Source organism: Lutibacter profundi (genome assembly GCF_001543325.1).
Lineage (GTDB): Bacteria > Bacteroidota > Bacteroidia > Flavobacteriales > Flavobacteriaceae > Lutibacter > Lutibacter profundi.
Map to the genome: position 1 here is coordinate 1,998,089 of NZ_CP013355.1, position 57,671 is coordinate 2,055,759.

The window sequence follows — 57,671 nt, forward strand, 5'->3', positions numbered from 1 at the left end:
TCAAGGATATAAGCGTTTTCAATATATGAAACAATACGCTTCATTTAGGAAAAAGCAAGGAGAAGAAATTCAGGCTAAAATAGCGGAGCTAGAAGTTTTAATAGATACATTATTACATAAAAAAGAGTTAAAACAACTTCTTTTATCTGAAAAAAAAGAAGAACAATTAGCTGTTGAGAAAGAAAAGAAAGAGCAGGAGAATTTATTAAGTCGAGTTAAGAAAAAAGAAAATAAATATAAAAGACAGATTCGGAAATTTCAAAAAGAAGAAGCGCGTATTGATGCACAAATTAAGAAAGTAATTAAAGATGCAATTATTGCTTCAAATAAAAAAACAGGTAAAAAAACAAGCAAATCTGCGGTGTTTAAACTTACAGCAGAAGCAAAAGAATTAGCATCAAAATTTACATTAAATAAGGGGAAATTGCCTTGGCCTGTAGAAAAAGGATATATTTCAACATACTATGGAAACCAGCCAAGCCCCATTAATAAAGCTACAATTATAAGAAGTAATGGTATTAGAATAACTACCAATGAAGGTAGTAAAGCTAGAGCTGTTTTTGATGGTACAGTATTTAATATTTTAGTAATGTCTGGGAATAAAAAAATGATTTTAATCAAGCACGGAGATTATATAACAGGATATAAAAATTTAGAAAGCGTTTTTGTAGCAAAAGGAGATAAGGTTAGCACCAAACAAGAAATAGGCGCAATTTTTACAGATAAAATTACTGGAAAAACAATCTTGGGATTCTTTTTACTAAGAAACACAACATATGAAAACCCAAAAAAATGGATTTATAAATAATAATTTTAAATTGCTAATTTGTGAAAAGTGCTTTCAATTCTGTAGCATCTACAGGGCTCATTTTCCCCGATAAAATTAAGCTTAATTGTTTACGTCGTAAAGCACCTTCATAACGTTCTTTTTCAAGTTTTGTTTCTGGTTTAATTTGTGGTACGGCTACAGGAGAGCCCGTTCTATCAACAGCTACAAACGTGTAAATACCTTCATTTACTTTTGTTCGTTGTTGAGACTCTCTATCTTCAACCCAAACATCAACATAAATTTCCATAGAAGATTTAAATGCACGGGAAACTTTAGCTTCAATAGTAACAACGCTTCCAACAGGTACGGCTTTGGTAAAAGCAACATGATTTACTGAAGCAGTTACAACTATTTTTCGTGAATGACGTTGAGCGGCAATACTACAAGCTCTATCCATTCGTGCTAATAACTCACCACCAAATAAATTCCCTAATGGATTGGTTTCACCTGGTAAAACCATATCGGTTAAAATGGTTAAAGATTCTTTAGGTGCTTTTATCATTTCTTGATGTTTTTCCGCAAATATATGGCTATTTTATCAAAAAAAAGATAATATTTATAAGTGTACTAATATTCTTTTACAAGCAACCAAGCAGCTTTAGATTCAGTTTCTTTAATAATTTTCAATTTGTTTATTGCTTCCTTTTTTGAATTAAAGCTTCCGAAGGCAACAGGAGTTAAATTCCATTTATTAACACCTAAAATTTGAGCATTAAAGCCTTTTTGTATTAATTGTTGTAATTTTTTTTCAGCATTTTCTGGTTCTCTAAATGCTCCGGCTATAATGTGGTAATTGTTAACTTTTTTTGTAACATTTAATGTAATTGCTGGTAGTGGGTTATCAATTATAAAAGTAGCTTCCTGTATCGTTTTTTCCACATTTTGTTGTTGTTGTTCACTTTGAGCAACTAAATTATTGTATTCAATTTTTTGATATTCTTTCCATCCAACAGTTCCTAATGTAAACAGAATAACTGCAGCTGCAGCATATTTAATAAAAACAGGTGTTTTAGAGTTGTTTTCTTCATTGTGAAATATTGGAGCTGCTGTTTCTAGTTGTTTCACTTTTTCTTGATAAACAATACGCTTTATGGCTGGAGAAACAAAAGAAGTCAACCCAAATGAAGAGGTTAAATAATTAATATTGGCGGGCTCAAAAATTAGTATTTTTTCTTCATTTAAATGAAATGAACCTATATTTTCTAATTCAAGTTCTTCATTTTTTAAAGATAATTTCCAATTTTTAACTTCATTTTCAATTTCTAAAACGGCTTCAGTATATGAAAGGTTTTTAGCAGTAGCTATATAATTTGCCAATAACCCATCATTATTTTGTAAGTGTGAATTAAAGGTTAGTTGCTTAGAAGGAGCATAAAAAGTATGTGTAAAGTTATTTACTTTAGCTGAAATTTTGTTGGTTATAAACCCACCAAAATTGGGCACAATTACACATTCATACCGGTATAATAAATTATTTATGTAGTTAGCTAAAGTCATCAAAACAAATATAGAAAAAACCACTATAAAAATTACAGAGAAGTATATTTTTTATTAACAAATATTTTATATCTTGAAACTCAAATTGTTAAAAAATGCTTGAAGAAGAATTGTTGTACGTTTTAGCGTTACAGCGGGTAAAAGGTATAGGTGACATTAATGCAAAAAAGTTAATTTCTCACTGTGGAAGTGCTAAAAATGTACTTACTGAAAAAAGAAAAACACTTGAAAAAATTAACGGAATAGGTTCTGTAATACTTAAAAACTTATTAAATTCTACAAACTTAAAGGAAGCAGAAAAAGAGCTGAAATACATTCAGGAAAATGCGATTGAAACATTTTATTTTACCGAAAAGAAATACCCAAAAAGATTAAAACATTGTGTAGATGCACCTATCTTATTTTTTAAAGAAGGAAATTTCCAATTAGAGAACCAACCAATTATTAGTATTGTTGGAACTAGAAAAATTACTAGTTATGGAAGAGATTTTTGCGAGAAATTAATCTCAGATTTAAAGGAATACAATCCAATTATTGTAAGTGGTTTTGCTTATGGTGTTGATATTTGTGCACATAAAGCAGCTTTAAAAAATAAGTTACAAACCATTGGTGTTTTAGCACATGGTTTTGAAGAAGTGTATCCAAAATCGCACAAAAAATATGTTTCTGAGATTAATAAAAATGGAGGTTTTATAACTGATTTTTGGCATAATGATAAATTAATACGTGAAAATTTCTTAAAACGAAATAGAATTGTTGCAGGTATATCTGAAGCTACAATTATTATTGAATCAGCAGAGAAAGGAGGTTCTTTAGTAACAGCAGATATTGCAAACTCATATAGTAGAGATGTTTTTGCAGTTCCTGGAAGAAGTACAGATATTTACAGCAAAGGGTGTAATAGTTTAATTAAATATAATAAAGCGGCAATACTAACTTCAGCAAAAGATATTGTAACAATGTTAAATTGGGAATTAGGATTGAAACAGCCAAAAACTATTCAAAAACAATTATTTGTAGAACTTACAGATATAGAACAATTAATTTATACTTTTTTACTAGAAAACGGTAAAGAATTGTTAGATTTAATTTCGTTGAATTGTAAACTACCAATTCATCAAACAACAACTGTTTTATTCAATTTAGAAATGAAAGGAGTGGTAAAACCACTACCCGGAAAACTATTTGAGGCTGTTTAAATTTCTATTCTTAAGTTAAGAGCAATTATTGAAAACATCAATTCGAAGTATAAATTTTAAAACTTGGAGAGAGTAGATAGTGTGCCTTTTCCGTCTATAATTTTTATAATTGCTAATCTAAAGAAGAATTTTTGTGTAGTAAAACGGAACAGAGCTAGAATATTTTTAGGGAAAGAGGCGGTTGATGCAATTGCAATGTATTGAGAACCTTTTTTAACATTAACTTTTCTATTCTAGATATGATTTTCTATTGAAAATTACTTGAACTTACGAAAAGTTATTCTCAAAAATTAATAGTATTCAATGGTTTATTATGAGTATTTTTGCCACATAAATTTACATTTATGATTGAAATCCCAAAACAAGCTGAAGGACTTATTTTTGATTTAGATGGTACAGTTGCCAATACTATGCAAAATCATTTTTTATCTTGGCGAAAAGCTGTTATGCCTTATGGAGTAGATTTTACGGCCAAATTATTTAAGTCTTTAACCGGAAAACCAAGAGAAGCTACAATCTTAAAATTGAATGAATTATTTGATACAACAATGAATCCTGAAGAAGTTGGGAATGTAAAAGCAGCCCATTTCAAAACATTGGTTGATACCACAAAAGAAATTGCTATAGTAGCAGATGTTGTTAGAAAATACCACAACATTTTACCAATGTCTATTGGAACAGGAAGCACTAGAAATGGTGCCAAAAAAACCTTAGAAGTAATTGAAATGTCTCATTTTTTTGATATAGTTATCACAGCCAATGATATTGAAAATCCAAAACCACACCCTGAAACATTTTTAAAATGTGCAGAATTAATGGGTGTTCATCCAATGAACTGTGTTGTTTTTGAAGATGGAATTTTAGGAATTCAAGCAGCGAAAGAAGCAGGAATGATGGTTGTAGATGTGAATGATTATTACAAAATGGAATTCACCATTTAAAATTGAGAATTTAGCCCTGTCTCCCATTCATCTAAAAAAGCAACAATTTCATCAATAAACTCTTGTGGTTTTTGAGTTCTATTTATGGTGCAATGCAATATAATTTTACTTCTTTCAGGGGGAAATCCAGTTGTAATTGTCCATGATAATGCATTTGGACAGTCTAACAATGTGAAACGAACTCCTCCATTTATTTTATTGTAACTAATTAAAAATTCACCCCAAAGTGTTGCACCGCTAAAGTTTGAATTTTTATTTTCTAAAAAGAACATAGACTCTGTAAATTTATCAAGTGTTTGAGGGTTCACCTTATCTTGAATTATTTTTTGAGAAACCTGTTTATCAATAATTCTAAAAAATTCCATAACTATTATTTTTTGTTTGAATTTATACTTTCTATAACTACGGTAGTAAGAATTAAAAAACCACCAATTAATGTTTTTCCCAAAGGTATTTCATTTAATAATAGCACCCCAAATAAAATTCCGTAAACTGGCTGAATACTACTCATAATACTGGCGGTACTAATAGAAAAATTTTTAAAACTCATTACAAATAATGTGTGTCCAATAGCTGTTGTTACTAAGGCTAAAACTATTAAGGCTTGCCAATCGTTATTTGTTGGATTAGCTTCAAAAATAAACAATGCAGGCCATAAAACTAGTGTAATAATTATCATTTGATAAAACATTAGCATTGAGCCGTGATAGTGAGCAACTTTCTTTTTCATTAATATATTTCGAATTGCATAAAAAACAGCTGAAATCAATCCAAAAAGAACTCCCTTTGTGTGGTTGTTTCCAAGATTAAAACTAGGAGATAAAAAGTATATACCAATTAAAACAACAAACCCTAAAAAAACATGTTTTTTATTCAATTTTGTTTTAAAAAACAGCGGTTCTAATAGTGCTGTAATTACGGGATAGGAAAATAAAGAAAGCATACCAATAGCAACATTTGAAAGTTGTAGTGCATAAAAATAAGTAATCCAATGAGCTCCAAACAGCAGTCCGCTTACAAAAATGGTTAACCAATCTTTTTTATGTTCAAATTTTAAATTTATTTTTTTATACCAAATATATGCGCCTAAAATTATTGAAGCAAACAAACATCGTAACCAAATAGTAACAGGGGGAGGCATTGAAATAAACCGCCCTAAAATACCAGAAGTGCTTACCAAAAGAACAGCTACGTTTAACTCAGCTATATGTTTTATATGTTGGCTTTTCAAGTGTTTATTTTTTGAAGTATTTCTAAAGCTTTATCAATAGAGTTAATTTTAATAAAGGTTAATAATAAACGCAAACCATTTTTTGTTTCTTTTTCCTTCATTATACAAATTGATGAATTTTGTTGAACAAATTGTAAAATCTTGGTGAAAGTAGCTGTTTGGTAATATGAACTTTGTTGGTTTGAAACAAAATAGCCAATCATTCTATTTTGTTTTAGGATAAGACGTTCTAAACCTAAATGTTTTGCAATCCATTTAATACGAACACTATTTAATAAATCTACAACTTGTATAGGAAGTTCTCCAAAACGATCAATTAATTCGAGTTCAAAATTTTGTAATTCTTTTTCCGTTTTAAGTTCTCCTAATTTGTTATATAAACTTAATCGTTCTGAGATAATATTTATATAATCGTCAGGAAATAAAATTTCAAAATCGGTATCAATTTGAATTTCTTTTACATATTCTTTAGGTTTGTTAGAGGAATCTTTATACAACTCTTTAAACTCGTTTTCTTTAAGTTCTTCAATAGTTTCATTTAATATTTTTTGATAGGTTTCAAAGCCAATATCATTAATAAATCCGCTTTGTTCACCTCCTAATAAATCGCCAGCACCTCGAATTTCCAAATCTTTCATTGCGATGTTTATCCCACTTCCTAAATCGGTAAATAGTTCAATTGCCTGAATTCTTTTCCGAGCTTCATCAGTCATATTGTGGTAAGGAGGCGTTATAAAATAACAAAAAGCTTTTTTATTAGATCGACCAACTCTACCACGCATTTGGTGCAAATCGGACAATCCAAAATTGTTAGCATTATTTATAAAAATTGTATTGGCGTTTGGTACATCTAATCCGCTTTCAACAATGGTAGTTGAAACCAATACATCAAACTCATTATTAATAAATGACAACATTAATTGTTCTAATTTTTTACCTTCCATTTGTCCGTGTCCAATACCAATTTTTGCATCGGGGACTAAACGTTGTAACAAACCAGCAACTTCTTTAATGTTTTCAATTCTATTATGAATAAAAAACACTTGTCCGCCACGTTGTATTTCGTATTGTATAGCATCTCTAATAGTTTCTTCAGAAAAACGAACAACATTACTCTCAATAGGGTGACGATTTGGCGGAGGCGTATTAATTACAGATAAATCGCGCGCAGCCATTAGGGAAAATTGTAAAGTTCTTGGGATTGGGGTAGCTGTTAAAGTAAGCGTATCAACATTTTCTTTAATGGTTTTTAATTTGTCTTTTACAGCAACACCAAACTTTTGTTCTTCATCTACAATTAGCAATCCTAAATCCTTATATTTTATGGCAGCGTTTGTTAATTGATGTGTTCCAATTACAATATCTACACTTCCTTTTTCTAATCCCTCTAAAACTCCTTTTCGTTGTTTTGCAGTTCTAAATCGGTTTAAATAATCTACAGTAACTGGAAAATCTTTTAATCGCTCACTAAAAGTTCTAAAATGTTGATAAGCTAAAATAGTAGTAGGTACTAAAATAGCGACTTGCTTGCCATTATCCACCGCTTTAAAAGCAGCCCGAATAGCAATTTCTGTTTTCCCAAAACCAACATCACCACAAACTAATCTATCCATAGGTTGTTCGCGCTCCATATCATTTTTAACATCTTGTGTAGCGGTGGATTGATCAGGCGTATCTTGATACATAAAACTTGCTTCCAGTTCATTTTGCATATAACTATCAGGATTGTATTGAAATCCTTTTTGCATTTTTCGTTTTGCATATAATTCAATTAAATTAAATGCAATATGTTTAATGCGCGATTTGGTTTTTTGTTTAAGTTTTTTCCAAGCACCTGAGCCTAATTTGTACAACTTAGGCGTTTTCCCATCTTTACCGCTGTATTTAGATATTTTATGAAGAGAATGAATGCTGATATACAAAATATCTCGATCTCCATAAATTAACTTGATGGCTTCTTGTTGTTTTCCTTCAACATCAATTTTTTGTAAACCACCAAATTTTCCAATACCGTGGTCAATATGAGTTACATAATCACCAATTTCAAGATTTGTTAGTTCTTTTAAGGTGATAGCTTCTTTTTTTGCGTAGCCATTTTTTAAACGAAATTTATGATAACGTTCAAAAATTTGATGATCTGTATAACAAACTAATTTATTTTCAACATCAATAAAACCTTGATAAATAGGAAATACAATGGCTTTGTATTCAATTTCCTCTTCTACATTATTAAAGATATCATGAAAACGTTCTACTTGTTTTTGAGAATCACAAAACAAATAATTTTTAAATCCGTTTGCTGTATTTTCTTGAAAATTACGAATTAATAAATCGAAATTTTTATTAAAAGAAGGTTGAGGTTTTGTGTTGAATTGAATAATGTTAAACGGAACTTGATTCAGTAACTTTTGATGAGATTCTAACTCATTTTTAGTTTGGCGGCTATTTAAAATTTCAATTAACGTGAAATTTTGCAATTGATTTTTTATAATTGTTCCTTCACAAAACAACGCATTTGGTTTTGCATGGTTTAAAATAGAATTTAGCTCGGCATAAGCTTCTTCTGCTTTTTTATAGAATGAATCTAATCTATTTACTAAAAAGTCAATATTTTTTGTAAAAACGATAGTTTTAGAAGAAATATAACTTAAAAAACTTTCTCGTTTTTCGGTTAATGCCTTGTCTTCAACATTAGGCATTATACTAATTTTTTTAAGCTTATCAATAGATAATTGAGTTTCAATATCAAATGTTCGAATACTATCAATTTCATCTCCAAAAAATTCAATTCTGTAAGGTTCATCATTTGAAAAAGAAAACACATCAATAATACCACCACGAACCGAAAACTCTCCAGGTTCACTAACAAAGTCAACCCTATTAAAGTTATATTCAAATAAAACTTCATTTACAAAATCTAGGCTTAATTTATCATTAAGGCTTAGTTTTAAAGTATTTCTATTTAACTCAGCTTTGGTTACAACCTGTTCAAATAAGGCTTCAGGGTATGTAACAATAATAGCAGGAGTTTTACGAGAATTAATTCTATTTAAAACTTCTGAACGCAATAAAACATTGGCATTGTCAGTCTCTTCAATTTGATAAGGTCTTCTATAAGAGCCAGGGTAAAAAAACACATCTTTTTCAGGTAATAATTGCTCTAAATCATTTAAATAATAGGCAGCTTCTTCTTTATCATTTAAAATTAAAAGAAAAGGTTTTCCAGCTTTTTTGAAGCTCTCAGAAATAACAAAAGATAATGACGACCCTACCAAATTCGCAATTTGAAAATGGTGATTTGTTTTTGATAAGTGTTGAACTAATTGTTTTTTTTGAACAATTAGTTCGTAAATTTTGGTAATGTGTTGTTTGCTCAAAAGTTGCAAATTTTGCCAAAGGTAATATTTTAATAAAAACTCGAAAAAATTTAAGTATAAATTCTTAAATTTATAGAAACCAAAAATTATAAATTATGACGGATAACAATTTATACCCAACCAATACGCATGACCAGCATATTGCTCATTTCGCTTCAATTGTAAGAATTGCTTTAATTGATAATAAAATTGATAAAAAGGAACGCAAACTTTTAGAAAAATTAGCGAGAAGGTTAGGCATTGATAAATTAGAATTTAAATTAATTTTAAAGAATCCTAAAAAATATCCTTTAAAATCTCCTGTAAGTTATGAAGAGCGTTTGGAAGAATTGTATGACTTAACAAAGATGTTATTAATTGATAGAAATCCAACAATTGATAAAATTTCATTACTCGACAGAATTATTATAGGTTTAGGATTTCATCTCAATAATGTGAAAAAGATAAGAAAAGAAGCTATTAAGTTTTTCTTAAAAGAGCCTGATTTGGAAGATTTTAAAAAGGCTATTAAAAAAGCAAACCCAATGAAACACTAATTTAATTTTAAAATGTAAATATTTATTGAGTTTACCTATATTTGCCCTTTAAAATAAAAAAGATGGCAATATCAGATTATAATTTAAGTGGTGAGCAAAAAAGAAATATAGCACATTTTGCAAGCATTGTAAAATTAGCATTAGCCGATAATGTTATTACAGAAGGTGAAGAGGAAATGCTAAAAAGATTAGCTAAACGGTTTCACATTTTAGAAGATAAATACAATGAAATAATAGAAACTCATGAAAAATACCCTGTAAACACACCTCATAGTTATAATGAACGTATAGCGCACTTATATGATTTAGTGAAAATGATTTATGCTGATAATGAAGTTTCAGGAGAAGAAGCAGTTGTTTTAAGAAAAATATGTGTTGGCCTTGGATTTCCTACTGATAATGTTGAAAAAGTTGTAGATGAAGCTATTCATTTAGTTTTAAATGATAATGATTTGGAAGAGTTTACAAAGGCTATAAAACAGGCAAATAAGATATAGAAATACACTGTTTTAAAATTTTTAAAGTATTTTATTACCTTTAATAAAATTTTTTTGCATATTTAACGTTTGAGAATGTTAAAACATAAACCCCCGACACAAGACACAAAAACTATGAAATATTTAGTCTGTAAAAAAATATTGCTAATTTTTTCAATATTATTTTTAGTTAGCCAAATGCTTTATTCGCAGAATGAAGATGATAGATGGATTTTTGGAATAGGTTTTAACGCTGTTGATTATTTCCCAACCAATGTATACGGAAATGGGAATCCTGATGGATTTTTTAATGAAATAACAAATGCTGAAGACCATTGGAATATTGGTGGTCCAAAAATTAGCGCTACCCGCTATTTATGGAATAAACTTTCTGCTGAAGGATCTATTTCTTTTAATTCTATCACTAAGTTTGGAGAAAAAATAGTACCAAAAGTTACCTATATTGGGATTGATGTTAATTTACAGTACAATTTTATGAATCCTTTTAGTGATTTTTCAATTTTTGCTTTAGCAGGAGGAGGTTATACTTTTGCATTTTACAGTGGAGGAACCGTTAATTTTGGAGCAGGATCAAAGTATTGGTTTGGTGATAAATTTGGGGTAGGTGTGCAAGGTATGTATAAGTACAATTCTGAAGATTATAGATTATCTCCTCATTTTTATTATTCGCTTAGTTTAATTTATAGGTTAAATGGAAATGGAAGAAGTAAAAAATTCTTGTGGAGAGATGGGGCAAATTGCTTTTAAGAATATTTAAATTACTAACTTGCATTAACAATTTCTATGAATGCAAGAATTAACATTATTTCAGGTTTATAATGCTTCCGCTGGTAGCGGTAAAACGTTTACGTTGGTAAAAGAATATTTAAAAATACTTTTGTCAAGTGATAATAAATTTAAATTTCAACAAATTTTAGCTGTGACTTTTACCAATAAAGCTGCATCTGAAATGAAAGAACGTGTAATTAAAAATCTTCATACATTCTCTAAAGAAGATACAAGTGATATGTTAAAAGTAATTTGCAACGAAGCAAATTTAACAGAAGCAGTTATCTTTAAAAGATCAAAAATAATTTTAAATGCTATTTTACAAAATTATTCAGCATTTAACATTACCACCATAGATAGTTTTACACATAAATTAATAAGAACTTTTGCGTACGATTTACATCTTCCAATGAGTTTTGAAGTTGAAATGGATGCTGAAAGCTTATTAAATGAAGCTGTAGATAATGTTATCTCAAAAATAGGAGAAAACAAAGAACTTACCAATATATTAATAAATTATGCTATTCAAAAAATAGACGATGATAAATCTTGGGATATTACAAAAGAACTTAAATCATTTGCTAAAATTATTTTAAATGAAAACCATGCAACATATTTAAAAGAATTAAAAAATATTTCAATTACAGAGTTCAAGATATTAAAAGAAAAACTTCAAAAAGAAAATAATAAAATTGAAAAACAATTTTTAAAAATAGGAAATGAAGGATTAAAAATTATTAACAAAAGCGATGTTGAAATTAAAGAATTTGCGAATGCAGGAGAACTTCCAAAACATTTTATAAAGTTAACGAAATTAAAAAAATTAAAGATAGACGATTTAAAATTTGAAGGGAGATTAAATACTGTAATTGAGGAAAACAAAAAATTATTTTCAGGAAAATGCAGCGAATATTCAAAGCAAATTATTGAGAACGTAGCTTCAGATTTAAAAGAGCTGTTTTACGAATCAAAAAGATTGTATAATGAGACTTATGGGTTGTATATTTTAAATAAACTAATAATTGAAAGTTTAATACCGTTAGCTGTACTAAATTATATAAATACTGCTTTAGAAGAATTAAAAACTGAAAACAACATATTATTAAATGCTGAATTTAATCAAAAGATAAGTGATACTATTAAAAATGAACCCGCACCTTTTATTTATGAACGACTAGGAGAAAAGTTTCGATATTTTTTTATTGATGAAATGCAAGATACTTCTAAATTACAATGGGATAATTTAATACCACTTATAGAAAATGTTATTTCTTCCGAGGGTAATAATGGAGAAAAGGGAAAATTATTATTAGTTGGTGATGCAAAACAGTCAATTTACAGGTGGAGAGGTGGTAAAGCAGAACAATTTATAGCGCTTTCTTCTTCTTCTGAAAAAAAGAAAGAAAATAATCCTTTTCATGTCGAAAAAGAGCTGTCTAGTCTAGACACAAACTATCGTAGCTACTCTGAAATAATAAATTTCAATAATTCGTTTTTTAAACATATTTCACAATATTTAAATAACCAAAGTTTTAGTAATTTATTTTTAGAAGGAAACAATCAAAATATCAATCAAAAAGAAGGGGGTTATGTGCAAATATCATTTGTAGAAAAACAAAGAAATGATAAAAATAATGAATTGATATATCCCCAGAAAGTATTAGATATAATTAAAAATTTAGATAATTCTTTTTATAAAAATGATGTTTGTGTATTAACCAGAACTAGAAAACAAGGTATTGATGTAGCTAATTATTTAGCTGAAAACGGCATTAAAATAATTTCTTCAGAGACTCTGCTAATAAAAAACAATGAAAAAATAAGTTTTATTATCAATTTATTATATACACTACAAAATCAATTAAATAAAGAGTATAAAATTGAATTACTGTATTTTTTATATGAACACTTAAAGGTTAGAGATTCAAAGCATTCATTTTTTAGTTATTTTATAAATTTAACAAACGTAGACTTTTTTGAAGAATTAAGAAATTTTGAAGTTTTTTTTAATTATAATGAATTTATTCAAAGTACGTTTTATGAAAGCATAGAGTATATTATTAGAAGTTTTAATTTAGCATTAACATCAGATTCTTTTATTCAATTTTTCTTAGATATTGTTTTTGAATTTCAACAAAAAAATAAGGCATCACATAATGACTTTTTAGATTATTGGGAATTAAAAAAAGATAAATTAAGCATTGTTGCCCCAGAAGATGAAAATGCAGTTAGAATTATGACAATACACAAAGCAAAAGGATTAGAATTTCCAGTAGTTATTTACCCTTATAGTATTGAAATTTACAGACAAATAAATCCTAAAGTTTGGTATTTATACAATCAAACAAACTCAATAAAATCAGTTTTAATTAATTATAGTAGTAAATTAAATTATATTAGTGAACAAGGAAAACAGTTGTTTTTAAAACAAAAAGAGGAGCTAGAGTTAGATAATTTTAATTTATTATATGTTGCCTTAACAAGGCCTATTGAACAGTTGTATATTGTTTCAGAAAAAAACATTACAAGTAAGGGTGAAGAGAATTTAAGTCATTCATCAGGGCTTTTTATAAATTTTTTGAAACACAAAAAAATATGGAATTCAGAAAAATACGATTATAGTTTTGGTAATTCAAAACGACTTAAAACGGCTGTAAAAAATAAAAATAAAACCACTACACTAAACAGTTTTATTACAAATTCTTGGAAAAACCACAATATTTCAATTGTAGCAAACTCTTCGTTACTATGGGGAACAGAGCAAGGAAGTGCTATAGCTTATGGTAATTTAATTCATGCAATTTTAGCTGATATTAAAACTGAAAATGATATTTTGGATGTTGTAAATAAATACGTATACAACGGGTCAATAACCATTGAAGAACAAGAAGAAATTACAATTATCTTGAAAAAGATAGTAAATCACGTGCAGTTGTATTCTTATTTTCAACAAAACATTCAAATTTTTAACGAACAAGAAATACTAACGTCAGATAAGAATATTATTATTCCAGATAGATTAGTTATTAGAGGAAACAACATAACAATTATAGATTATAAAACAGGAAACCCTTCTAAAAAATATCATAAACAGCTTATTAAATACGCTAAAGTATTAGAAGAATTAAATTATTTTATTGAAAAAAAATTATTGGTTTATATTAATGCTGAAATTACTATTGAAGAAGTTTAAAATCTTATAAATTTGTAGAAAAAACAACTAACAATGTACGGTAAAATACAACAACATTTACAAAAAGAACTGGAAGAAATTAAAGAGGCAGGTTTATATAAATCTGAACGTATTATAACAACTTCACAAGATGCGGTAATAAAAATAAGTACAGGAGAAGAGGTAATTAATTTTTGTGCTAATAATTATTTAGGGCTATCAAACAACAAAGAGGTAATTCAAGCAGCTAAAGATACGATGGATTCTCATGGTTATGGAATGTCATCGGTTCGTTTTATTTGCGGAACACAGGATATCCATAAACAATTAGAGGAAACAATAGCAACATTTTATAAAACAGAAGACACCATTCTTTATGCAGCAGCTTTTGATGCTAACGGAGGCGTTTTTGAACCGCTTTTATCTGTAGATGATGCAATTATTTCTGATTCGTTAAATCACGCTTCAATTATTGATGGCGTTCGTTTATGTAAGGCGGCGAGATATAGATATAATAATAACAATATGGCTTCTTTAGAGGAGCAACTTATTGAAGCCAATAAAAAAGAACACCGCTTTAAAATAATTGTTACCGATGGTGTTTTTTCTATGGATGGTATTGTTGCAAGCCTTGATAAAATATGTGACTTAGCAGATAAATATGATGCATTAGTGATGGTTGACGAATGTCATGCCGCAGGTTTTATTGGCGCAACAGGGAGAGGAACATTAGAATTAAAAAATGTAATAGGAAGAGTTGACATAATAACAGGAACACTTGGAAAAGCCCTAGGCGGAGCCATGGGAGGCTACACAACAGGCAAGAAAGAAATTATAGAATTGTTACGTCAACGATCAAGGCCTTATTTATTTTCAAATTCTTTAGCCCCAGCAATAGTAGGAGCATCCTTAAAGGTTTTTGAGTTAATATCTAACGACACAACGTTAAGAGATAAATTAGAATGGAATACAAACTACTTTAAAAAGGGAATGATTGATGCGGGGTTTGACATAGTAAAAGGAGATTCAGCCATTGTACCAGTAATGCTTTATGATGCAAAACTAGCTCAAAATATGGCGGCAATGCTTTTAGAGGAAGGTATTTACGTAATAGGATTTTTCTTTCCAGTTGTACCTAAAGAAAAAGCGAGAATAAGAGTGCAATTATCTGCTGCTCACAACAAAGCACATTTAGATAAAGCAATTGATGCTTTTATAAAAGTGGGAAAAAATCTTAAGGTATTGTAGAAAATTAGCAAAAACACATTATATTTGAGATAATTTTGTATTTTTGTCATTAAAGTTTAAGCTAAGAGTAGCTTACAAAAAAAAAAGAAAGAACATTAAATTTAATTAATTGAAAATGAAACATTTAAAAATTGCCTTTTTGGCCCTGTTGTTAATTGTATCCTATAGTAATGTTAATGCTCAGGATAAAGAAAATCCTTGGATGTTAAACTTTGGGACTAACCTAATTGATATCCAAGATTCAGGAAGTAATCTTAGTTGGGGAGGTAAAGCATTTTTAGGGAGGTATATAGGGAAAGGATTTAGCTTGGAATTAGCAGGAGCGGTAAATGAAGTGGCAAGACCTTGGGGGGCTCGTGCCGACGCTACCTTTGCAGGAATAGATTTAAATGTAAAGTATGATTTAAATAATGCATTTGGAGAATCGAAATGGTTTGACCCATTTTTATACACAGGTGTAGGACAAAATTGGGTAGGAGCGCAAAACGGTTTGAGTATAAATATTGGAGTTGGGTTCAATGCTTGGTTTAGCGATCATTTAGGAATTAACGTTACAAGTGGTTATAAAAAAGTAAATACTCCGGTAGATTTTACAATGTATCAACATTCTTTAGGTTTGGTTTGGAAATTTGGAAAATCTGATACAGATGGAGATGGAATTAGAGATAAAGATGATGCATGTCCAAGAGTTGCAGGGTTGGCTGAGTTTAACGGTTGTCCAGATACTGATGCTGATGATGATGGAGTTTCAGATTGCTGTGATGAATGTATAAACACACCGGGATTAATAGAGTTCAATGGTTGCCCAGATACAGATGGAGATGGAGTACCAGATAAAGATGACGCTTGTCCAGAAATTCCAGGTTTAATGGAGTTACAAGGTTGCCCAGATACAGATGGAGATGGAGTAGCAGATAAAGATGATACTTGCCCAGACGTATTTGGACCAGAAGCAAATAGTGGATGCCCTTATATTGACAATGACGGTGATGGTGTAATTGATATTTTAGATAAATGTATTACGGTTCCTGGACCTGCTTCTAATGAAGGTTGTCCAGAAGTATTTATGCAAAAGGAAACTATTGATATGGCTGCAAAAGGAATTAATTTTGATACAGGAAAATATTCACTTAGACCAGGTGTTACAGAAATTTTAGATAAGGTAGCAAGTATTTTAAATCAAGAAGAAAATGTGCAATTTAATTTTGTAATAGGAGGACATACCGATAGTACAGGTTCTACAAAAAGAAACTTAGTATTATCTGAAGCAAGAGCTAATGCAGTTAAAGATTATTTAATATCTAAAGGAGTTGATGCGAATAGATTAACAGCAAAAGGTTATGGAGAATCACTTCCGATTGACACAAATTCAACTAAAGAAGGTAGGTTTAACAACAGAAGAGTAGAAGTTAAAGAAAAAGAATAGAACATTTTCAAATATTAAATAAAAAAGCTATTTCATTATGAAGTAGCTTTTTTATTTAATATTTAAATACTTATCTTTGCCAGCAAGACATAAATTATTAATTAAATTATATAAAAATGAAACATTTAAAAGTAGCTTTTTTGGCTTTATTATTAATTATTGGTTTCAACAATATTAATGCGCAGGATAAAAATAATACTTGGGCAATTGGTTTAGGTGTAAATGCTATAGATTTTTACCCAACTAATTCAGGCCTCCCTGGACATGGTGGTTGGTTTGATGAGTTTGCCAATACAGGAGACCATTTCAATATTGTTTCATCAATAAGTAAAATGAGCGTTAGTAAATATTTAGTGGATGGGTTTAGCCTTGAAGCAGCAGGAACATTAAATAGAATAACTAGAGTAGGAGATAATACTATCTCAGAAATATCTTATTATGGTTTAGATGGAGCTGTTAAGTATGACCTTAACAATGTTATAGGTAACACCTCTAAATTTAACCCGTATGCTACTGTTGGAGGAGGTTATACGTGGTTAGATGAATTAGGAACAGCAACTTTTAACGCTGGTTTAGGAGTTAACTTTTGGTTCTCTGAAAAGGTAGGGTTAAATTTTGAAACAAAGTACAAACAAACATTTGAAAGTAACATAGTACAACATTTTCAACACTCTTTAGGACTTGTTCTTAAATTTGGAGGAACCGATACTGATGGTGATGGTGTTTATGATCAATTTGATGCTTGCCCTGAAGTTTTTGGCTTAGTTGAATATAAAGGTTGCCCTGATTCAGACAGTGATGGAGTTATTGATTCAGAAGATGACTGTCCAAATGTTGCAGGTTTAGCATCTTTAAATGGATGTCCAGATGCCGATGAAGATGGAATTGCAGATAAAAATGATGATTGCCCTAATGTTAAAGGCTCAAAAGCAAACAATGGATGTCCTGACACAGATGGAGATGGAGTGTTAGACAAAAATGATGATTGTCCTCAAGTATCAGGACCTGAAGCTAATAAAGGTTGCCCTTGGCCAGATACAGATGGAGATGGAGTATTAGATAAAGATGATAACTGTATTGATGAAGCAGGACCTGCTTCTAACAATGGTTGTCCGGTAATTACTGAAGTAGAGATAGCAAAATTAGAAGAATTATTTAAAACTGTTTATTTTGATTCTGGAAGAGATATTATTAAGGCAGAAACAGTTTCTAAATTAGATGAAGCCGCTCAAATAATGCTTAAATATACAACAGCAAAATTTAATATTTTAGGTTATGCAGATAGTACAGGAAGCAAAAAACGCAATCAAGAATTATCAGAAAATAGAGCGAATGCTGTAAAAGATTATATAGTAGGAAAAGGAGTTTCTTCAACTAATTTAACAGCTAAAGGGTATGGAGAAGCTATGCCAATTGCATCTAATAATACAAGAGCAGGTAGAGCTAAAAACAGAAGAGTTGAAGTAAAACTAGTTGACTAACAATTATTACACTTTCTTTTAATAAAAAAACCATTCATTTACGAATGGTTTTTTTATTTTTATAGTATATAAAAAATTAGATGAACTCATTTATTTCAAAGGTTGTTAATACAATATTTAGTAAACATAAAAAATATGATAACTTAATATTTGTACTCCCTAGCCAGCGTGCCTGTTTATTTTTAAAAGAAGAAATTCAAAAAAAAATACCCACCTCATCATTTTTACCTAAAATAATAAGCATTGAAAATTATATCCAAGAAATTGGCAATATTAATTTAATTGATAATACTCAGCTACTTTTTGAATTTTATAGTATATATAAACAAAACGTTCCAAAAGATAAGATAGAACCTTTTGATGTGTTTTCACAATGGGCAACTATAGCACTGCATGATTTTAATGAAATAGATAGTTACTTGGTAAATTCGAAAGAGTTTTTTACAAATTTAAGTGATATTAAAAAATTAAATGAATGGTTTCAAGATAAAAAACCAACCAAGCTAGTAGTAAATTATATTCAATTTTTTGAATATTTACACATTTTATATCAAACGTTAAGTGAAAAACTTAAAAACAATAAATTTGGTTATCAAGGATTAATTTATAGAGAAGCTAAAAATAATTTAGAATCATATATCAATAAAAACAAAAACAATCACATTTTTTTTGCGGGATTTAATGCATTGAATAAGGCAGAAGAATGTATAATTAAGGAACTATTAACCAACAATATTGCTACAGTTTATTGGGATGCCAATGAGTCTATTCTTAATTCATCAAACGAGGCAGGTGTATTTTTGAGAAAATATAAAAATGAATGGAGTTATTATAAAAAGAACCCTTTCTTATGGATTGAGAATGAAAAACAAGTGAACAAAAATATAAATATAATAGGAGCCCCCAAAAATATCACTCAAATAAAATATGTTGGAGAATTACTATCTAAATTAAATGATTTTAATAAAACAGCTCTAATATTAGCAGATGAAAATTTGTTAACACTCACCTTAAATTCATTACCAAATAATGTAAAAAATATCAATATTACCATGGGCTATCCTTTAAAAGATATTCCAATAGCAAATTTGTTTGAAAAATTATTTAAACTACATTTAAATCAGCATAAGTTTCATAAAACAGAAGAGCAGCAATTTTATTATAAAGATGTATTAGAGGTATTAAATGATCCTTTTTTAAACAAAGTTCAAGGAAGCAATCTTCTTCAAAAAATTAGCACTCAAATTAAAAGTGAGAATAATATATTTTTGGAGGTTACATTATTAAAAAAGTATGTTTTACCAAATGAAGTAAATAAACTTACGCTATTATTTTCGCTACTTAATTTTTCAAAAGATATTAATAAAATAATTAAAAAGTGTAGTGAGTTAATACAGAATTTGAAGCAACATGCCATAGGTATTGAAAAAGAATATTTATATAGGTTTTACACCGTTTTTCAGCAATTAGAAACACTAAACAAAACATATAACCATATAACAGATTTAAAAACATTAGCATTATTTTACAATCAAATTTTACAGAACGAAAAACTTTTTTTTCAAGGAGAGCCACTTCAAGGTTTACAACTAATGGGAATGTTAGAAACTAGAGCCTTAGACTTTGAAACCATTATTATAACTTCAGTAAATGAAGGGGTTTTACCAGCTGGGAAAAATGAAACTTCATTTATCCCATTTGATGCTAAAAAACATTTTGGTTTACCTACATATCAAGAAAAAGATTCAATATTTTCATATCATTTTCAGCGACTTTTACAACGAACAAAAAATATATACCTGATTTATAATACAGAGACAGACGGCTATGGGTCTGGAGAAAAAAGTAGATTTTTAACTCAACTCGAAATAAATAACCCAACAATTACAAAAACAATTATTAGTCCAAACGTTCAATATTTAGAGTTTCCTTTAATTCAAATTAAAAAAACAGCAGAAGTTTTAGAAAAATTAAAAAAAGTATTTACAAGAGGTATTTCTCCATCAGCTTTGGCAACTTATATGTACAACCCTATACGTTTTTATGAACAAAAAATATTAGAAATTAAAGAAGATAATGAAGTAGAGGAAATTATTGAATCAAATACCATGGGATCTGTAATTCATGGAGTATTAGAAGCAATGTACAAACCTTATTTAGGGAAGATATTAAATAAAAACAACATTGTTGAAATGCAAAAAAATTGTAGTATACTGCTTCATAGATATTTTGAAAAATTGTACTTAAAAGGAAATATTATTTCTGGGAAAAATAAACTTATTTTTGAAGTAAGTAAAAATTATATCAACCGATTTCTACAACAAGAATTAATACTTATAAATCAGACAAAGCAACTAAAAATAATTGCTTTAGAAGAAAATTTAAGTGCTGAAATATTTATTGAAGGAATAGATTTTCCAATAAGAATAAATGGATTTGTAGATAGAATAGATGAACTAGATGGGGTAACTAGAATTATTGATTATAAAACAGGTAAAGTTGAAGCGAGAGAGTTAAAAATAGCAGACTTTAGTGTAATTACTGAAGATTATAAATATACCAAAGCCTTACAAGTTATGTTGTATTCGTATTTATATGTATCAAAAATAAAGAAGCCTACTATTAAATTAGAGAGCGGTATAATTTCATTTAAAAATTTAAGTTCTGGATTTTTAAGAGTTAATTTATCTGAAGAACCAAGAGGTAAAAATTATGAGGTTACTGAAGAAAAAATACAAAATTTCATGAATGAAATTAAAAACCTGATTAGGGAAATTTTAAATCCCGAAATACCTTTTATAGAAAATACTGATTTGCCTTTCAAAATAAAAAAATGAAAATAAATAAAAATATAATTGCAAAAAGCACTCACCATAACAAGCCAATTGTTACAGATACTTTTTACATTGAAAACAAGAATAAGAAACCAATAGTTGTTTTTTGTCATGGTTATAAAGGCTATAAAGATTGGGGAGCATGGAATATTGTTGCAGAAGCTTTTGCTAAAGCAAATTTGTTTTTTGTGAAATTTAATTTTTCACACAATGGAGGAACAATAAATAATCCAATAGATTTTCCAGATTTAAAAGCATTTGGAGAAAATAATTTAACAATAGAACTAAACGATTTAGAAGATATTATAAATTGGATACTAAGTAATACTAATTTTAAAGACGAAATTGACATTGATAATATTACATTAATTGGACATTCTCGAGGAGGTGGAATTGTAACGATAAAAGCTTCTGAAAATTCTAAAATAACAAAAGTAATAAGTTGGGCAGGAGTTTCAGATTATGGAGTGCGTTTCCCAAAAGGAGAACAGTTAAATGAGTGGAAAAAACAAGGTGTTTCATACATTTTAAATGCAAGAACAAAGCAAAAAATGCCTCATTTGTACCAATTTTATCAAAACTTTAAAGCCAATGAAAATAGACTAACAATTAAAAATGCGGTTAAAAAATTAAAAGTATCACAGTTAATTGTTCAAGGAAAAAAAGATGAAGTAGTGTTACCTATTGAAGCCAAAAATATACACTCTTGGAATAAAAAAAGTGAATTGTTTTTAGTTGATGAAATGAATCATACTTTGGGATGTGTTCAACCTTGGAATAACTCAAAAATGCCACTTCATTTAGAGCGTGTAGTTAACAAAAGTATACAATTTATCAATCAAAAATGATAACAAAAGCACTCACGTTAGATTTAGAAAAACTATACTCAATTACAAAATCTTGCGCAAAACAAATGATAGCAAAAGGTATTTTTCAGTGGAATGAAAATTACCCATCAAAAGAAATATTACAAAAAGATATTGAGTTGCAACAAATTTGGAAGTTAGAAGAGAAAGGTACTATTATTGGAATTATTGTGCTAACAGAAATTGAAGATAAGGAATATCAAGATGTTAAGTGGCTTACTAGAAACAATAACAATTTATACATTCATCGCTTGGCAATTAAGCCTGAATATCAAAGAAAAGGATATGCGCAAAAACTGATGAATTTTGCTGAAAATTATGCTTTACAAAACAATTACAATTCAATTAGATTAGATACATTTAGTAAAAATAAACGAAATCAAAAATTTTATAAAAAACGGAATTACAAAAAATTAGGAAATATTTACTTTTGTAACCAAAGTGAATTTCCGTTTTATTGTTATGAAAAGGTTTTAAATAAAAAGGGGTAAATGTATAAAAAGTCTAACATAACTTTTAAAGGAATTAATAAATTGGCAATACCTGCTATTATTGCAGGTATTGCAGAGCCGTTACTTTCAATTACAGACACTGCAATTGTAGGAAATATACAAGTAAATCCAACAGAAGCATTAGCTGCAGTTGGTATTGCAGGATCCTTTATATCTGCATTAGTATGGATATTAGCACAAACAAGATCGGCTATTTCAGCAACTATAGCTAAATATCTAGGGGCTAAAAAATTAGAAGAAATTGCTACATTGCCAGCTCAAATTATAGCAATTAATATATTTTTAAGTGTGTTAATTTATGTTACAACTATATTTTTTGCAAACGAAATTTTTCAACTCTACAATGCAGATGGACTTATTTTAAACTATTCAGTTGAATATTTTAAAATACGTGCATTAGGCTTTCCTTTAACTCTTTTTGTTTTTTCTTCATTTGGTATATTTAGAGGTTTACAAAACACTTTTTGGCCCATGGTAATAAGTATTGTGGGGGCAGTTTTAAATGTAGGGTTAGATTTTTTATTAGTTTATGGTATTGAAGGCTTTATAAACCCAATGAATATAAAAGGAGCGGCTTGGGCAAGTGTTATTGCACAAGGAGTTATGGCAATTTTAGCATTAATTTTAATATTGAAAAAAACACCATTTAATTTAAAAATTACGTTTCCTTTAAATAAAGAAATAGGTAATTTACTAGCTATTAGTTTTAATTTAATTATAAGAGCAATTGCATTGAACGTTGCATTGTATTTGGCAAATTCTTATGCTACAAAATACGGAGATAATTACATTGCTGCACAAACTATTGCTTTCCAAATTTGGTTATTTTTCGCTTTTTTTATTGATGGATATGCGAGTGTTGGAAATATAGTTTCAGGAAAATTATTAGGAGAAAACAATTATAACCAAATGTGGAAATTGAGTGTTAAATTAAGTAGGTATTCAATAGTTGTTTCATTATTACTCGCTGTTATTTGTGCAGTTTTTTACATTCCAATAGGAAGGCTCTTTTCACAAGATCCACTTGTATTGCAGTCGTTTTATAGTGTTTTTTGGATTGTACTTATTATGCAGCCAATAAATGCAGTTGCATTTGTTTTTGACGGAATTTTTAAAGGGCTTGCAGAAGCTGCCACACTTAGAAATTTGTTGTTATTTGCTACCTTTTTAGGCTTTGTGCCAGTTCTTTTAATTGGAGATTATTTCAATTTAAAACTATATGCAATTTGGTTGGCTTTTACGGTTTGGATGTTATTAAGAGCCGGTATTTTAGTTGTAAAATTTAGAAGAAAATATTTGCATAAAAACACGTAACTTTGACCATTATGAGTAATGGAAGTTTATACACACATATTCAAAATAATATTGCTACTGTTGAATTTTATCATCCTGCAAGTAATTCTATGCCAAGTGAATTATTAGATAGGTTAACCGTTGCATTTAATGAATTGAGTAAAAATAAAGACGTTCATGTTATTATTTTAAAAAGTGAACAAGATAAAACTTTTTGCGCTGGCGCATCTTTTAATGAATTGATTACTATTTCAACTATTGAAGAAGGAAAACAATTTTTTTTAGGCTTTGCAAATGTACTAAATGCAATGCGTAATTGTTCTAAATTGATAATTGGAAGAGTACAAGGAAAAGCTATTGGAGGAGGAGTTGGTTTGGTAGCAGCTTGCGATTATTGTTTTGCAACTGAACAAGCAGCAATTAAATTATCAGAATTTACTATTGGCATTGGTCCTTTTGTTATTGCTCCTTTTGTAAAGCGTAAAATAGGAGTAGCGGCATTAAGTGAACTAACATTAGATGCAACAAGTTGGCAAAATGCGTATTGGGCAAAAGAAAAAGGATTGTTTGCAAAAGTTTTTGAAACAATTAGAGAAATGGATTTAGAAGTTGAAAATTTAGCATTAAAACTTTCTAAATACAATCCAGATTCTTTAAAAGAAATGAAAAAAGCACTATGGAAAGATACAAATAACTGGGAAGTTTTATTAGCTAAACGAGCTGAAATTAGTGGCAAATTAGTGCTCTCTGAGTTTACCAAAAAAAACTTACAAAAATTTAAAAAATAGTAGATGTTAGTTGGTTTCATTTCTCTTTTACAAGAGATAAATATTGAAGAAAAAATAAAGAACGCACCAAATAAAGGGTATGAAATAGGTGTTGTAATAGGAACGTATTTACCTTTTGTTTTATTGGTATTATTAGCATATTTGGTGTATTATAAAGCGAAGAATAGGAAAGATTTAGACGATTAATTGAAATTTTAAAGAGATGAGTACTATTAGAATAACAAAAAAATTTCATTTTGAAACAGGACATGCATTATACGGATATGATGGGAAATGTAGAAATGTTCATGGGCATAGTTATAAACTTTCTGTTACTGTGATAGGAACGCCTATAAGTAATTCAACAAATGTAAAATATGGAATGGTGATAGATTTTGGAGATTTAAAAAAAATTGTTGCTTCAGAAATTGTAGACAAATTTGATCACGCAACAGTTTTTAATAAAAACACACCACATATTGAATTAGCAAATGAATTGGAAAAAAGGGGTCATAATATTATTTTGGTAGATTACCAACCTACAAGCGAAATGATGTTAGTAGATTTTGCTAAAAAAATAAAAAATAGGTTGCCTAAAACTATAAAATTACACGCTTTAAAATTGCAAGAAACAGGGACTTCACATGCAGAATGGTACGCTGAAGATCAATACTAAAATTACGTTCCATTATAAGTATTCATTGTATTATTTAAACCAGCAGTACCAAATGATTTAATAATTTCACAAGATTTTTTTAAACGCTCAGGCAATAAGTTGTTTTCATCTTCATTCCATTCTCCTAAAACATAATCTACCTGACGGCCTTTTGAAAACGCTGATCCAACTCCAAATCTAAATCGTGCATATTGTTGTGTTTGTAAAACAGCATTTATATCCTTTAATCCATTATGTCCACCGTCACTTCCTTTGGCTTTTATTCTAATAGTACCAAAAGGCAAGTTCAAATCATCACAAATAATTAATAAATTTTCTAAAGGAATTTTTTCTTTAGTAAGCCAGTATTTTACAGCTTTACCACTTAAATTCATAAAAGTTGAAGGCTTTAAAAGAACAAACGTTCTTCCTTTAAACCTAAATCTTGCAAGAGTTCCTAATTTTTCACTTTCAAAGGTTATAGTTTCTTTTGAAGCCAGTTCGTCAAGAATTTTAAAACCTATATTGTGCCTTGTATTGCTGTATTTTTCACCAATGTTTCCCAAACCAACAATTAAGAATTTTTTCATAAGATTTTTAGGAGCTTCTTTTTTTTGAATTCCGAATAATAACTTTATTAAACGCATTCAACAAAAGTAATAAAAGAATACGGTTTTTTAAAAAAGAAAAAGCGTTGCAATTTGCAACGCTTTTAGATTGTGTTTGTTTGAAAGAATATTATTCAGTAGCAGCACCCTCTTCGGTACTTTCACTAGCAGTTCCTTCTTCTCCTTCTTCTCCTGCTTCCTCATCGTCATCATCCAATATTGCTGCTCTAGCAGTTCTTACTTGAACAACTACGGTATTCTCTGGATGTAAAATATGAAGTTTGTCGTTCGTTAATTCAGAAACTACTAATTTGTGACCAATTCGTAATTTTGAAATATCAGCATTAATAAAATCAGGCAAATCAGCTGGGAAAGCTCTAATACTTAATTTACGCATAGGGAAACTTAAAGATCCACCATTAATAACACCTGGAGATGTTCCAATTAATCTTACAGGAATATTCATTGTTACCAATTTATCATCAAATAGTTGGTAAAAATCAACATGTAAAATTTTATCAGTTACAGGGTGGAACTGAATATCTTGTAAAATTGCATTATAAGTTGTTCCTTCTAATTCAATCGTTGCAGTATAAACGTTGGCTGTATACACTAATTTTTTGAACGAAATTTCGTCAGCTGAAAAGTGTAATGGTTTATCCCCTCCGTATAATACGCAAGGCACCTTTCCAGCATTACGTAAGGCTTTAGTTGATACTTTGCCCACGCTTTCTCTTTGAGATCCTTTGATTGTAATTGATTGCATTTATTTATATATTTAATTATTTACATTAAAAACTGTCCGCTAATGGATTTATTGTCTTGTACTTTATGCATCACATCAGCGAATAAAGGGGCGCAAGATACAATTTTTATTTTAGAACTTTCCATTTTTAAAGGAATTGTATCTGATACAATTAATTCTAATAATTTTGAATTTTCAATGCGCTCATAGGCATTTCCAGAAAGTATTGGATGTGTACATATTGCACGTACACTTATAGCTCCTTTTTCCATCATTAACTCAGCAGCTTTAGCAAGTGTTCCTCCTGTGTCAATCATATCATCAACTATAATTACATGACGATTTTCTACATCTCCAATTAGTTCCATGGTAGAAATAACATTGGCTTTTAAACGTTGTTTGTAGCAAATAACAACATCACATTCTAAATGTTTTGAATAAGCATAAGCACGTTTTGATCCTCCCATATCTGGAGAGGCAATAGTTAAATTAGGAAGGTTTAAATTTTTTATATAAGGAAGAAATAACGTTGAAGCAAATAAATGGTCAACAGGCTTTTCAAAAAAACCTTGAATTTGATCAGCATGTAAATCCATTGTCATAATTCTTGTTGCTCCTGCCGTTTGCAATAAATTAGCTACTAATTTTGCTCCAATTGCAACACGAGGTTTGTCTTTACGATCTTGCCTTGCCCATCCAAAATAAGGAATAACAGCTGTAATATGACGAGCAGAAGCTCTTTTTGCTGCATCTAACATTAATAGCATCTCCATTAAATTATCAGAATTAGGAAATGTTGATCCAATAATAAAAATACGTCTACCTCTTACTGATTCTACAAAAGCAGGTTGAAACTCTCCATCGCTAAACCTAGAAACTACTACATTTCCAAGTTTAATACCATAATATTTTGCAATTTTTTTAGCCAATATTTCACTTTGAGAACAAGCAAATATTTTAGGCTCTAAATGATGGTCTTCCATGCTAATTAGTTGTGTTGTTTAGTTTAATTATAATGTGTTGTTGTTTTTGAGTACAAATTTATAATTATTTAAATAGTTATAGTATAACTTAGTTAAGTTTTTACAATTTAAACAAAAATTATTTTTAAATTTGCATTTCAATTATCATTTGCCTCGATGGCGGAACTGGTAGACGCGCTGGATTCAAAATCCAGTTCTTTCGGGAGTGCGGGTTCGATTCCCGCTCGAGGTACTTTTTTAATAAGAAGGGAAAATAAAAGAAAACTAAAACACTGTAAAACAGTAGTTTAATAAAAAATAGTTTTTCTTATCTTCCCTTTTTTAGTGCTTTTTTTCATATATTTGTTACTGTGTTGATTGTATCGTTATACTAAAAGATGAGTTACAATAACCCCAAAGTTGGGAGCATAAACAATCGATTCTATTTTGTGTTTCTCCAAAAATATAGCCTGTTTTTAGTTCTTTTTTTAAATTTCAATTTTCCAAACTTCTAATACAACCTGTTTTGTTTCAAATAAGTAGACCACTTTATGTAGTTTATGAATAGCTTTTTTAAGTGTTTTTATAAATATACAGTACGTGATAGTACTATTAATCTGTTGTAAAACTCCAAATCTGTCCAATCGTTTCACCTCCATTATTATCTTTAACAATAATTTGCCAAAAGTAGTTTTGAGAAGATACTAATGAAACTTCTAATGATGTTTCATTTTGATTTGATGCTATTTTTGTACTTGGCGGATTTGCCGTTCCAAAGTAAACATCATAGCTTAAAATATCGTCAGTATCAACATCGTTAGCTGTCCATTGTAATGTACTTGTACTTGTTTGTACAATTTCATTACTAATTGGACTTATTAATTCTGGTGTAAAAGGTAGGTAATTTGAAACTCCTGTTCCTTCTGTATAAAATTGATTTATAGATGAATATGGACTTGATAAACCCTTACTGTCTGTAGCCCGTACTCGCCAATAATAAGCAATCCCTTTTTCTAACGAGAGTGTTCTTAATGTTGATGATTCAGTTACGGTATGAACGAGTTGTGAAAACCCCATATCCTGAGCTACTTGTACTTGATATGTTATTACATCTCCATCTGGATCTGATGATGCGTTCCAATCGAAATTTAATACATTTTCTATACACAATAAATTATTTGTTGGGTATACTAATGTTGGCACTGTTGGGGCATTATTAATTGGCGTTGGAGGAGATGGAGGAGGTGTATCACTTCCTCCACAAGAACCCAAAATAATACCGAATGTTAGAATATAAACATATTTTTTCATAGTTACTGTTTTATTATTTTAACCGTGACAGGATTTTCTAAATGCACTTTGGCAAAATATACTGCTGCTGGCAAGTTTTCAATATTTAATTGTACCTTCCCATTAACTACTGAATATGTTTTAGAAGAAATAAGTTGAAAATTTGTTGTAAATAACGCTATTTTAACTTCTTTTAATGACATAGGCAAGGCTATCTCAAAAATTCCGCTTGTTGGATTTGGATACATCGTAATTACTTTAAACAAATCAATTGTTTTTGAGAATATTCCTTCACAAGCTACACCAGTTTTTATTTCAATCAAATCACCGTGTTTTACATCTACAGTAAATAATGACGATACCGTTTGTAGTTGTTCTTTTCCGTTTATTAAAACAATATATGGAGGCGTACCCTGTGTAATTTCTATTGTTGCTTTATTTGATACTACACTAGCTTTACCTGATATGGTAGTTCCTTCTGAAATTACAATTTTGTAACAATATGAAGATGTTAGATTTGTAACAATTATACATACTTCATAGTTTCCTGGAGATAAATTGCCCACTGTTAAATTTGTTGTAAAATCATATTCAGCACCATTAATGGTTGCTTTATAATTTAAAGAAGATTGGGCGTTGATAATTATGTTACCATTGTTTTTATTTGGACATGTTTCACTGATTGCTTCAATTGTAAAGTTATCTGAAGCTAACAGCATACATCCATTCGCATCAACCGTTTCACCCGTTGGTGTGTTTGGACAAGTATCAATGTTGTTCATAACACCATCGTTATCATCGTCTAATTGACTTTGAGAACAACCATTCGCATCAACCGTTTCACCCGTTGGTGTGTTTGGACAAGTATCAATGTTGTTCATAACACCATCGTTATCATCGTCTAATTGAGAATCAGAACAACCATTTACATCAACCGTTTCACCCGTTGGTGTGTTAATACACTGGTCTACGTCATCAGTAAGCCCATCTCCATCAGTATCTAATTGAGATGGCGAACATCCATTCGCATCAGCTATTTCTCCAGCTGGTGTGTTTGAACAGGTATCATTATTATCAGCAACACCGTCTTCGTCGGTATCTGGACAACCGTTTACTGTTCCCGGTGTATCAATACACTGGTCTATAGCATCTGAAAATCCATCATTGTCTGTATCTAATTGATACAGTGCACATCCATGTTCATCAACTTCTTCTCCTGCTTGTGTGTTTGGGCAGATATCAATTGATCGTGGAACGCCGTCGCCATCAAAATCATTTTGTGAATCCGAGCAACCATTCGCGTCAACCCCTTCTCCTATTGGTGTATTTGGACAAGTATCATTTACGTCCAAAACCCCGTCATTATCACTATCCTCATCACAAACATCACCAATACCATCAGCATCAGCATCCGCTTGATCAGAGTTAGCAATACTTGGACAATTATCTTGATTATCATATACGCCATCTCCGTCTGTGTCAGTTTGTGATACAGAACAACCATTTACATCAACCGTTTCACCTGTTGCTGTGTTTGGACAGGTATCAATGTTATTCATAACACCATCATTATCATCGTCTAATTGACTTTGAGAACAACCATTTACATCAACCGTTTCACCTGTTGCTGTGTTTGGACAAGTATCAATGTTGTTCATAACACCATCATTATCATCGTCTAATTGACTTTGAGAACAACCATTTGTATCTACGCTTTCTCCAAGAGGAGTAGCAGAACAAAGGTCATTGGTATCATATACGCCATCTCCGTCTGTGTCAGTTTGTGATACAGAACAACCATTTACATCAACCGTTTCACCTGTTGCTGTGTTTGGACAAGTATCAATGTTATTCATAACACCATCATTATCATCGTCTAATTGACTTTGAGAACAACCATTTGTATCTACGCTTTCTCCAAGAGGAGTAGCAGAACAAAGGTCATTGGTATCATATACGCCATCTCCGTCTGTGTCAGCTACAACTACATTTTGTAAGTAAACTTTTACATTTACCTCATTTGTAATTACTGGGTCAGAATTAACCCAAAGACCACCATCGGCCCAATCATACATAGGGATGTTTACAAAATAAACACCATCTACTTTTTGTATGTAAAGCTTTCCATATTCTTGTAAAGAATTAGAAGGATCTTCCCATACAGACCACCCTGTAGGTGCTGTATAACTAGCAATACTTGCTGGAAGTTGTGTTCCCACCAAAGCATCTAAATTAACATTTTGGGTTTGAATTACTGCAGAAAATTGATCTGCAGAAACAATATTTCCATTAACAAGTTTTTTATTCATAAATACGCTTAGCCCACTTGCAGGTTGAATACTCAACTGTGCTGTAGGAACTGTAGTTCTATTATAATAAGAAATTGCTATGGGATTATTATTGCTTGTTGTTGGTAAGTCCTGCCCAGCTAATTGTACAATTGTATTATCAGCTGTTTTACGTGGAACAGATATATAGTATCCTATTCTCCAATAACCACTGGCCGTAAGGTCAAATAATTGAAAGTTTAACACTGGCGGGTTTAATCTAGGATAGTCTTCTAATTTTACCCCTGATTTTTTATACTTGAAATTCAGGTCTTTATCGTAATGATAAAAAGACCATATCTGTTTTCCATCATCAACACTAATATAATCGTTTGAAAGACCAACGGTAAAAATATACTCATTACTCGTTACAAAGACATTGTTCATGTTTTCATACGCAACCCTTGTGGTTGTTTTAAGAGTATTCCAATTAGCATCTACTAACTCGACGTATCTTTTTCTTACAATAATATAATTATTATCATATCCTGGTTTCATCCTTGCTTCTTCGGCAATATATTTTTGATGGGTAGTTGTTCCATCAAGATTAATCCTCTCGAATCGTCCATTATTAAAATTTACCAAAAAACCATTTCCTGAAACAAGAGTTCCATCATCAATAGAACCATAATCATGTGATGAATCCATAAAATGCTTTATCAAGGTTGGATTCATCGTAGTATCCAACTGAATAATAGAGGTTTCTGAATTTCCAGAATTAGCATAGGAATCGATAAGATTTCCCCAGTTAGCCCCTTGGGCTACACGATAATTACTACCTAAATAAGATACTGTTATATACATATATCCATTGTAGGAAACTAAAGACTGTATTGCTCCTTGTTCAAAAGAGAGTCTCTTTTGAAAATCAAAAGTTTTACTTACTAAGTCGTACATAAGTATAGCTGTTTCATCCCCTCCTACGTAGGCAGAGAAATATAGTTTGTTATTTACGATAAGCATATTATTAGAATCGCGTGTTTTTAAATGTGATGGGTAGCTGTCCTTTGAAGGGACATCCATTAATTTTTCTAACCAGACACCATTTGTGGTGTATTTGTTAATGGTAGCTCCTGTTACTGTATTTTCTGCTATATAAAAATAGCCAGCATAGTACAGTGCTGCATTCACAGGTTTATTCCATGTGCTCACAGATTCAACCCCTGTTGGTGTTGTTGATTGTTGTGCATGGATGTTTATTAGAAATACAGATGTTATTAAAAATAAAAGTATTTGTTTTTTCATAATTTTTGATAGTAAATTTAACCTTTTAAATTTAAATTAATGTAAATGTATACGTAAACCTTCAATTTTAGTTTCTTATGATAATTGATTATCATTAGTCATAAATAAGACGCCTAGTTTGGCTGAGAATCATGTATTTTAATTAATTTTTCGGCCTGTTTCCAATATGTAATTAGTATTGGTTTTGTTTGTGTTCTAACCTAATGTTTAACAATACATAGTTATATTACTTAAGTAAATTAGTAATAGTTTTAGACATTTTATCTGTTAATTTTACAACTAAAAAATTTCCCATTTCAAAATTAGTAGGAGGATTCAGCTCGTTTCTATCAAAATTGCTAAAATTACGTTTATTTATAGCTCTTTCATCTCCTTTAAATGAAACCCATTTGTTTAACCAATTATATGTTTCGTTAAATTGATCTTGACTTAGCACTCTACCCGTTTTCACATCAAGAACCTTAAAAGATCCACTTAAAATAGCTTTAGATGATTTACTGCTTTCATAGATATTTGCTGAAGCAATTCCATAAACACTTCTAGACTTAGTTTTCCCCTTACTATTAACATAACTTTCAGTACCTACAATAACTTCTTTCTGCACGGTGTAAGGATTATCATGGATAACCCGTTGATGCTCTGATGAAACTTGTGTAATTTTCCCTGTTACAATAATATGTACACCTAATAATTTTCCATATTCAGATACTGTACTTTGATTTATATCTGATGACATATTTAATTGATGCTCTGCTATAAGCTTCCCTAACTCATCTCTTGATACTATTTCAGTAAATTCCATGGCTTCTTTATTATTAAATAGTTGAGCACTTAACTTATCAGAAACAGACTCTCCGATAGCACCAAAATTTCGGGTTCCAGATTTATTGTCAAATGCAAAAATTGCTATTCTAGTAGTACCATTTTTACGAGCTTCTTGATAAAGATTTAGACACTGTTTGTAGTTGGGAATATACTTTTCAGCTTTTTTAAATCTCTTTGCGGCTTTTTTAAAACTTTCTCTATCGTTATTTTTCATTAAATCTAAACCTTTAACATAGTGCATTTCTGCAGCCTCCTTTTTCCCTTCAATCAAACTTCTTTTTGCTTCAGTATATTCTTCTGATACATCTATACGGTCAAAACTTATATTGAATTTAGATTTTTTAATTATTTTTGTAATCTCATAAGATTTCTTGTCTAATTTTTTTAATATTTCGTATAATTTTACTATTCTTTTTCTTTGAGAAACAGTTATATCTCCGGTGAAATTTGTGCTCATAGATTTTAGATCTTCAATACTTTCAGTAAGATACTCTTGGGCTAACTCATAAGAAAAAGATAGTATTTCTTGAGGTTTTTTCTTTTTTGGTTTAATTCTCAATGCCTTTATTGATTCAAAACTTGCCTCTACGTAATTCCCTCTAGAATATGCTTTTTTTGCTCTTAAAATATGGCTACTTGCACTTTGACTAAAACTACTAATTGTGATAAAAAGTAAGATTCCTGTTAAATAAATATTTTTCATATTTCAATTGATTAACTATTAATTTTTGTGATATTTTATAATTTCGAATTTTAATAATCTAGTTTTAAGCTATTTATTATATACAATGCTATGGGGCTTTTTAAATATTATTTTTATACCTTATTATATAGCTATTTGAAATATGTAAATCTTTATCCATTTCAAGTTGTATTTTTTTTATTACCTTAAGTTTATTAGTTTTTTTAATTTCAATAATAATTTCGTCATCTTTTAATAATTTCTTTAGTTTTTCAAACGTAGAGTCAAATTTTTCAGTTTCTTCATTTATTTTACCTTGTAGTTTATCAATAATCGTTGTTTCCAAATTTGACTTTGTAGTAATAGTGTCACTTATTTTATTTTTCACTTTTTTTAATATTTATGAATTTTCTTCTTTCCATAACTACATAATAGCCATTTGCTGTTGTAAAAATAAATAAAGTTAGTAGCAATAATACTAACCGAAATATTGTTAAGAAAAGGTTACCACTATCTGCTGGAATCACTTGAACAACACTCCATCCATCAGCATTTTCTTTTTTTATTCTTCTATTTAACGTGCGTTGTGGTGAGTCTGCCAATAAACCTATTATCCCTCCATTTAATGTTACATTTATAACTTTATTGTTTTGCCAATCTTCAGTAGGGGAATAATCTTCTGATTTACTTGATTTCACAGCAACAATTATCGCTATTAATAAGACTATTGCTAATATCATTGGAATATTAGCACCAAAACTTCCTAAGAAAATATTTAATGTTATCATTTTTTAAATTAGATTAATCCTACTCCAAAATTCAGTTGGTGTTTCGGTTTGTTCCCAACACTGTAAATAATTACCTTTAAAACTTACTGCTTTGTTAAAATTATTTCGATAGATGGTGTCAATTTATAAACAATGGTATTGGTAGCACCTTTACTAAATTTGTAAATAAGATTGGTAAGCCCGTTAGTTGTTATTCTTATTTCGTAACTATTGCTGGTTATAATTTCTTCTATAGTTGTTATTCCAATATCAATAGCGCTTTGAAGACCTACCTTATAGTTTAAAATTTCAACGCCTTCGGCATTTAAATCAATTATATTATCGTTTGTAAATTTAAAACCTCCTACTTGTGTCCATTCGGGTTCGGTTTTATCTAGCCAAGTACCAATAATCCAACTTGGAGGGTTAAAAGACGATAATGAACTATCATCATCTTTAGAGCAAGAAAAGGTTAGTAATAATACGCCTATTATAAGTAGTGTTTTCGTGATTTTTTTCATGGTTATTAAATTTGAAGAATATTTGTCAATTCTAGTGCATTTATTGAATGTTAATGAGTGAGATTTGTATTGTAAATTAATTTCAGATTTTAAAAATGGTTCTCGATACAATTTTCTGTTGAAAATCAAGCGAACTGACATTTTTTTGTGTTAACGTATTAATAATCTTTTTCATAGCAATTTTACTTTAACAATAGTATCCTTTATTCTTTGCAGTTTCCTGTAACTTGTATTTTTTCAAATCCTAGTATAAAAAAGAATTTTGAAGAAACTGTAGTTCTAATATTTGTTACACCTTTAGTGCATTTATTATCTAATTCCTGTAATAATAATTTAGATTCTTTGTGTGCATCCATAGGTGTAAGAGATAAAATATTAGTACCCTTTTTTTCTGAAGACACTTCTTGCCCTTTTCCTTGATAATTTGTTGGTGTAGAAACTATTCCTATCGTTCCACAACTTGTTAGTAACAACATTGAACAAGCAACTAAATAAATAGATTTTTTCATAATTATTAAATTTTAAGTACCCTTAGACCCAATAGGGTATTTTTATTAATTTTGAGTCTAACTTTTGCTGAAGTACTAAAAACTACTACTATTCAACAAATGCTGAACAATAGTAGTTAAGAATTATTTTATATGAAATATTTAATGATTTACCTAGGTAAAGAGATGAAATAGTATTTTTTTTTAATGAAAATCTACTTTTGTAAATAAAAAGAGGTAATTCTTTTTAGCACTTCTTTTTTATATGTTTTTTCTATTTTATATTTTGTATTGTTAATGGATAAATAAGAACCATTTATTAGCCCATCAAAACTTCCCTTTTCTAAATTCACAATAAAATTGGCATTTACACGTACAAAGTTTAATGGTAAAACCCGATTTAAATTACTTAATGAAGAATAATGAAATGTTTGTTTATTTTTAGAAACAATACAGGCATAATTATCTTGTAAGGATATTTTCTTACCTTCTTTGGTTGTAAAATTTTTGTTGGTAATGTGTATAATATCTTCAAAATTTATTGGAAACCTGGTTATTTCATTATTACTATAGTTGTTACGTATATTCTCTTTAAAATCTATAGCACCCATTAACCCTTTTTGTGGGGTAATTTTCTTTTGTGTTCGGTTTAACACAGTATGTATGGTACGTACAATTTCTTTAACATTTAATGTGGGTTTTGTTTTAACAATATAATGTTCGTGATTGGTTTTTAAGCCTTGTTGAAAGGTTGTTTCATTATCTAAATTTGTAATGTAAATAAAGGGTATTTTATATTTAGTGTTTAAAATTTCACCTAAATCTAAGCCGTCTTTTTCGCCGTCTAAATCTATATCTAACAAAACAATGTTAGGGGTTTTTGCCGTTATTCTTTTAATAGCATCATCAAAATTTTTGGTATATTCATCTACAGTAAATCGTTCTTTTTCAAGTGCCGTACATAAACCATCATATAAAATGGCTTCATCTTCAACTATTAAAATGTGTGGCTTCATAAATTTTTATTTTGGGAATTGTATGGTTAGTTTAACACCTTTTGAACCGTCTAACTCAAAGGTGCCATTAATTTGTTGGGTTAATAATTTCATAATTCTTAATCCAAAAGTTTTTGATTTTATACTATTAAAATTATCAGAAAATCCTTGTCCGTCATCAGCTAATTCTAAATTATAGTGGGTATCAGTTTCATTAAAACGGATTGATATTTCACCTTTATCATCATTTGTAAATGCATATTTAAAAGAGTTGGTTAAAAACTCATTAATAATTAAACCAATGGGGAATGATTTATTGGCTTTTAGTTTTAACGATTGGTTAATATGTTGAGTAACAGTAATTTTTTTAGTTGGAAAAGTGCTTGCAACATTTTTACTCAACTTTTCAATATACTTTTGCATACTTAAATTGGTGACATCTTTATTGTTATATAATTGTTGGTGCACTTCATTAATACTTCCAATACGGTTTTGCAATTCAGATAATTTAGCGTCAAAAGCTTCATTGTTAAATTCTTCTTTTACAACATCAATAAATCTATTGATAATTGCTAGGTTGTTTTTAACTCTATGGTGGAGTTCTTTTTGTAAGTTTTCAATAATATTTTTTTTCTTTTTATTTTGTTGGTAGTAAAAACCAACAACACCTAGTGTAATTATTGAAATACCTAAACCACCACCCAAAATCCATTTTTCTTGTTTTTCTTTTTCAATAGTTAATAGTTGTACTGCTTTTTCTTGTTTTAATTGAAGGTTTTCCTTTTCTTTTTTTTCGGTTTGGTATTTGGTTTCAATATCAGAAAGCTCTTTTAAATTTTTAATTTCATTAAATTCTTTTAGTGAATTAGAAAATTTAGTTTGGTATTCGTATGCCAATTTATAATTCTTAAAATTATAGTCAATTTTTGACTTTAATTTATATAAGCTTATTTTTTGTTCAATTGTAAATTTTGGATTGATGGTATCCTTTAAAATAGAATTAATATACTTACTAGAAATTTTTATATTTCCTATTTTAAAATAAGTCCTAGCTAAACTTAATGTTGCACCAAATATGTAATCTTCTAATTCAGTTTTAGAAGCAATATCAAGTGCATTTTTTTTTGAAATTATACTTTTAGGTATTTGGTTATTGTTAAAGTAAAAATCACCTAAGTTTAAATATACATCAATTAAATACATTGAATCATTGAGGTCTTTATAAATATCAATAGCTTCTAAAAACATAGTTTCTGCTAATTTTTTATTAGATTTAGTTTCGGAATATAGCTTAGCGAGATAGAAGCTTGTATCTGCTAAGCCTTGTTTATGTTTTAGATTTTTAGATAATTCATAACCTTCTTTCAAATAAATTTCTGCTTTTTGATAGTTTTTAACATCTAGTAAGAGGTTTCCTAAATTAGTATAAACAGGAATAAGTCTTTTTTTAGATTTTAAATGATAGCTACTATCAATTGCTTGTAAATAGTATTGGATAGCCTTTTTGTGATTATTATCGTAGGAATAAAGAGCTGCTAAATTATTATAGACAGAGGTATATCGGTTTTTTAATTTGTGTTTTATAACTAAATCTTCAGAAAGTAAGTAGAATGCTTTAGAACTGTCAATCATTCGGTTATACCTATAAACATTTCCTAGATTTGAGTAATTACCATATAGACCATCAATGAAATTTATATCCTTATATTGTTTCAATCCTTTTTTAAAAAATGTTGCAGCTTTAGAATATTCACCATTATACATATGATAGTTTCCATAATAATTATATGCAAAACCAATATTTCGTTTAAAACTATTTTTTTTTGAAACAATTAAAATGGTATCAACATACTTTAAACCCTCTTTTATCTCAGAATAGAAATATTCTTGAGCTATTTTCACTAAGGTTTTAACTTTTGTTGAGTCATTTTCTGAATGATTTAATTCATTTTTCAAACTATCAATTTTAGATTGTTGACCGTACGAACTAAAAAAAACGAGTGTTGCAATTATTAGAAGAACCTTTTTCATGTTTTTTGTTACAATTTAAGAAAAAAAATAAAATTTTAACAAAATTTTATGAGTATACACTTAATTTATAATCATTACAAGCACAATAGTATCCTTAATTAACGATGATCTTTATGTGAAAACAGCGTATTTAATATAAAAAAGACGATATTTAAAGTGACAAAAATTTTAAATATTTAGTTAAACTTGGCCCTTTTCTATAATTGTACATATCTCTTGTTTATTTGATGAATTTTGTTTAAAATTTATTCCATTTCCAGGAAATAACCTCATTTCAAACGATAAAAAAAAGAATTCTAAAAAGTGGAATCTATTTATTAGATGTTGTGAAGTTGAAAAAGATAAAAAATTAAAATATAGCCAACCTAAAAAACCAAGAGAAAATATAACACAGTACAAACAAGTACCTAATATGGGCTATTGTATAAGAACGATTTTTTATAAGATTTGTGCGACATAAAAACCGTTAGATTTTTAGGTTGTAGTAAATTATTTGTTGAATGTTTGTAGGTTCGTTATTTAGTTTAAATGTAGACATAAATTTTATGAGGTGTTGCGTGTAGTTTTTTTAATCTAGTCGTTCTTTTATATCCATTCTTTGATGCAAAATTCTTATTACTTCCACAATGTCGTTTTCTATTTTTCTATAAAAAATCAAATGTGATTTTATTTTAGTCACTCTATAATTTTTTCGTGTTTGCTCTGCTGATTTTCCAGTCAAAAATTTGTCAGAAATAAACTCAATTTCTCCAATTATTAAGTCGTAATATCTATCAGCTTGTTCTTTAGACCATTTATTTAATGTATAAATCCAAATGGCATTTAAGTCTTTAATCGCCTGTTCACTTATGCGATATTTGTTTTTATTCATAAATATTGTCGGTGTAATTCTTTCAAATTTTCTTTGGGGTTGAAATTTTCAATAAATCCACTTTTTTCCCCTATTTTCAAAGCTTTAATTAGTTCTTTTTCCTTAGTCTCTTCTCTTTCAAGAAGTCTCAAAGCAGAGCGAATAACTTCGCTTACAGAGCCATATTTTCCAGATTTAACCTCATTTTGAATAAATTCCTCGAAATGATTACCGATTGATATTGATGTGTTTTTTCCCATTTTAAATAAATTTTACTCAAATATACCAAATCTTGGTAACACAAAAAAATTTTCAAATTACACACAACAGGTGATATAATTCCGTTTAACCCAAATAAACCAATGTGTCATTAGGTTTGGAAAACTTGCATTAAATTTGAGGACTATGATTATCGAGAGGTATTTTGTTATAAAATAGGAAAAAGGCCTACTAGTAAAACTAGTATGAAAAACCCAATTTTGTAGAGTGTATGGTAACATTTTCAATGAATAAACCGTCTTTATTAGGCAATATACTTTTCCATTAATTAAATTCTAGCACTTATAATTGCTTAAAATAGCAATAATACGTCACTTAACTACCTTAAAAAGTACCCGTTTAAGGTGTTAAAACCTGTTAATTATTTAATTAGCAGGTTTTTTCTTCATTTTAAAGAGCTCAAATTCAACATAAAATAAATATTTTTTAACTTTTTTGTTAGTATTTAACATTTTGTAAGACTTATTCATCATAAATGAAAATTATAAATTTTAAGGAATGAAAAAAAAAATTATTAAATGGGGAATTATTATCGTATTAAGTGGCTTACTTATAGGCGGAGGAATAATCTTCTATATGTTTAATCAGCCTCATAGAAATATACATGCAATAGCTCCAGATTATCAAATGAAAGCTTCAACATTAGTTCAAGAATATTTTACAGATGCAACATTAGCCAATGAAAAATATTTGCAGGATGAAGGGGAATCAAAAATTATTGCCGTAACAGGCACTATAGCTTCAATAACAGAAGATTTAAATCATCAAAAAGTAATATTACTAAAAGATGTAAATGAGAAAGCTGGTGTGAGTTGCACTTTTACTTCTGAAACAAATATGAATGCAAAAAATTTAAAAATTGGAGAAACAGTTACCATTAAAGGTGTAATTCGTTCCGGAGCTGGTTATGATGAAGATTTAGAATTTTATGAAGATGTAATACTTGAAAAATGCAATATCGTAAACAATTAAAAAATAGAAACTATAATAACTAAAAACAAATACACATGAGAAAAATAATTTTTACAATTGGAATAACAGGAATTTTAGCATTAACATTGGCCTTTACAACACCAACAGTTAGTAAATTGGTTAGTAAAGCAGGTCATATTAATTTCTTTTCACACACAGCTATAGAAGATATAACGGCTGATAATTTTAAGGTAATAAGTACGTTAGATACAGAAACTGGAGTTATCGTTTATTCTGTGCCAATGCAAGGGTTTGAATTTGAAAAAGCAATGATGCAAAAACATTACAACAGCTCAAAATTTTTAGATACTAAAAAATATCCAAAATCTAAATTTAAAGGGCAAATTACAAATATTGCCAATATTAATTTTGATAAAGATGGCACTTATAATGCTACTGTAAAAGGAGAAATGACTTTGCATGGTGTTACAAAACCTATTACGGAAACAGCAATTATTACTGTTAAAGGAAATAAAGTAATTGTTGAAACCAAGCTAAAACTTACGTTAGCCGATTATAACATTAATTTTAAAAAAGGGAAACCTTCAACAAATATTGCAAAAACCATAGATGTTACTTCAAAATCTGAATATACAAAAGAAGATTAAACAGAAAAAAATAAGAATAATTAAACCCTTTTATGAATTAAATCTAAAAGGGTTTAATTATTTTATAGACCTTTGTGTTAGTTAACATGATAATAATTAATAGTTAAACACATATAAAATATGAAGGCATTGGTAATATCAGGCGGAGGTAGTAAAGGAGCTTTTGCAGGTGGAGTTGCTGAATATTTGATAAAAAACGAAGGTAATAAATATGATATGTTTGTGGGTAGTTCAGTAGGAAGCCTATTAATAAGCCATTTGGCAATAAATAAAATTGACGAATTAAAAACTATATTTTCAAACTTATCAAATAAAGATGTATTTAATATCTACCCTTTTAAAGTTAGAGAGAAGGAGGATGGCAAGTTTGATATTAAAATTAATCACTTTAACACACTTATATCTTTTTTAAAAGGATACAATACGTTTGGTCAGAGCAAAAATTTGAGAAAGTTTATACAAAAAGTTATTTCTAAAGATGATTTTAAAAAATTAAAACAACTAAACAATGTAACTTTTACGGTTTCAAATTTAACTCAACAAAAAGTTGAATATAAAAAAGCGGATCAATGTGAATACGAAGATTTTTGTGATTGGATGTGGGCATCAGCAAATTTTGTTCCTTTTATGAGTTTACTTAAAAAAGACAATTGTCAATATGCAGATGGTGGTTTTGGCAGTCATGTTCCAGTGCTGCACGCCATAGAAAATGGCGCTACAGAAATAGATGTTATTATATTAGACAGCGAAGAAGAGTCTATTGTTGATGAAGAAATGTATACAAACTCATTTCAATCACTAATGGGAGTTTTTAAATTTATATCTAACCAAAGTGCTTTAAAAGATATATTAATTGGAAAACTAAAAGGAAAACAATCTAAAATTGATGTGAAACTTTGGATTTTACCTGAAAAACTTACAGAAAATCCATTGTTTTTTAATCCTGTACAAATGAAAAAATGGTGGGAAAAAGGATATAATTTTGCCGAGAACACAGACCCAATTTGCCATTGTTTTATGCCTGATGGTGAAATAAATTATATGTAATACAAACTCAATTAATACTTACAAAAGAATGAAAGCACGAGAAAAATTTATTGTTATTTCTGTAATATTACTACTTGTAATAGGTGTTATTTCAATTAATTGGAAACCAATTTTATGGAGTTTACTACTCTTTGGTCCACTTATTTTAGTAGGGATTTATGATATTGTACAAAAAAAGCATGCAATCATAAATAATTTCCCAATTATAGGACATGGAAGATATTTATTAGAAAATATTCGTCCTGAAATAATGCAGTATTTTGTTGAAACAGATACAGAAGGAAGGCCTATTAATAGAATGTTTAGAAGTTTGGTGTATCAGCGCGCTAAAAACACAAATGATACTGTTCCTTTTGGCACACAAATGGACGTTTACAAGGCAGGGTATGAATGGTTAGACCATTCAATGTATGCTTGTAATGATAATGATAAAAACGCTCATCCAAGAGTGATTGTTGGAGGGGAAAATTGCAAAAAACCATATTCGGCAAGTTTATTAAATATTTCAGCAATGAGCTTTGGATCATTAAGTAAAAATGCCATTTTAGCACTAAATAAAGGCGCTAAAAAAGGAGGGTTTGCACACAATACAGGTGAAGGAGGGCTTAGCCCTTATCATTTAGAAAATGGAGGTGATTTAATTTGGCAAATAGGAACCGGTTATTTTGGTTGTAGAACAAAGGATGGCACTTTTTGTGAAGATACTTTTGCTAAAAAAGCAATTCTTGAAAATGTAAAAATGATTGAAATAAAAATTTCACAAGGTGCAAAACCAGGTCATGGAGGTATATTGCCTGCAATTAAAAATACAAAAGAAATAGCTTCAATTAGAGGTGTTATAGCGCATACTGATGTACTTTCTCCACCGTCACATGCTGCTTTTTCAACCGCAGAAGAATTGATGAATTTTATACAATTATTAAGAGAAAAATCTGGAGGAAAACCAATTGGCTTTAAATTGTGTGTTGGTAAAAAACAAGAATTTATAGATTTGTGTAAAGCAATGGTTTTAACAGGGATAAAGCCCGATTTTATTACGGTTGATGGAGGTGAAGGAGGAACAGGAGCAGCACCTGTTGAATTTTCTAACTCTATTGGGATGCCTTTAAGAGATGCCTTGGCGTTTGTGTATGACATATTGGTTGGTTTCAATTTAAAAAAGGATATTAAAATTATTGCTTCAGGAAAAATTATTAGCGGTTTTCATATTGCTAGAAATATTGCTTTAGGTGCAGATATGGTAAATAGTGCTCGTGCTATGATGTTATCTCTTGGTTGTATTCAAGCATTACAATGTAATAATAATACGTGCCCTGTAGGAGTTGCTACTCAAAATAAATCGTTGATGAAAGGATTAAATGTAGACGATAAATCAGAAAGAGTAGCTAATTTTCACAAGGAAACATTACTTAGTTTTAGTGAGTTAATTGCTGCTACTGGAGTTGCAAATCCGGCCGATTTAAAACGAAAACACATTAACAGAAGAGTTAATATGAATACGGTTTTAAAATATGATGATATTTTCCCCTACATAGAAGAAGGAAGTTTGTTAAAAACAATAAGTTAAGAAAACGCAATTTTTACTTTACGTTTTATAATAACTTAAAAAGAGTAAATCAAAGCCATAGCAACAGTTAAAAATACTTAATATTATTTAATAATTTAGCTGCATTCAGATTTAATATACTAGGAGTTAAAGTGCCTAAAAAAGAAGTAATAAAACCAAACATAAAATGAAGTGCTAAACCCATCTAAATTTATGAATTAAAATCAAAATAATAAAACAATAGTAGGTAAGTCGTTTTGCAATTGATAAGATTACGATAAAACATTAAATTTAAAATTTGATAAAAAAAATGAGGCTGTCTAAAAAGTGTCATTCTGAATGTAAATGAAGAATCTCCTTGAAATTAAACACTTATATATCAAGATGTTGGGATTTTTCACTTTGTTCAAAATGACAAGTATAATTGCTTTTCAGACAGCCTCAAAACTAAAATAAAAATCCTTGAGGTAACTGTATTATGGTTATGAAATCAACTTTATCATAGATAATAGAAAATTAGTTTAGTGATTTATTTTAAAAAATAGAAAGCACAAATAATTTATAGTAAATATTTTTCATTCTATCCCTAAGCGTTCAAATAACCCTTGAATATCTTTTGGGTAATTATTAATTTGTTGTTCAAAATTATTTGTTGAATTATTAGTATTTGTATTTTCTGAATTTGTATTATTTGTTGTTTTACGCATCTTCTTTTCGGGTTTAATTTTAACTTTCTTCATTTTTTTAGCTCCAGATTTGAGAATTATTTTTTAACATAACTATATAACTATCTATATATTAAACAACTATCTAATTTATCTGTGTAATAAATCTGGTTAAATAATTAATTTAAAGTTAGTAAGACTAAATTTATTTTTTTTTACTTTTTCCATAAAAAAAGAAGGCAAAAAGCCTACTAAACATATCAAATATTTTAGTAAATTTACAAACATCAAAATTTGACCCCTCCAAATGCGCAACTATTTTATTATAGATAACAACCCACGCTCTATTCAAAGAATTAAGAATGTTTTAGAAGATTTTTACGAATTTAATTGCATTGGTACTTCGTGTGATTATGATAAAGCAATGAATATAGTACTAAAAGAAACTCCTGATTTAGTTTTTTTTAATATTGAAAATGTTATTGATAAGCCGTTTGAATTTACACAAGAGTTAAATTTGTTTAAGGAGACCTTTCCTGTTTTTATTGCAATATCTTCATCAAAAGAAAATGTATACGATGTTATAAAAAATGGTTTTTTTGATTTTTTGTTAAGCCCGTTGACTGAATTGGATATTAGAAAAACGGTTTTAAAGGTTTTAAAAAAGATTCCTGCACAATCTAGAAAAAACATTTGTTTAAAATCGTATAAAGATTATCAATACTTAAAAACAGATGAGATCCTTTTTTTAAAAGCAGATAATAATGCAACAGATTTTTATATGAATGATGGCTCAATTATTAGTGCCTATAAAACCCTTAAAACTTTTGAAAGCATACTTCCTAATAATTTTCATAGAATTCATAAAAGCTACATTATAAATAAAAATTTTATTTCAAGAATTCAATATGGGAAACTTACGTGTACTATTAAAAGAAATAGTTATGAGGTACCCTTTACTAAAACTTATATTGAGAATATTGAAAGTATAAATAAAGATTTAGCAGAGTATTCTTACATCTCTGTAAATTAGTTATAAAATAATTAAATGGTGCTATTTTATAAATAAACAGTATTGTTTTACAAATAAAATACCTGTTTTATATAATAAACGGTATGTTTTCACTAATAAATAGTATGTTTTCACTAACAAACGGTATGTTTTCACTAATTTATTAGTTTGTAAATAATAAAGTTCTTCTTAAAAAACTATGTTTGTGTTTTAAAGTACTAAAAAACAATTTAACCTATATTTTAATTTTAAAACCCCAATATTATGAAATCAATTAAATTTATTTTCGCTTTTTCCTTATTTTTAATGGCATTTACAGCTTGTACTTCTGACGATCAACTTTCTGCAGATGAAACACTTTACAACCCTAATACTATTGATATCAATGTTTATGCTACAGGAGACGAAGGTACTGCCGAAGTAATGAACGATAGAGATTAACCAATTGCTTTAACGCATATTTAACTATATTTATTTTAATTATAAAAAAAGCCTTAAACTTAATTGTTTAGGGCTTTTTTTATTAGATTTGTTTAAAAACATAACCATTGGGAGTTAAATTCAAAACAATAATAATACATGTATTTTATTTTTATATGTCACTGACCTTGGTTTCTTGTAGTGAAAATAAGAATAGTGATAAAAAAAATGAAAATACAGAAATAGATAGTATTTCGAATTGGATTAAGCAATCAAAAAACGTCAAAAACACACAATTTAAAAGAGAAAATTCATTAAATAAAGCCTTTGAAGCTACAAAACGTCAAAAATCAGATTTTGTTAAAAATAAATTATTATCAAAAATAGCCTTAGTAGCATTTGATTTAGGAAATGATGAATTATTTAGAAAAGTAAACCTGAAAGCACTATTATTATCTACAAAACTTCGTGATACTTTTAGAATTGGCGATGCACATTGGAATTATGGCTCGTATTACACAAGAAAAGAAATTATAGATAGTGCATATTTTCATTATCATGAGGCGTATAAGAAGTTTAAATCAATAAAAAACGAATCTTATACAGCAAAAATGCTGTACAATATGGGCTATATTGAAGGACTTTTAAAAGATTATACTGGGAGTGAGGTTTCTATTTTTGAGGCGATAACTATTTTTAAAAAATTAGGTAAAGATTTAAATTTATATCAATGCTATAATTATTTAGGCTTAATTTATTACAACCTTAATGAGTTTAATAGAGCAATTTATTATCATAACAAAGCATTAGAATATCTTAAAAATGTCAAAGAAAAAAGACTTTATAAAGAAGGTAGCTTAAGTAATTTAGGTTTGGTTTATCAAAAATTAAAAGATTATGAAAAAGCCATTGAGAGTTTTGAAAAGGCTTTAAATAATAGCAATCTAAAAAAACGAGATATTAATTTTTATGCACGGTTGATAGATAATATTGCTTATACCAAATTTTTAGATGGAGATACTACCAATGTTGTAAAAGAGCTTTATAAATCTTTAAAAATAAGAGATAGCGTTAAAAACATCTCAGGAATTGTGGTTAATAAATTGCATTTAGCAGAGTTGTATGCCTTAAAACAAGATACCTCAAAGGCTATTAAATTAGCAACCGAAGCACATGATTTAGCGAATAAAATAGAAAATAACCGTGATAAATTAAAATCATTGTTACTACTTTCAAAAATAGATAATAAAAAGTCAAATACTTATTTAAAGAATTATGTTCACTTAAATGATAGTCTTCAAATTGAAGAGCGAAAAATAAGAAATAAATTTACAAGAATACGTTTTGAAACTGATGAATATATTAAAGAAACTGAAAAACTTTCACAACAAAAAATACTAATTTCAGTTGGAGCTTTTTTTACTATTTTAATCCTTTCTTTCGCTTATTTTTTAAGAGTTCAAAGAGCTAAAAATAAAGAGTTGATTTTTGAAAGAGAACAGCAAAAATCGAATGAAGAAATTTTTTCTTTAATGCTTAAACAGCAGTCAAAATTAGAAGAAGGGCGTTTAAAAGAACGGCATAGAATTTCAGAAGATTTACACGACGGTGTTTTAGGAAAGATTTTTGGTACTAGAATTGGGCTCGGATTTTTAAAAATTAATGGAGATGAAGGCGCTATAAAAAAGCATCAATTTTTTATAGATGAACTTCAAACTATTGAAAAAGAGATTAGAACAATTTCACATGAATTGAAAAATGAAATTTTATCATCAAAAAAAGATTTCTTTAAAATTATTGATAATTTAATAGAACAAAAAAGCAGTTTAGGAAATTTTGAATACAAAACGTTTTATGATAAAGAAATACATTGGGATAAAATTAATGATGCAATAAAAATAAATTTGTACAGAATTTTACAAGAAGCATTGCAAAATATAATAAAATATGCACACGCAAGTAACGTAGAAATAGAGTTTAAAATAAAAGGAAATACCTTAAGTTTGCTAATTAAAGATAATGGAAAAGGGTTTGATATTTTTGAGAAAAGAAAAGGAATTGGAATAAAAAATATGAAATCTAGAGTTCGTAAATTGAATGGTACTTTTAAAATAAATTCAACATTTAATAAAGGAACTGTTATATTTGTATCATGCCCTATACAAAGTTAAAGTTATGAGTAAAATTTACAATGTATTAATAATTGATGATCATCCTATAATTGCTGACGCCTACAAAAGTGCTTTTGAATTTATAAGTTCTGAAAATAATAAAATTAATTTTAGCATATCAATAGTTCATAATTGTGATGATGCCATTCGAAAAATAGATGCTGTTTCAAAAGCAAAAAGTATACATATTGTTTTTTTAGATATTTCATTACCTCCATCAACCGACGGGGAAATTTTATCAGGAGAAGATTTAGGAATTAAAATTAGAGAACAACTACCAACCTGTAAAATTATTGTTGCCACAACCTTTAATGATAATTATAGAATTCAAGCAATTCTTAAAAATGTTAACCCAGATGGGTTTTTAATTAAAAACGATGTTAACAAAGAAGAATTAATAGCTTGCATAAAAACGGTAATGGATAATGTACCGTATTATAGTAAATCGGTGTTAGAATTATTTAGAAATCAAACTTCATTAGATTACAGATTAGATAAAATTGATAGGCAATTACTGTATGAAATGTCTATAGGTACCAAAATGAAACAACTTCCTAAGATTATTCCAATGTCTAAGGCGGGTCTTGAAAAAAGAAAAAAGCAGCTAAAAATATTATTTGACGTTAATGAGAGTGATGATAGAGGACTAATTTTAAAAGCAAAAGAAAAAGGGTTTATCTAATTAGATAAACCCTTTTTAATTATAAAACTTTGGGGCTGTTTTTACTATAAAAACAATTAGGGGTTGTTTGTTTATTCTTATAGCTATTTCAAATTTAGATTATTTTTAATGCAAAAAAAGAAATTTTTAATTTATTTTTAAATATTTCGGAAAGTTTATGGATTGTGCCTTTTAAAGTAGGCAAAAAGCCTATTTTTAGTCTGTAAATAAATAATTTTCATTTAAAAGAGAATAAAATTAAATATTTTATGAAAAATTTAACACGCTTAACAAAGGTAAAATAGTTAATAAAACGACATACTAACTATTATTGTTTAATTTTGGCAAATTATAACTAAAGAAACAAGCTTTTAATATGAAGAAAACAATTGCAATTCTATTTTTTTTAATAATAAGTGCTTCAAGTTTTTCACAAATTCTTAATCCTGTAAAATGGTCAACTTCTATTGAAAAAGTATCGGAGACAGAATATGATTTAATAATTCAAGCAACTATTGAAGATGGCTGGCATTTATATTCTCAAAATGTACCTGAAGATGGTCCAATACCAACCAATTTCACATTTGTAAAAATAGATGATTATGAGTTAGTAGGAAAAACTTCAGAAGAAGAAGGGCATACTGTTTTTGATGCTGTTTTTAATATGAACATAAAATATTTTGAAAATAAAGCTGTATTCAAACAACGGGTTAAAACTCTTTCAAAAAGCAATTTTAAAATTACAGGAGAAGTTGAGTTTATGGTTTGTGATGATTCAAGTTGTTTACCACCCACATTTGTAGATCTAGATTTTTCAATTCCAGCTAATAAAGGAATAACAACTGTAAATTTCAACACAAAAGAAAAAAATGAAACAGCAAAATCTACTGAAACAAAAATTGAAACCAAATTAAAAAAAGAGAAAAAACCATTAGATAAAAGTTTATTAACCATATTTCTTATCGCTTTCTTATCGGGGTTTGCCGCATTGTTAACGCCTTGTGTTTTTCCAATGATTCCAATGACTGTTAGTTTTTTTACAAAACAAAGTAAAAGTAAGGCTGTAGGAATTAAGAATGCACTTATTTATGGCGCTTCAATTATAATTATTTATGTTGCTTTAGGCTGGTTGGTTTCATTCTTTTTTGGAGCAGATGCTTTAAATGCACTATCTACAAACGTTTGGTTCAATGTATTTTTCTTTGTTATACTAGTAATATTTGCAGTTTCCTTTTTAGGGGCTTTTGAAATAGTTTTACCAAGTTCTTGGGGAACAAAAGTTGATGAGCAAGCAGATAGAGGAGGAATAATAGGCATCTTTTTTATGGCATTAGCACTTGCAATTGTCTCATTTTCTTGTACAGGGCCAATTGTAGGTACCTTGTTAGTACAAGCTGCTGCAGGAGGAAATCATGTAGGGCCAATTGTTGGAATGTTAGGATTTTCACTAGCATTGGCAATTCCTTTTGCGTTGTTTGCTGCTTTCCCTGGTTGGTTAAATTCGTTACCAAAATCGGGAGGCTGGTTAAATACAGTAAAAGTAGTTTTAGGATTTTTAGAACTAGCATTAGCATTTAAATTTTTATCAAACGCCGATTTAGTGTTGCAATTACATTGGTTAGAACGTGAAGTATTTTTAGCAATTTGGATTGCAATTTTTGGAACTTTAGCACTGTATCTTTTCGGAAAAATACAATTACCACATGATTCTCCATTAACACATATTTCTGTTGGAAGACTTACTTTAGGGTTAATAACACTGTCATTTACTATATATATGATTCCTGGTTTATGGGGAGCGCCATTAAATTTAATTAGTGCTTTTCCACCGGCTCAACATTATGCAGAATCACCTTACGGAATAGGATTTACAAAACTTAGCGAAGGTGTTGGTTCAAATAAAAATCATTCTGAAATTCCTGAAGGTGCTCATATCATGGCGCCTCATAATATTTTAGCTTTTAATGATTATGATAAAGGATTGGCGTATGCTAAAAAAGTAAATAAACCAGTACTATTAGATTTTACTGGTCACGCTTGTGTTAATTGTAGAAAAATGGAGCAAAACGTTTGGGCGAAAGATAAAATATTACCAATTCTTAAAAACGATGTCGTTTTAATTTCTTTATACGTTGATGATAAAAGAAAACTTCCCAATGGAGAAGAGATTGATTCTAAATTACGCCCTGGGAAAAAATTAAGATACATAGGTCAAAAATGGAGTGAAATGCAAACCATAAAATACGGAGCAAATGCACAACCTTTTTATGTCTTAATGAATCATAACGAAGAGAATTTAAATGACCCTGTTGCATATACACCTGATGTAGACGAATATTATAAATGGCTAAAAGAAGGAATAGCGAATTTTAAATAATTCAATTTTCACTTTTTAAATTAGTAAACTAACAAACGAATAATGAGTAGTTATAAACAAAAAATACCTTCTTCTAAGTTAGAAGATTATTTTCAGCAATTCAGAAAAAATATTGTAGGAATTAATCAAACATTTGAATCTCCCCATGGAGAAAAGGAAATTATTTATACAGATTGGACTGCAAGCGGAAGATTATACCGCCCTATTGAAGAAAGAATGTTAAACAAATTTGGTCCATTTGTGGCCAATACCCATACAGAAACCTCAATTACAGGTTCAGTAATGACTACAGCCTATCACAAAGCAAGAAATATAATTAAGCAACATGTAAATGCGAATGAAGAAGATGTTTTAATAACAGAAGGAACAGGTATGACAGGTGTTATTAATAAGTTTCAGCGTATTTTAGGATTAAAAATTTCCGAAAACTTAAAAGAACATACTAAAGTACCTGATGCTTTAAAGCCAATTGTATTTATAACGCATATGGAACACCATTCTAACCAAACATCTTGGTTAGAAACAATAGCAGATGTTGAAATAATTCCTTATCAAAAATCTGGCCTAGTTTGTTTTAAGAGTTTTAAAAAACTACTAACCAAATATAAAGACCGCCCCATAAAAATAGCTTCAATAACCGCTTGTTCAAATGTAACAGGAATAAGAACAGACTATTATAAAATAGCAGAGATAATTCATAAAAAAGGAGGACTTTGTTTTGTGGATTTTGCCTGTTCAGCACCTTATGTTAAAATTGACATGCATCCCAAAAAGAAAGAGGCTTATTTAGATGCTATTTTTTTCTCACCACATAAATTTTTAGGAGGCCCAGGAACTTCAGGAGTATTAATTTTTAATAAAAAACTATATAAAAATATTGTACCTGACAATCCGGGTGGAGGAACAGTAAACTTTACAAACCCTTGGGGTAATAGAGATTATATTGATGATATTGAAACGAGAGAAGATGGTGGCACACCAGGTTTTTTACAAACAATTAAAATTGCACTTTCAATTCAGTTAAAAGAAGAAATGGGAACTGAAAATATGTTAGATAGAGAACATGAGATTAATGATATTATTTTTGAACAACTTTCTAAGGTGCCAAACTTAAAGCTATTAGCAGGTCAACATACAAATAGGTTGGGTATTTTTTCTTTTTTTATTGAAGGGGCACATTTTAATTTAATAGTGAAGTTGTTAAATGATAGATTTGGCATTCAAACTCGTGGAGGTTGTAGTTGTGCGGGTACTTATGGTCACTTTCTTTTACATGTAGATCCACAAACTTCAAAAAATATTGAAGAGCAAATTAGTGACGGATGCTTAATTGAACGACCAGGATGGGTTCGCATGTCTATTCATCCAACATTAACAAACAAGGAAGTATTTTATGTGTGTGATAGTATAAAGCAAGTAGCGAAAAATTATGAGGAATGGGGTAAAGAATATACCTATAACGCTACAAAAAATGAATTTACTCACAATTCAGCTAAACCCATCGAAAAAGCTATTGTAAACAATTTGTTTGAGTAGGGTTTTTTAGATACAATTTTTTCTATATTTGAAAGAAAAAAATTAAATTTTAATGGACAATTTCATTTTTTACGTTAGGCAAGGTCTTTTCCATGTATTAGATTGGAATGCTTATGATCATATCTTGTTTTTAATAGCTTTAGCTGTTATTTATGATTTTAAAAACATAAAAAATATAATTTGGCTAATTACATTATTCACAGTTGGCCATACACTATCTCTAATACTTGCAGCATATAACATTGTTGAAATATCCTATAAATGGATAGAGTTTTTAATACCAGTTACAATTATAATAACGGCATTAGCAAATATCATTTTTATTAAAAATACAACAAAAAACACCAAAACAAACATAAATCTACTTTTCGCCTTATTTTTTGGCTTAATTCATGGTTTTGGATTTTCTAGCTATTTTAAATTGCTAGTTGGAACAACACATAATAAATTTATTCCATTATTAGAATTTGCTTTAGGTGTAGAGTTAGCTCAAATAGTAATTGTAACTATTGTTTTAATTGTAGGATTTATTTTTCAACATATTTTTCGGTTTTCAAAACGAGATTGGGTACTTATAATTTCTTCCATTGTTATTGGAATTGTACTTCCAATTCTTAAAGGCGCAATTTTTTGGTGAAAATTTAACATTGATTTTGTAAGAATCTTACTACTTTCGTAGTCATTTAAAAAATTTATGCAAAAAAAACAATTGAAATATGACCAAGCATATATGCGCATGGCATTTGAATGGGCAAAATTATCATATTGCGAAAGAAAACAAGTTGGCGCGTTAATTGTAAAAGATAGGATGATAATTTCTGATGGATTTAATGGTACTCCTACAGGGTTTGAAAATTGTTGTGAAGAAGGAGGAAACACAAAATGGTATGTATTACATGCAGAAGCTAATGCAATTTTAAAAGTTGCAAGTTCAACACAATCTTGTAAAAATTCAACACTGTATATAACTTTATCACCTTGTAAAGAGTGTAGTAAATTAATTCATCAATCAGGTATAAAAAGAGTCGTTTATGCAAAGGCATATAAAGATACTTCGGGTCTAGATTTTTTAGAAAAAGCAGGGGTAGAGTTAACACATATTAATAAAAAATAATGATTAAAAGAAAAGTAAATATTCCAATTTTTATTGGGCTTTCTATTGTAGTAGGGATTTTTATTGGTACTACATTTAACTATAAAAATAAATCGGTTTTATTTAGTTCAAATTCAAATGAAGTTAAAATAAAAAAACTTATTAATTACATACAATACGATTATGTTGATGAAGTAGATACAGATAGTTTGTTAGATGATGCTATTACCAATATGTTGGTAAAGTTAGATCCTCATTCTGTATATATTCCAAAAGAAGACCTACAACAGGTTACTGAAAGTATGCAAGGAAAATTTGTTGGTATTGGTGTCTCTTTTCTAATGTATCAAGATTCTGTTACCGTTACAAGTGTTATTGAAGGAGGCCCAAGTGAAAGGGCGGGATTGAAAGTAGGAGATAGAATTATAATTGCAGATAAAGACACGCTATTTGGTGAAAGTATTCTTAAAAAAGCAAAAATTAAAGAGAATGAAATAGGAACATTTGTAGGGAATAGAAAAATTAATGAAGCAGTAATTAAGGCATTAAAAGGAGAACCAGATACAAATGTTGATATTTCAATTTACAGGCGATCAATTAATAAAATTTTAGAAATACCTATTACACGAGGTGAAGTTTCTATAAAAAGTGTTCCATCTTTTTATATGATTAACAATACATTAGGATATATTGAGGTTAATCGTTTTGCAAGAACTACTTATAACGAATTCAAAGTAGCTTTAGATAAATTAATTTCAAAAGGGATGAAATCTTTAATTTTAGATTTAAGAGGAAACCCGGGTGGTTTTATGGACATTGCAGAGAAAATTGTTGATGAATTTTTAGAAGATGGAAAACTAATAGTTTTTACCAAAAATAAAAATGGAGAAGTAAATAAATCATATGCCACAAGTGATGGAGATTTTGAAAAAGGGAAAGTGTATGTTCTAATTAATCAAAACTCTGCTTCTGCTAGTGAAATTGTTGCGGGAGCTCTTCAAGATAACGATAAAGGTGTTATTGTAGGAAGACGTTCATTTGGGAAAGGATTAGTACAACAAGAAATGGATTTAGGTGATGGCTCAGCTGTAAGGTTAACAACATCTCGTTACTATACACCAACAGGAAGATCAATCCAAAAACCATATAACTCAAAAGATACAAAAGCATATAATAATGATTATATTGAAAGAATTCATAATGGAGAATTAATTTCAAAAGATAGTATTAAAGTTGATGACCATTTAAAATATACAACTCCAAAAGGGAAAATTGTTTATGGCGGCGGAGGTATTATACCAGATGTTTTTGTTCCTATTGATACCTTAAATAGTTTTAGCAATAGGTTATATGGTAAATTGAATGATTTTGTTTTTAAATATGTTGATAATCATAGAGAGGAAATGAATAAATGGAAATTAGACAATTTTGTAAAGGACTTTGATAAAGACAATAAAATTTTTAATATATACCTAAAACAGTTAGATTTAAAGAAGTCTATTTCTGATAACTCAAGAGAAAATATGGAAATTTATTTTAAAGCTTTAGTAGCTAGAAATTTATTTGGAGAAACAGGTTATTTAAAGATTGTTCAGAAAAAAGACAATATGATTTCAAAAGTGTTAGAATTAGAAAAAAGCACAAATTAAAAAGAATGTTTATCTTTAAATACTTAATTTAAATAAAGTTTGGTAATAAATAAAAAAATATATTTTGCTTCTGATCAACATTTTGGAGCACCCACAATTGAGCAAAGCAAAGTTCGTGAACAAAAGTTTATAGACTGGCTTGATACTATAAAAAGTGATGCTGAAATTATTTTTTTATTAGGTGACTTATTTGATTTTTGGTTTGAATACAAAAAAGTTGTTCCAAAAGGATTTATTAGAGTTTTAGGAAAACTAGCAGTATTGAGAGATAGCGGAATACAAATTTACTTTTTTGTTGGAAACCACGATCTTTGGATGCATGATTATTTTGACAAAGAATTAAATATTAAAGTATTTCATCAAATAAAAGAATTTACATTTAATAATAAAATTTTTTTAATAGGTCATGGAGATGGTTTAGGTCCTGGAGATAAAGGATATAAACGGATGAAAAAGTTATTTACCAATCCTATTTCTAAATGGTTTTACAGGTGGTTACACCCAGATATTGGTATACGCTTAGCGCAATATTTATCAATAAAAAATAAACTGATTTCAGGAGAAGAAGATGTAAAATATTTAGGAGAAGATAAAGAATGGTTAGCTCAGTATTGTAAAAAGAAATTAACAGAAAAACATTACGATTATTTTGTGTTTGGCCACAGACACCTTCCACTTGAAATAGCTATTTCAGAAAACTCCAAATATATTAATACTGGAGATTGGATTACTCATTTTACGTATGGAGAATTTGATGGTGAAGAACTGGTACTGAAAAAATTTTAATTATAAAAAAGGAGACTGTTAAGCCTCCTTTTTTTATGAATATATGCTACTTCTAATTTAGAATTTATAACTTAAACCAGCTCTTAAAATAGTACCATTAAATCCAAATTGATTTACTTCCCAAGGATATTTAAAACGACCACCAAGATCAGTAACAAAGTCTCCTTTAGTATCAATAGCATCAGGATACACATTTAATAAGTTATTTATAGATAAATTAACGGATACTTTTTCTGAGAAATTGTAATTAAAATTAATATCTGTTACTACTTTTCCCGCAAAAGTTTGATCTTTAGCTGGGTCACTAGCATGTTGCCAAGTAACTTCTCCAAAATAAGTATTGTTTAATTGCGCACTAAAGTCATTAAGCTTATAATCAAACCCTAGCATTATTTTAGTTTTTGGTCTAGAATCTGTAATTCTTGCTTGTTCTTTTCTATTAAAAATATCATAACCATTTTCAGCTAAAACTTGAGGTGTAGCAATTTGACCAACTATTTTTGTATTGTTAAAGTTTCCTGCAAAATTAATACCTAAAGAACCCCCACCAAAATTAATATTTGAAAAACTAGCTACAAAATCAGCTCCATTAGTTTCTGTATTCACAGCATTAATAAAGAATTTAATACTTGTAACGTTATAGTCGTTTAATATTTGCTCAACAGGATTAATAGTGTTATTATCACCATCAAATCCTACTTCACCTGTAAATAAAACTCTGTTATCAACATTAATTTTATAGAAATCTAATGAAAAAGAAAAATTATTACTTGGTTTAAGTGTAATACCTGCTGATAAGTTTTTAGATTCTTCAGCGTTTAATTGAGGAACACCCAAACCATCTCGTATTACAGGGTCAACATTGTTAAAAGTACCTTGATTTGAAATAGTACCTCCAGAAACTAATGTTTGTATATTACTTAAATAAATTTGATGCAATGAAGGGGCTCTAAATCCTGTTCCGTAAGAAGCTCGTAGTGCGCCTTTTTTTCCTAATTTGTATCTTGAACTAATTTTCCATGCAGAATTACTTCCAAAATCTGAAAAATCTTCATAACGAATAGCTCCACCTATCAAAAAGTTTTCTGAAGCATCCCAATCAAGATTTGCATAAACACCATAATTTGTTCTATCTTCATCTACAGCATTGGTAGGCTGAATACCTGGAAATGATTGTGCTCCACTGCCAAAATAAGAATCAGGTTCACCAGCGTCTGCTTTGAAGTATTCTTTTCTAGCTTCAGCTCCTAAAGCTAAACTTAATTGACCAAAACTTCTGTTTAAATCAAAGTTTGCTATTAAATTACTAAAAGTATAACCACCTGCTTTAAAATTTGTAGGACTTGCGGCTCCTAAATCAGGGTTTAAAGTATTTCCAATAGTA

General features: G+C 28.9%; 52 protein-coding genes and 1 tRNA gene (2 of these 53 running past the window's edge). 32 read left to right on the forward strand and 21 right to left on the reverse strand.

From position 1 onward, the window contains the following. Nucleotides 1–808, forward strand: partial view of a murein hydrolase activator EnvC family protein gene (locus Lupro_RS08825; protein ID WP_068208896.1) — the 3' portion only. Its footprint begins 413 nt before the window's first position; only the last 808 of its 1,221 coding nucleotides appear in the window; the start codon falls outside the window, past its left edge; the stop codon is at nt 806–808. 13 nt (nt 809–821) lie between these two features. Here the strand turns inward: Lupro_RS08825 and Lupro_RS08830 are convergent, their stop codons facing one another. After that, complete coding sequence (locus Lupro_RS08830) at nt 822–1,331, reverse strand: acyl-CoA thioesterase (RefSeq protein ID WP_068208898.1); 510 nt, start codon at nt 1,329–1,331, stop codon at nt 822–824. Nucleotides 1,332–1,396: 65 nt separating this feature from the next. Beyond that, on the reverse strand, nt 1,397–2,326 hold the full coding sequence (locus tag Lupro_RS08835) for an HU domain-containing protein (protein ID WP_068208906.1): 930 nt from the start codon (nt 2,324–2,326) through the stop codon (nt 1,397–1,399). A gap of 95 nt (nt 2,327–2,421) precedes the next feature. Here Lupro_RS08835 and dprA point away from each other — a divergent pair, with 95 nt between their 5' ends. Further along, entirely contained in the window at nt 2,422–3,525 is a 1,104-nt protein-coding gene (gene dprA, locus Lupro_RS08840; RefSeq protein ID WP_068208909.1) for a DNA-processing protein DprA, read from the forward strand. Between the two features lie 344 nt (nt 3,526–3,869). Then, entirely contained in the window at nt 3,870–4,466 is a 597-nt protein-coding gene (locus Lupro_RS08845) for an HAD family hydrolase (protein WP_068208916.1), read from the forward strand. Here Lupro_RS08845 and Lupro_RS08850 read toward each other — a convergent pair. The 3 genes from Lupro_RS08850 to mfd are packed head-to-tail and all read right to left on the reverse strand — an operon-like array spanning nt 4,463 to nt 8,981. Beyond that, nucleotides 4,463–4,831 (reverse strand): hypothetical protein, encoded by a 369-nt coding sequence (locus tag Lupro_RS08850; protein ID WP_068208918.1) that lies wholly within the window; start codon nt 4,829–4,831, stop codon nt 4,463–4,465. The two genes, Lupro_RS08845 and Lupro_RS08850, sit on opposite strands and share 4 nt — an antisense overlap. A gap of 5 nt (nt 4,832–4,836) precedes the next feature. Further along, nucleotides 4,837–5,697: a DMT family transporter gene (locus tag Lupro_RS08855; RefSeq protein WP_068208921.1), complete on the reverse strand. Its 861-nt coding sequence runs from the start codon at nt 5,695–5,697 to the stop codon at nt 4,837–4,839. Further along, the gene (gene mfd / locus Lupro_RS08860; protein ID WP_227807502.1) at nt 5,694–8,981 is read right to left on the reverse strand and encodes a transcription-repair coupling factor; all 3,288 of its coding nucleotides are present in this window, start codon (nt 8,979–8,981) and stop codon (nt 5,694–5,696) included. The genes Lupro_RS08855 and mfd overlap by 4 nt, the downstream gene beginning before the upstream one ends. A 188-nt stretch (nt 8,982–9,169) precedes the next feature. Here mfd and Lupro_RS08865 point away from each other — a divergent pair, with 188 nt between their 5' ends. The 14 genes from Lupro_RS08865 to Lupro_RS08930 all read left to right on the forward strand — a co-directional run bounded on the left by Lupro_RS08865 (nt 9,170) and on the right by Lupro_RS08930 (nt 25,150). Beyond that, nucleotides 9,170–9,610, forward strand: a complete 441-nt coding sequence (locus Lupro_RS08865) for a tellurite resistance TerB family protein (protein WP_068208927.1) — start codon at nt 9,170–9,172, stop codon at nt 9,608–9,610. A 62-nt stretch (nt 9,611–9,672) separates the two neighbouring features. Further along, the gene (locus tag Lupro_RS08870; protein WP_068208930.1) at nt 9,673–10,107 is read left to right on the forward strand and encodes a TerB family tellurite resistance protein; all 435 of its coding nucleotides are present in this window, start codon (nt 9,673–9,675) and stop codon (nt 10,105–10,107) included. Between the two features lie 114 nt (nt 10,108–10,221). After that, the gene (locus tag Lupro_RS08875) at nt 10,222–10,854 is read left to right on the forward strand and encodes a hypothetical protein (protein ID WP_144439126.1); all 633 of its coding nucleotides are present in this window, start codon (nt 10,222–10,224) and stop codon (nt 10,852–10,854) included. Nucleotides 10,855–10,894: 40 nt separating this feature from the next. Further along, a complete protein-coding gene (locus tag Lupro_RS08880; RefSeq protein WP_068208935.1) occupies nt 10,895–14,068 on the forward strand; it encodes a UvrD-helicase domain-containing protein in 3,174 nt (1,057 codons plus the stop codon). Nucleotides 14,069–14,101: 33 nt separating this feature from the next. After that, complete coding sequence (gene kbl / locus Lupro_RS08885) at nt 14,102–15,295, forward strand: glycine C-acetyltransferase (RefSeq protein ID WP_068208938.1); 1,194 nt, start codon at nt 14,102–14,104, stop codon at nt 15,293–15,295. 115 nt (nt 15,296–15,410) lie between these two features. Next, nucleotides 15,411–16,721 carry an OmpA family protein gene (locus Lupro_RS08890; RefSeq protein WP_068208941.1) on the forward strand — a complete coding sequence of 437 codons (1,311 nt, stop codon included), beginning with the start codon at nt 15,411–15,413 and terminating at the stop codon, nt 16,719–16,721. A 116-nt stretch (nt 16,722–16,837) separates the two neighbouring features. Next, nucleotides 16,838–18,202, forward strand: coding sequence for an OmpA family protein (locus tag Lupro_RS08895; protein ID WP_068208944.1), 1,365 nt, complete (start codon nt 16,838–16,840; stop codon nt 18,200–18,202). A gap of 80 nt (nt 18,203–18,282) precedes the next feature. After that, nucleotides 18,283–21,039: a PD-(D/E)XK nuclease family protein gene (locus tag Lupro_RS08900; protein WP_068208947.1), complete on the forward strand. Its 2,757-nt coding sequence runs from the start codon at nt 18,283–18,285 to the stop codon at nt 21,037–21,039. Beyond that, a complete protein-coding gene (locus Lupro_RS08905; protein ID WP_068208950.1) occupies nt 21,036–21,884 on the forward strand; it encodes an alpha/beta hydrolase family protein in 849 nt (282 codons plus the stop codon). The genes Lupro_RS08900 and Lupro_RS08905 overlap by 4 nt, the downstream gene beginning before the upstream one ends. Continuing rightward, nucleotides 21,881–22,393 carry a GNAT family N-acetyltransferase gene (locus tag Lupro_RS08910; RefSeq protein ID WP_068208953.1) on the forward strand — a complete coding sequence of 171 codons (513 nt, stop codon included), beginning with the start codon at nt 21,881–21,883 and terminating at the stop codon, nt 22,391–22,393. Before Lupro_RS08905 ends, Lupro_RS08910 begins: the two co-directional genes overlap by 4 nt. After that, a complete protein-coding gene (locus Lupro_RS08915; RefSeq protein ID WP_068208956.1) occupies nt 22,394–23,728 on the forward strand; it encodes an MATE family efflux transporter in 1,335 nt (444 codons plus the stop codon). Nucleotides 23,729–23,739: 11 nt separating this feature from the next. After that, the gene (locus Lupro_RS08920) at nt 23,740–24,495 is read left to right on the forward strand and encodes an enoyl-CoA hydratase/isomerase family protein (RefSeq protein ID WP_068208959.1); all 756 of its coding nucleotides are present in this window, start codon (nt 23,740–23,742) and stop codon (nt 24,493–24,495) included. 3 nt (nt 24,496–24,498) lie between these two features. After that, nucleotides 24,499–24,681 carry a hypothetical protein gene (locus Lupro_RS08925; RefSeq protein WP_068208964.1) on the forward strand — a complete coding sequence of 61 codons (183 nt, stop codon included), beginning with the start codon at nt 24,499–24,501 and terminating at the stop codon, nt 24,679–24,681. Nucleotides 24,682–24,697: 16 nt separating this feature from the next. Further along, nucleotides 24,698–25,150 (forward strand): 6-pyruvoyl trahydropterin synthase family protein, encoded by a 453-nt coding sequence (locus Lupro_RS08930; RefSeq protein WP_068208967.1) that lies wholly within the window; start codon nt 24,698–24,700, stop codon nt 25,148–25,150. 2 nt (nt 25,151–25,152) lie between these two features. Here the strand turns inward: Lupro_RS08930 and pth are convergent, their stop codons facing one another. From pth to Lupro_RS08945, 3 genes are all read right to left on the reverse strand, one after another. Further along, nucleotides 25,153–25,719 carry an aminoacyl-tRNA hydrolase gene (gene pth / locus Lupro_RS08935; RefSeq protein ID WP_082703935.1) on the reverse strand — a complete coding sequence of 189 codons (567 nt, stop codon included), beginning with the start codon at nt 25,717–25,719 and terminating at the stop codon, nt 25,153–25,155. A 148-nt stretch (nt 25,720–25,867) separates the two neighbouring features. Next, entirely contained in the window at nt 25,868–26,503 is a 636-nt protein-coding gene (locus Lupro_RS08940; protein ID WP_068208973.1) for a 50S ribosomal protein L25/general stress protein Ctc, read from the reverse strand. 20 nt (nt 26,504–26,523) lie between these two features. Next, nucleotides 26,524–27,465 carry a ribose-phosphate pyrophosphokinase gene (locus Lupro_RS08945; RefSeq protein WP_068208976.1) on the reverse strand — a complete coding sequence of 314 codons (942 nt, stop codon included), beginning with the start codon at nt 27,463–27,465 and terminating at the stop codon, nt 26,524–26,526. Nucleotides 27,466–27,615: 150 nt separating this feature from the next. On the opposite strand from Lupro_RS08945, the gene Lupro_RS08950 reads away from it, so the two are divergent. Beyond that, nucleotides 27,616–27,697, forward strand: a tRNA-Leu gene (locus Lupro_RS08950). A gap of 359 nt (nt 27,698–28,056) precedes the next feature. On the opposite strand, the gene Lupro_RS08955 is transcribed toward Lupro_RS08950, so the two are convergent. The 11 genes from Lupro_RS08955 to Lupro_RS09005 form a co-directional block, all read right to left on the reverse strand. Then, nucleotides 28,057–28,755 carry a glycoside hydrolase family 78 protein gene (locus tag Lupro_RS08955; RefSeq protein WP_068208979.1) on the reverse strand — a complete coding sequence of 233 codons (699 nt, stop codon included), beginning with the start codon at nt 28,753–28,755 and terminating at the stop codon, nt 28,057–28,059. Between the two features lie 2 nt (nt 28,756–28,757). After that, nucleotides 28,758–32,306, reverse strand: a complete 3,549-nt coding sequence (locus Lupro_RS13870) for a thrombospondin type 3 repeat-containing protein (RefSeq protein ID WP_068208982.1) — start codon at nt 32,304–32,306, stop codon at nt 28,758–28,760. Nucleotides 32,307–32,532: 226 nt separating this feature from the next. Beyond that, complete coding sequence (locus tag Lupro_RS08965) at nt 32,533–33,834, reverse strand: CsgG/HfaB family protein (protein WP_068208985.1); 1,302 nt, start codon at nt 33,832–33,834, stop codon at nt 32,533–32,535. 100 nt (nt 33,835–33,934) lie between these two features. Next, nucleotides 33,935–34,201 (reverse strand): hypothetical protein, encoded by a 267-nt coding sequence (locus Lupro_RS08970; protein WP_068208988.1) that lies wholly within the window; start codon nt 34,199–34,201, stop codon nt 33,935–33,937. Beyond that, entirely contained in the window at nt 34,191–34,601 is a 411-nt protein-coding gene (locus Lupro_RS08975; protein ID WP_068208991.1) for a DUF4177 domain-containing protein, read from the reverse strand. The genes Lupro_RS08970 and Lupro_RS08975 overlap by 11 nt, the downstream gene beginning before the upstream one ends. Nucleotides 34,602–34,684: 83 nt before the next feature. Beyond that, nucleotides 34,685–35,101 (reverse strand): hypothetical protein, encoded by a 417-nt coding sequence (locus Lupro_RS08980; RefSeq protein ID WP_144439127.1) that lies wholly within the window; start codon nt 35,099–35,101, stop codon nt 34,685–34,687. A gap of 203 nt (nt 35,102–35,304) precedes the next feature. Beyond that, nucleotides 35,305–35,610 carry a hypothetical protein gene (locus Lupro_RS08985; protein ID WP_068208997.1) on the reverse strand — a complete coding sequence of 102 codons (306 nt, stop codon included), beginning with the start codon at nt 35,608–35,610 and terminating at the stop codon, nt 35,305–35,307. Between the two features lie 194 nt (nt 35,611–35,804). Further along, the gene (locus tag Lupro_RS08990) at nt 35,805–36,605 is read right to left on the reverse strand and encodes a response regulator transcription factor (RefSeq protein ID WP_068208999.1); all 801 of its coding nucleotides are present in this window, start codon (nt 36,603–36,605) and stop codon (nt 35,805–35,807) included. 6 nt (nt 36,606–36,611) lie between these two features. After that, on the reverse strand, nt 36,612–38,615 hold the full coding sequence (locus Lupro_RS08995) for a tetratricopeptide repeat protein (protein WP_068209001.1): 2,004 nt from the start codon (nt 38,613–38,615) through the stop codon (nt 36,612–36,614). Nucleotides 38,616–39,183: 568 nt separating this feature from the next. Further along, a complete protein-coding gene (locus tag Lupro_RS09000) occupies nt 39,184–39,486 on the reverse strand; it encodes a type II toxin-antitoxin system RelE/ParE family toxin (protein ID WP_068209003.1) in 303 nt (100 codons plus the stop codon). Then, the gene (locus tag Lupro_RS09005) at nt 39,483–39,725 is read right to left on the reverse strand and encodes a type II toxin-antitoxin system ParD family antitoxin (RefSeq protein WP_068209005.1); all 243 of its coding nucleotides are present in this window, start codon (nt 39,723–39,725) and stop codon (nt 39,483–39,485) included. The genes Lupro_RS09000 and Lupro_RS09005 overlap by 4 nt, the downstream gene beginning before the upstream one ends. A 517-nt stretch (nt 39,726–40,242) precedes the next feature. Between Lupro_RS09005 and Lupro_RS09010 the strand changes: the two genes are divergently transcribed. From Lupro_RS09010 to Lupro_RS09025, 4 genes are all read left to right on the forward strand, one after another. Next, nucleotides 40,243–40,716 carry an OB-fold protein gene (locus tag Lupro_RS09010; protein WP_068209008.1) on the forward strand — a complete coding sequence of 158 codons (474 nt, stop codon included), beginning with the start codon at nt 40,243–40,245 and terminating at the stop codon, nt 40,714–40,716. 35 nt (nt 40,717–40,751) lie between these two features. Continuing rightward, nucleotides 40,752–41,324: a YceI family protein gene (locus Lupro_RS09015; RefSeq protein ID WP_068209010.1), complete on the forward strand. Its 573-nt coding sequence runs from the start codon at nt 40,752–40,754 to the stop codon at nt 41,322–41,324. Between the two features lie 120 nt (nt 41,325–41,444). Then, nucleotides 41,445–42,371 (forward strand): patatin-like phospholipase family protein, encoded by a 927-nt coding sequence (locus tag Lupro_RS09020; protein ID WP_068209013.1) that lies wholly within the window; start codon nt 41,445–41,447, stop codon nt 42,369–42,371. A gap of 28 nt (nt 42,372–42,399) precedes the next feature. Then, nucleotides 42,400–43,938 carry an FMN-binding glutamate synthase family protein gene (locus tag Lupro_RS09025; protein ID WP_068209015.1) on the forward strand — a complete coding sequence of 513 codons (1,539 nt, stop codon included), beginning with the start codon at nt 42,400–42,402 and terminating at the stop codon, nt 43,936–43,938. A 554-nt stretch (nt 43,939–44,492) separates the two neighbouring features. On the opposite strand, the gene Lupro_RS13545 is transcribed toward Lupro_RS09025, so the two are convergent. Further along, nucleotides 44,493–44,657, reverse strand: coding sequence for a hypothetical protein (locus tag Lupro_RS13545; protein ID WP_158499560.1), 165 nt, complete (start codon nt 44,655–44,657; stop codon nt 44,493–44,495). Between the two features lie 232 nt (nt 44,658–44,889). Here Lupro_RS13545 and Lupro_RS09030 point away from each other — a divergent pair, with 232 nt between their 5' ends. The 10 genes from Lupro_RS09030 to Lupro_RS09070 all read left to right on the forward strand — a co-directional run bounded on the left by Lupro_RS09030 (nt 44,890) and on the right by Lupro_RS09070 (nt 56,287). Further along, nucleotides 44,890–45,615, forward strand: coding sequence for a LytR/AlgR family response regulator transcription factor (locus Lupro_RS09030; RefSeq protein ID WP_068209018.1), 726 nt, complete (start codon nt 44,890–44,892; stop codon nt 45,613–45,615). Nucleotides 45,616–45,858: 243 nt separating this feature from the next. Continuing rightward, nucleotides 45,859–46,035 carry a hypothetical protein gene (locus tag Lupro_RS13550; RefSeq protein WP_158499561.1) on the forward strand — a complete coding sequence of 59 codons (177 nt, stop codon included), beginning with the start codon at nt 45,859–45,861 and terminating at the stop codon, nt 46,033–46,035. 155 nt (nt 46,036–46,190) lie between these two features. Next, nucleotides 46,191–48,185, forward strand: a complete 1,995-nt coding sequence (locus tag Lupro_RS09035; protein WP_082703888.1) for a tetratricopeptide repeat-containing sensor histidine kinase — start codon at nt 46,191–46,193, stop codon at nt 48,183–48,185. Between the two features lie 4 nt (nt 48,186–48,189). Further along, entirely contained in the window at nt 48,190–48,867 is a 678-nt protein-coding gene (locus tag Lupro_RS09040) for a response regulator (RefSeq protein ID WP_068209023.1), read from the forward strand. Between the two features lie 355 nt (nt 48,868–49,222). Further along, a complete protein-coding gene (locus Lupro_RS09045; RefSeq protein ID WP_068209025.1) occupies nt 49,223–51,223 on the forward strand; it encodes a protein-disulfide reductase DsbD family protein in 2,001 nt (666 codons plus the stop codon). Between the two features lie 42 nt (nt 51,224–51,265). After that, nucleotides 51,266–52,759 carry an aminotransferase class V-fold PLP-dependent enzyme gene (locus Lupro_RS09050; RefSeq protein WP_068209028.1) on the forward strand — a complete coding sequence of 498 codons (1,494 nt, stop codon included), beginning with the start codon at nt 51,266–51,268 and terminating at the stop codon, nt 52,757–52,759. A 52-nt stretch (nt 52,760–52,811) separates the two neighbouring features. After that, a complete protein-coding gene (locus tag Lupro_RS09055) occupies nt 52,812–53,396 on the forward strand; it encodes a HupE/UreJ family protein (protein WP_068209032.1) in 585 nt (194 codons plus the stop codon). A 57-nt stretch (nt 53,397–53,453) separates the two neighbouring features. After that, a complete protein-coding gene (locus Lupro_RS09060; protein WP_068209034.1) occupies nt 53,454–53,873 on the forward strand; it encodes a deoxycytidylate deaminase in 420 nt (139 codons plus the stop codon). Further along, a complete protein-coding gene (locus Lupro_RS09065; RefSeq protein ID WP_068209036.1) occupies nt 53,873–55,501 on the forward strand; it encodes a S41 family peptidase in 1,629 nt (542 codons plus the stop codon). Before Lupro_RS09060 ends, Lupro_RS09065 begins: the two co-directional genes overlap by 1 nt. A gap of 39 nt (nt 55,502–55,540) precedes the next feature. Further along, on the forward strand, nt 55,541–56,287 hold the full coding sequence (locus tag Lupro_RS09070; protein ID WP_068209038.1) for a UDP-2,3-diacylglucosamine diphosphatase: 747 nt from the start codon (nt 55,541–55,543) through the stop codon (nt 56,285–56,287). Nucleotides 56,288–56,344: 57 nt separating this feature from the next. Here Lupro_RS09070 and Lupro_RS09075 read toward each other — a convergent pair whose 3' ends face one another. After that, a protein-coding gene (locus Lupro_RS09075; protein WP_068209041.1) for a TonB-dependent receptor crosses the window boundary here: on the reverse strand, nt 56,345–57,671 show its 3' portion. Its footprint extends 1,319 nt past the window's final position; only the last 1,327 of its 2,646 coding nucleotides appear in the window; its start codon lies off the right edge, out of view; it ends in the stop codon at nt 56,345–56,347.

Coding starts and splice junctions, on each gene's coding strand:
- Lupro_RS09055 (WP_068209032.1), top strand. CDS start 52,812: ATGGACAATTTCATTTTTTACGTTAGGCAAGGTCTTTTCCATGTATTA.
- Lupro_RS08905 (WP_068208950.1), top strand. CDS start 21,036: ATGAAAATAAATAAAAATATAATTGCAAAAAGCACTCACCATAACAAG.
- Lupro_RS13550 (WP_158499561.1), top strand. CDS start 45,859: ATGAAATCAATTAAATTTATTTTCGCTTTTTCCTTATTTTTAATGGCA.
- Lupro_RS08895 (WP_068208944.1), top strand. CDS start 16,838: ATGAAACATTTAAAAGTAGCTTTTTTGGCTTTATTATTAATTATTGGT.
- Lupro_RS09010 (WP_068209008.1), top strand. CDS start 40,243: ATGAAAAAAAAAATTATTAAATGGGGAATTATTATCGTATTAAGTGGC.
- Lupro_RS08965 (WP_068208985.1), bottom strand. CDS start 33,834: ATGAAAAATATTTATTTAACAGGAATCTTACTTTTTATCACAATTAGT.
- Lupro_RS09040 (WP_068209023.1), top strand. CDS start 48,190: ATGAGTAAAATTTACAATGTATTAATAATTGATGATCATCCTATAATT.
- Lupro_RS08925 (WP_068208964.1), top strand. CDS start 24,499: ATGTTAGTTGGTTTCATTTCTCTTTTACAAGAGATAAATATTGAAGAA.
- Lupro_RS08875 (WP_144439126.1), top strand. CDS start 10,222: ATGAAATATTTAGTCTGTAAAAAAATATTGCTAATTTTTTCAATATTA.
- Lupro_RS09015 (WP_068209010.1), top strand. CDS start 40,752: ATGAGAAAAATAATTTTTACAATTGGAATAACAGGAATTTTAGCATTA.
- Lupro_RS09005 (WP_068209005.1), bottom strand. CDS start 39,725: ATGGGAAAAAACACATCAATATCAATCGGTAATCATTTCGAGGAATTT.
- Lupro_RS09050 (WP_068209028.1), top strand. CDS start 51,266: ATGAGTAGTTATAAACAAAAAATACCTTCTTCTAAGTTAGAAGATTAT.
- Lupro_RS08955 (WP_068208979.1), bottom strand. CDS start 28,755: ATGAAAAAATATGTTTATATTCTAACATTCGGTATTATTTTGGGTTCT.
- Lupro_RS08980 (WP_144439127.1), bottom strand. CDS start 35,101: ATGAAAAAAATCACGAAAACACTACTTATAATAGGCGTATTATTACTA.
- Lupro_RS09045 (WP_068209025.1), top strand. CDS start 49,223: ATGAAGAAAACAATTGCAATTCTATTTTTTTTAATAATAAGTGCTTCA.
- Lupro_RS08985 (WP_068208997.1), bottom strand. CDS start 35,610: ATGAAAAAATCTATTTATTTAGTTGCTTGTTCAATGTTGTTACTAACA.
- Lupro_RS09025 (WP_068209015.1), top strand. CDS start 42,400: ATGAAAGCACGAGAAAAATTTATTGTTATTTCTGTAATATTACTACTT.
- Lupro_RS08975 (WP_068208991.1), bottom strand. CDS start 34,601: ATGATAACATTAAATATTTTCTTAGGAAGTTTTGGTGCTAATATTCCA.
- pth (WP_082703935.1), bottom strand. CDS start 25,719: ATGAAAAAATTCTTAATTGTTGGTTTGGGAAACATTGGTGAAAAATAC.
- Lupro_RS09065 (WP_068209036.1), top strand. CDS start 53,873: ATGATTAAAAGAAAAGTAAATATTCCAATTTTTATTGGGCTTTCTATT.
- Lupro_RS09035 (WP_082703888.1), top strand. CDS start 46,191: ATGTCACTGACCTTGGTTTCTTGTAGTGAAAATAAGAATAGTGATAAA.
- Lupro_RS08845 (WP_068208916.1), top strand. CDS start 3,870: ATGATTGAAATCCCAAAACAAGCTGAAGGACTTATTTTTGATTTAGAT.
- dprA (WP_068208909.1), top strand. CDS start 2,422: ATGCTTGAAGAAGAATTGTTGTACGTTTTAGCGTTACAGCGGGTAAAA.
- Lupro_RS08850 (WP_068208918.1), bottom strand. CDS start 4,831: ATGGAATTTTTTAGAATTATTGATAAACAGGTTTCTCAAAAAATAATT.
- Lupro_RS13545 (WP_158499560.1), bottom strand. CDS start 44,657: ATGAAGAAAGTTAAAATTAAACCCGAAAAGAAGATGCGTAAAACAACA.
- Lupro_RS08995 (WP_068209001.1), bottom strand. CDS start 38,615: ATGAAAAAGGTTCTTCTAATAATTGCAACACTCGTTTTTTTTAGTTCG.
- Lupro_RS09060 (WP_068209034.1), top strand. CDS start 53,454: ATGCAAAAAAAACAATTGAAATATGACCAAGCATATATGCGCATGGCA.
- Lupro_RS08835 (WP_068208906.1), bottom strand. CDS start 2,326: ATGACTTTAGCTAACTACATAAATAATTTATTATACCGGTATGAATGT.
- Lupro_RS08930 (WP_068208967.1), top strand. CDS start 24,698: ATGAGTACTATTAGAATAACAAAAAAATTTCATTTTGAAACAGGACAT.
- Lupro_RS08940 (WP_068208973.1), bottom strand. CDS start 26,503: ATGCAATCAATTACAATCAAAGGATCTCAAAGAGAAAGCGTGGGCAAA.
- Lupro_RS08870 (WP_068208930.1), top strand. CDS start 9,673: ATGGCAATATCAGATTATAATTTAAGTGGTGAGCAAAAAAGAAATATA.
- Lupro_RS08920 (WP_068208959.1), top strand. CDS start 23,740: ATGAGTAATGGAAGTTTATACACACATATTCAAAATAATATTGCTACT.
- Lupro_RS08945 (WP_068208976.1), bottom strand. CDS start 27,465: ATGGAAGACCATCATTTAGAGCCTAAAATATTTGCTTGTTCTCAAAGT.
- Lupro_RS08830 (WP_068208898.1), bottom strand. CDS start 1,331: ATGATAAAAGCACCTAAAGAATCTTTAACCATTTTAACCGATATGGTT.
- Lupro_RS08990 (WP_068208999.1), bottom strand. CDS start 36,605: ATGAAGCCACACATTTTAATAGTTGAAGATGAAGCCATTTTATATGAT.
- Lupro_RS08900 (WP_068208947.1), top strand. CDS start 18,283: ATGAACTCATTTATTTCAAAGGTTGTTAATACAATATTTAGTAAACAT.
- Lupro_RS08915 (WP_068208956.1), top strand. CDS start 22,394: ATGTATAAAAAGTCTAACATAACTTTTAAAGGAATTAATAAATTGGCA.
- Lupro_RS08890 (WP_068208941.1), top strand. CDS start 15,411: ATGAAACATTTAAAAATTGCCTTTTTGGCCCTGTTGTTAATTGTATCC.
- Lupro_RS13870 (WP_068208982.1), bottom strand. CDS start 32,306: ATGAAAAAACAAATACTTTTATTTTTAATAACATCTGTATTTCTAATA.
- Lupro_RS08910 (WP_068208953.1), top strand. CDS start 21,881: ATGATAACAAAAGCACTCACGTTAGATTTAGAAAAACTATACTCAATT.
- Lupro_RS09000 (WP_068209003.1), bottom strand. CDS start 39,486: ATGAATAAAAACAAATATCGCATAAGTGAACAGGCGATTAAAGACTTA.
- Lupro_RS08865 (WP_068208927.1), top strand. CDS start 9,170: ATGACGGATAACAATTTATACCCAACCAATACGCATGACCAGCATATT.
- Lupro_RS08880 (WP_068208935.1), top strand. CDS start 10,895: ATGCAAGAATTAACATTATTTCAGGTTTATAATGCTTCCGCTGGTAGC.
- Lupro_RS09030 (WP_068209018.1), top strand. CDS start 44,890: ATGCGCAACTATTTTATTATAGATAACAACCCACGCTCTATTCAAAGA.
- Lupro_RS09020 (WP_068209013.1), top strand. CDS start 41,445: ATGAAGGCATTGGTAATATCAGGCGGAGGTAGTAAAGGAGCTTTTGCA.
- kbl (WP_068208938.1), top strand. CDS start 14,102: ATGTACGGTAAAATACAACAACATTTACAAAAAGAACTGGAAGAAATT.